66 protein-coding genes and 1 tRNA gene (1 of these 67 cut by a window edge) are annotated in these 55,474 nt (G+C 51.5%); 9 read left to right on the forward strand and 58 right to left on the reverse strand.

The window, feature by feature from the left end:
* On the reverse strand, window positions 1-2,846 hold a 2,846-nt coding region (locus I2E69_RS12960), incomplete at its 3' end, for a DUF6443 domain-containing protein (protein WP_229095521.1).
* A 633-nt stretch (window positions 2,847-3,479) separates the two neighbouring features.
* Between I2E69_RS12960 and I2E69_RS12965 the strand changes: the two genes are divergently transcribed.
* Complete coding sequence (locus tag I2E69_RS12965; RefSeq protein ID WP_195461655.1) at window positions 3,480-3,725, forward strand: hypothetical protein; 246 nt, start codon at window positions 3,480-3,482, stop codon at window positions 3,723-3,725.
* A gap of 235 nt (window positions 3,726-3,960) precedes the next feature.
* On the opposite strand, the gene I2E69_RS12970 is transcribed toward I2E69_RS12965, so the two are convergent.
* The 47 genes from I2E69_RS12970 to I2E69_RS13200 form a co-directional block, all read right to left on the reverse strand.
* On the reverse strand, window positions 3,961-4,581 hold the full coding sequence (locus I2E69_RS12970; RefSeq protein WP_195461656.1) for a DUF6549 family protein: 621 nt from the start codon (window positions 4,579-4,581) through the stop codon (window positions 3,961-3,963).
* Entirely contained in the window at window positions 4,578-5,033 is a 456-nt protein-coding gene (locus tag I2E69_RS12975; RefSeq protein ID WP_195461657.1) for a hypothetical protein, read from the reverse strand. Before I2E69_RS12975 ends, I2E69_RS12970 begins: the two co-directional genes overlap by 4 nt.
* Before the next feature lie 4 nt (window positions 5,034-5,037).
* On the reverse strand, window positions 5,038-5,448 hold the full coding sequence (locus tag I2E69_RS12980) for a structural protein P5 (RefSeq protein WP_195461658.1): 411 nt from the start codon (window positions 5,446-5,448) through the stop codon (window positions 5,038-5,040).
* Window positions 5,445-5,915 carry a phage holin family protein gene (locus I2E69_RS12985; RefSeq protein ID WP_229095522.1) on the reverse strand — a complete coding sequence of 157 codons (471 nt, stop codon included), beginning with the start codon at window positions 5,913-5,915 and terminating at the stop codon, window positions 5,445-5,447. The genes I2E69_RS12980 and I2E69_RS12985 overlap by 4 nt, the downstream gene beginning before the upstream one ends.
* Complete coding sequence (locus I2E69_RS12990) at window positions 5,897-6,337, reverse strand: hypothetical protein (protein WP_195461659.1); 441 nt, start codon at window positions 6,335-6,337, stop codon at window positions 5,897-5,899. The genes I2E69_RS12985 and I2E69_RS12990 overlap by 19 nt, the downstream gene beginning before the upstream one ends.
* Entirely contained in the window at window positions 6,337-7,386 is a 1,050-nt protein-coding gene (locus tag I2E69_RS12995; protein WP_195461660.1) for a hypothetical protein, read from the reverse strand. Before I2E69_RS12995 ends, I2E69_RS12990 begins: the two co-directional genes overlap by 1 nt.
* A 251-nt stretch (window positions 7,387-7,637) precedes the next feature.
* A complete protein-coding gene (locus I2E69_RS13000; RefSeq protein ID WP_195461661.1) occupies window positions 7,638-8,234 on the reverse strand; it encodes a BACON domain-containing protein in 597 nt (198 codons plus the stop codon).
* A gap of 24 nt (window positions 8,235-8,258) precedes the next feature.
* A complete protein-coding gene (locus I2E69_RS13005; RefSeq protein WP_195461662.1) occupies window positions 8,259-9,320 on the reverse strand; it encodes a phage tail protein in 1,062 nt (353 codons plus the stop codon).
* Complete coding sequence (locus I2E69_RS13010; RefSeq protein WP_195461663.1) at window positions 9,313-10,416, reverse strand: baseplate J/gp47 family protein; 1,104 nt, start codon at window positions 10,414-10,416, stop codon at window positions 9,313-9,315. The genes I2E69_RS13005 and I2E69_RS13010 overlap by 8 nt, the downstream gene beginning before the upstream one ends.
* Before the next feature lie 2 nt (window positions 10,417-10,418).
* A complete protein-coding gene (locus tag I2E69_RS13015) occupies window positions 10,419-10,772 on the reverse strand; it encodes a GPW/gp25 family protein (RefSeq protein ID WP_195461664.1) in 354 nt (117 codons plus the stop codon).
* A gap of 3 nt (window positions 10,773-10,775) precedes the next feature.
* Complete coding sequence (locus tag I2E69_RS13020; protein ID WP_195461665.1) at window positions 10,776-11,333, reverse strand: phage baseplate assembly protein V; 558 nt, start codon at window positions 11,331-11,333, stop codon at window positions 10,776-10,778.
* Window position 11,334: 1 nt separating this feature from the next.
* Window positions 11,335-12,345 carry a phage late control D family protein gene (locus I2E69_RS13025; protein WP_195461666.1) on the reverse strand — a complete coding sequence of 337 codons (1,011 nt, stop codon included), beginning with the start codon at window positions 12,343-12,345 and terminating at the stop codon, window positions 11,335-11,337.
* The gene (locus I2E69_RS13030) at window positions 12,333-12,548 is read right to left on the reverse strand and encodes a tail protein X (RefSeq protein WP_195461667.1); all 216 of its coding nucleotides are present in this window, start codon (window positions 12,546-12,548) and stop codon (window positions 12,333-12,335) included. The genes I2E69_RS13025 and I2E69_RS13030 overlap by 13 nt, the downstream gene beginning before the upstream one ends.
* A complete protein-coding gene (locus tag I2E69_RS13035) occupies window positions 12,549-13,391 on the reverse strand; it encodes a phage tail protein (protein ID WP_195461668.1) in 843 nt (280 codons plus the stop codon).
* 6 nt (window positions 13,392-13,397) lie between these two features.
* Entirely contained in the window at window positions 13,398-15,542 is a 2,145-nt protein-coding gene (locus I2E69_RS13040; RefSeq protein WP_195461669.1) for a phage tail tape measure protein, read from the reverse strand.
* A 177-nt stretch (window positions 15,543-15,719) separates the two neighbouring features.
* Window positions 15,720-16,022, reverse strand: a complete 303-nt coding sequence (locus tag I2E69_RS13045; protein ID WP_195461670.1) for a hypothetical protein — start codon at window positions 16,020-16,022, stop codon at window positions 15,720-15,722.
* A 2-nt stretch (window positions 16,023-16,024) separates the two neighbouring features.
* Entirely contained in the window at window positions 16,025-16,537 is a 513-nt protein-coding gene (locus tag I2E69_RS13050) for a phage major tail tube protein (RefSeq protein WP_195461671.1), read from the reverse strand.
* 2 nt (window positions 16,538-16,539) lie between these two features.
* Window positions 16,540-17,697 (reverse strand): phage tail sheath subtilisin-like domain-containing protein, encoded by a 1,158-nt coding sequence (locus tag I2E69_RS13055; protein WP_195461672.1) that lies wholly within the window; start codon window positions 17,695-17,697, stop codon window positions 16,540-16,542.
* 90 nt (window positions 17,698-17,787) lie between these two features.
* Complete coding sequence (locus I2E69_RS13060; protein WP_195461673.1) at window positions 17,788-17,973, reverse strand: hypothetical protein; 186 nt, start codon at window positions 17,971-17,973, stop codon at window positions 17,788-17,790.
* Window positions 17,970-18,476: a Gp37 family protein gene (locus I2E69_RS13065; protein WP_195461674.1), complete on the reverse strand. Its 507-nt coding sequence runs from the start codon at window positions 18,474-18,476 to the stop codon at window positions 17,970-17,972. Before I2E69_RS13065 ends, I2E69_RS13060 begins: the two co-directional genes overlap by 4 nt.
* A 9-nt stretch (window positions 18,477-18,485) precedes the next feature.
* Window positions 18,486-18,809: a hypothetical protein gene (locus I2E69_RS13070; protein WP_195461675.1), complete on the reverse strand. Its 324-nt coding sequence runs from the start codon at window positions 18,807-18,809 to the stop codon at window positions 18,486-18,488.
* A 33-nt stretch (window positions 18,810-18,842) separates the two neighbouring features.
* Window positions 18,843-19,166, reverse strand: coding sequence for a DUF2190 family protein (locus I2E69_RS13075; RefSeq protein ID WP_195461676.1), 324 nt, complete (start codon window positions 19,164-19,166; stop codon window positions 18,843-18,845).
* A gap of 79 nt (window positions 19,167-19,245) precedes the next feature.
* Window positions 19,246-21,324 carry a prohead protease/major capsid protein fusion protein gene (locus tag I2E69_RS13080; RefSeq protein WP_410489117.1) on the reverse strand — a complete coding sequence of 693 codons (2,079 nt, stop codon included), beginning with the start codon at window positions 21,322-21,324 and terminating at the stop codon, window positions 19,246-19,248.
* Complete coding sequence (locus I2E69_RS13085; protein ID WP_229095523.1) at window positions 21,317-22,708, reverse strand: phage portal protein; 1,392 nt, start codon at window positions 22,706-22,708, stop codon at window positions 21,317-21,319. Before I2E69_RS13085 ends, I2E69_RS13080 begins: the two co-directional genes overlap by 8 nt.
* Window positions 22,709-22,710: 2 nt before the next feature.
* Window positions 22,711-22,923: a phage head-tail joining protein gene (locus tag I2E69_RS13090; RefSeq protein WP_195461679.1), complete on the reverse strand. Its 213-nt coding sequence runs from the start codon at window positions 22,921-22,923 to the stop codon at window positions 22,711-22,713.
* A gap of 119 nt (window positions 22,924-23,042) precedes the next feature.
* Entirely contained in the window at window positions 23,043-24,899 is a 1,857-nt protein-coding gene (locus I2E69_RS13095; RefSeq protein WP_195461680.1) for a phage terminase large subunit family protein, read from the reverse strand.
* The gene (locus I2E69_RS13100; protein WP_195461681.1) at window positions 24,899-25,498 is read right to left on the reverse strand and encodes a hypothetical protein; all 600 of its coding nucleotides are present in this window, start codon (window positions 25,496-25,498) and stop codon (window positions 24,899-24,901) included. The genes I2E69_RS13095 and I2E69_RS13100 overlap by 1 nt, the downstream gene beginning before the upstream one ends.
* A 358-nt stretch (window positions 25,499-25,856) precedes the next feature.
* The gene (locus tag I2E69_RS13105; RefSeq protein WP_195461682.1) at window positions 25,857-26,474 is read right to left on the reverse strand and encodes a phage tail protein; all 618 of its coding nucleotides are present in this window, start codon (window positions 26,472-26,474) and stop codon (window positions 25,857-25,859) included.
* A 7-nt stretch (window positions 26,475-26,481) separates the two neighbouring features.
* A complete protein-coding gene (locus I2E69_RS13110) occupies window positions 26,482-26,697 on the reverse strand; it encodes a hypothetical protein (RefSeq protein WP_195461683.1) in 216 nt (71 codons plus the stop codon).
* 21 nt (window positions 26,698-26,718) lie between these two features.
* Complete coding sequence (locus tag I2E69_RS13115) at window positions 26,719-27,030, reverse strand: hypothetical protein (protein ID WP_195461684.1); 312 nt, start codon at window positions 27,028-27,030, stop codon at window positions 26,719-26,721.
* A gap of 23 nt (window positions 27,031-27,053) precedes the next feature.
* Window positions 27,054-27,275: a putative quorum-sensing-regulated virulence factor gene (locus I2E69_RS15465; protein WP_195461685.1), complete on the reverse strand. Its 222-nt coding sequence runs from the start codon at window positions 27,273-27,275 to the stop codon at window positions 27,054-27,056.
* Window positions 27,266-27,586, reverse strand: coding sequence for a hypothetical protein (locus I2E69_RS13125; RefSeq protein WP_195461686.1), 321 nt, complete (start codon window positions 27,584-27,586; stop codon window positions 27,266-27,268). Before I2E69_RS13125 ends, I2E69_RS15465 begins: the two co-directional genes overlap by 10 nt.
* A 6-nt stretch (window positions 27,587-27,592) precedes the next feature.
* Window positions 27,593-28,423 carry a hypothetical protein gene (locus tag I2E69_RS13130; protein WP_195461687.1) on the reverse strand — a complete coding sequence of 277 codons (831 nt, stop codon included), beginning with the start codon at window positions 28,421-28,423 and terminating at the stop codon, window positions 27,593-27,595.
* Window position 28,424: 1 nt separating this feature from the next.
* Window positions 28,425-30,371 (reverse strand): DNA cytosine methyltransferase, encoded by a 1,947-nt coding sequence (locus tag I2E69_RS13135; protein ID WP_195461688.1) that lies wholly within the window; start codon window positions 30,369-30,371, stop codon window positions 28,425-28,427.
* 4 nt (window positions 30,372-30,375) lie between these two features.
* Window positions 30,376-31,371, reverse strand: coding sequence for a DNA-methyltransferase (locus tag I2E69_RS13140; protein WP_195461689.1), 996 nt, complete (start codon window positions 31,369-31,371; stop codon window positions 30,376-30,378).
* A gap of 2 nt (window positions 31,372-31,373) precedes the next feature.
* Complete coding sequence (locus tag I2E69_RS13145; protein WP_195461690.1) at window positions 31,374-31,847, reverse strand: DUF1064 domain-containing protein; 474 nt, start codon at window positions 31,845-31,847, stop codon at window positions 31,374-31,376.
* On the reverse strand, window positions 31,844-32,863 hold the full coding sequence (locus I2E69_RS13150) for a DUF6291 domain-containing protein (RefSeq protein WP_195461691.1): 1,020 nt from the start codon (window positions 32,861-32,863) through the stop codon (window positions 31,844-31,846). The genes I2E69_RS13145 and I2E69_RS13150 overlap by 4 nt, the downstream gene beginning before the upstream one ends.
* A gap of 51 nt (window positions 32,864-32,914) precedes the next feature.
* The gene (locus tag I2E69_RS13155) at window positions 32,915-33,202 is read right to left on the reverse strand and encodes a hypothetical protein (protein ID WP_195461692.1); all 288 of its coding nucleotides are present in this window, start codon (window positions 33,200-33,202) and stop codon (window positions 32,915-32,917) included.
* A 27-nt stretch (window positions 33,203-33,229) separates the two neighbouring features.
* Window positions 33,230-33,634, reverse strand: coding sequence for a helix-turn-helix domain-containing protein (locus I2E69_RS13160; RefSeq protein WP_195461693.1), 405 nt, complete (start codon window positions 33,632-33,634; stop codon window positions 33,230-33,232).
* A 21-nt stretch (window positions 33,635-33,655) separates the two neighbouring features.
* A complete protein-coding gene (locus tag I2E69_RS13165) occupies window positions 33,656-33,940 on the reverse strand; it encodes a hypothetical protein (protein ID WP_195461694.1) in 285 nt (94 codons plus the stop codon).
* A complete protein-coding gene (locus tag I2E69_RS13170) occupies window positions 33,937-34,185 on the reverse strand; it encodes a hypothetical protein (RefSeq protein ID WP_195461695.1) in 249 nt (82 codons plus the stop codon). Before I2E69_RS13170 ends, I2E69_RS13165 begins: the two co-directional genes overlap by 4 nt.
* Window positions 34,186-34,737: 552 nt before the next feature.
* Window positions 34,738-35,187: a hypothetical protein gene (locus I2E69_RS13175; protein WP_195461756.1), complete on the reverse strand. Its 450-nt coding sequence runs from the start codon at window positions 35,185-35,187 to the stop codon at window positions 34,738-34,740.
* Window positions 35,188-35,485: 298 nt separating this feature from the next.
* The gene (locus I2E69_RS13180) at window positions 35,486-35,749 is read right to left on the reverse strand and encodes a hypothetical protein (protein WP_195461696.1); all 264 of its coding nucleotides are present in this window, start codon (window positions 35,747-35,749) and stop codon (window positions 35,486-35,488) included.
* A complete protein-coding gene (locus I2E69_RS13185; RefSeq protein WP_195461697.1) occupies window positions 35,750-36,109 on the reverse strand; it encodes a hypothetical protein in 360 nt (119 codons plus the stop codon).
* 4 nt (window positions 36,110-36,113) lie between these two features.
* The gene (locus I2E69_RS13190) at window positions 36,114-36,476 is read right to left on the reverse strand and encodes a hypothetical protein (protein ID WP_195461698.1); all 363 of its coding nucleotides are present in this window, start codon (window positions 36,474-36,476) and stop codon (window positions 36,114-36,116) included.
* 39 nt (window positions 36,477-36,515) lie between these two features.
* Window positions 36,516-36,803, reverse strand: coding sequence for a hypothetical protein (locus I2E69_RS13195; protein WP_195461699.1), 288 nt, complete (start codon window positions 36,801-36,803; stop codon window positions 36,516-36,518).
* Window positions 36,804-36,814: 11 nt separating this feature from the next.
* Window positions 36,815-37,018 (reverse strand): hypothetical protein, encoded by a 204-nt coding sequence (locus I2E69_RS13200; RefSeq protein WP_195461700.1) that lies wholly within the window; start codon window positions 37,016-37,018, stop codon window positions 36,815-36,817.
* A gap of 488 nt (window positions 37,019-37,506) precedes the next feature.
* Here I2E69_RS13200 and I2E69_RS13205 point away from each other — a divergent pair, with 488 nt between their 5' ends.
* The 3 genes from I2E69_RS13205 to I2E69_RS13215 all read left to right on the forward strand — a co-directional run bounded on the left by I2E69_RS13205 (window position 37,507) and on the right by I2E69_RS13215 (window position 39,760).
* Window positions 37,507-37,953, forward strand: a complete 447-nt coding sequence (locus I2E69_RS13205; RefSeq protein ID WP_195461701.1) for a hypothetical protein — start codon at window positions 37,507-37,509, stop codon at window positions 37,951-37,953.
* Between the two features lie 124 nt (window positions 37,954-38,077).
* Window positions 38,078-38,620, forward strand: a complete 543-nt coding sequence (locus I2E69_RS13210) for a DUF4236 domain-containing protein (protein WP_195461702.1) — start codon at window positions 38,078-38,080, stop codon at window positions 38,618-38,620.
* A gap of 582 nt (window positions 38,621-39,202) precedes the next feature.
* Complete coding sequence (locus I2E69_RS13215; RefSeq protein ID WP_195461703.1) at window positions 39,203-39,760, forward strand: hypothetical protein; 558 nt, start codon at window positions 39,203-39,205, stop codon at window positions 39,758-39,760.
* 63 nt (window positions 39,761-39,823) lie between these two features.
* Here I2E69_RS13215 and I2E69_RS13220 read toward each other — a convergent pair whose 3' ends face one another.
* From I2E69_RS13220 to I2E69_RS13235, 4 genes are all read right to left on the reverse strand, one after another.
* Window positions 39,824-40,234, reverse strand: a complete 411-nt coding sequence (locus I2E69_RS13220) for a helix-turn-helix domain-containing protein (protein ID WP_195461704.1) — start codon at window positions 40,232-40,234, stop codon at window positions 39,824-39,826.
* A 32-nt stretch (window positions 40,235-40,266) separates the two neighbouring features.
* Window positions 40,267-40,446 carry a type II toxin-antitoxin system HicA family toxin gene (locus tag I2E69_RS13225; protein ID WP_195461705.1) on the reverse strand — a complete coding sequence of 60 codons (180 nt, stop codon included), beginning with the start codon at window positions 40,444-40,446 and terminating at the stop codon, window positions 40,267-40,269.
* A 102-nt stretch (window positions 40,447-40,548) separates the two neighbouring features.
* Window positions 40,549-41,880 carry a tyrosine-type recombinase/integrase gene (locus I2E69_RS13230; protein ID WP_195461706.1) on the reverse strand — a complete coding sequence of 444 codons (1,332 nt, stop codon included), beginning with the start codon at window positions 41,878-41,880 and terminating at the stop codon, window positions 40,549-40,551.
* A gap of 146 nt (window positions 41,881-42,026) precedes the next feature.
* A tRNA-Ala gene (locus I2E69_RS13235) sits at window positions 42,027-42,103 on the reverse strand.
* A 394-nt stretch (window positions 42,104-42,497) separates the two neighbouring features.
* Here I2E69_RS13235 and trxA point away from each other — a divergent pair.
* Entirely contained in the window at window positions 42,498-42,863 is a 366-nt protein-coding gene (trxA, locus tag I2E69_RS13240) for a thioredoxin (RefSeq protein WP_195461707.1), read from the forward strand.
* A 133-nt stretch (window positions 42,864-42,996) separates the two neighbouring features.
* Here the strand turns inward: trxA and I2E69_RS13245 are convergent, their stop codons facing one another.
* Together I2E69_RS13245 and I2E69_RS13250 are read right to left on the reverse strand one after the other, a co-directional pair.
* Window positions 42,997-44,028, reverse strand: coding sequence for a 2-oxoacid:ferredoxin oxidoreductase subunit beta (locus I2E69_RS13245; RefSeq protein WP_195461708.1), 1,032 nt, complete (start codon window positions 44,026-44,028; stop codon window positions 42,997-42,999).
* A gap of 2 nt (window positions 44,029-44,030) precedes the next feature.
* Complete coding sequence (locus I2E69_RS13250) at window positions 44,031-45,875, reverse strand: 2-oxoacid:acceptor oxidoreductase subunit alpha (protein WP_195461709.1); 1,845 nt, start codon at window positions 45,873-45,875, stop codon at window positions 44,031-44,033.
* Window positions 45,876-46,333: 458 nt separating this feature from the next.
* On the opposite strand from I2E69_RS13250, the gene I2E69_RS13255 reads away from it, so the two are divergent.
* Window positions 46,334-47,947, forward strand: coding sequence for an ABC-F family ATP-binding cassette domain-containing protein (locus I2E69_RS13255; protein WP_195461710.1), 1,614 nt, complete (start codon window positions 46,334-46,336; stop codon window positions 47,945-47,947).
* A 112-nt stretch (window positions 47,948-48,059) separates the two neighbouring features.
* Here I2E69_RS13255 and I2E69_RS13260 read toward each other — a convergent pair whose 3' ends face one another.
* The 3 genes from I2E69_RS13260 to I2E69_RS13270 form a co-directional block, all read right to left on the reverse strand.
* On the reverse strand, window positions 48,060-48,854 hold the full coding sequence (locus I2E69_RS13260; protein ID WP_195461711.1) for a gluconate 5-dehydrogenase: 795 nt from the start codon (window positions 48,852-48,854) through the stop codon (window positions 48,060-48,062).
* Between the two features lie 220 nt (window positions 48,855-49,074).
* Window positions 49,075-49,917 carry a 5-dehydro-4-deoxy-D-glucuronate isomerase gene (gene kduI / locus I2E69_RS13265; protein ID WP_195461712.1) on the reverse strand — a complete coding sequence of 281 codons (843 nt, stop codon included), beginning with the start codon at window positions 49,915-49,917 and terminating at the stop codon, window positions 49,075-49,077.
* A 445-nt stretch (window positions 49,918-50,362) separates the two neighbouring features.
* Window positions 50,363-51,034, reverse strand: coding sequence for an XRE family transcriptional regulator (locus I2E69_RS13270; protein WP_195461713.1), 672 nt, complete (start codon window positions 51,032-51,034; stop codon window positions 50,363-50,365).
* A gap of 141 nt (window positions 51,035-51,175) precedes the next feature.
* Here I2E69_RS13270 and I2E69_RS13275 point away from each other — a divergent pair, with 141 nt between their 5' ends.
* The 3 genes from I2E69_RS13275 (at window position 51,176) to I2E69_RS13285 (ending at window position 54,590) form a co-directional block, all read left to right on the forward strand.
* Complete coding sequence (locus I2E69_RS13275) at window positions 51,176-51,463, forward strand: hypothetical protein (RefSeq protein ID WP_195461714.1); 288 nt, start codon at window positions 51,176-51,178, stop codon at window positions 51,461-51,463.
* 117 nt (window positions 51,464-51,580) lie between these two features.
* Entirely contained in the window at window positions 51,581-53,335 is a 1,755-nt protein-coding gene (terL, locus tag I2E69_RS13280) for a phage terminase large subunit (protein WP_229095524.1), read from the forward strand.
* Between the two features lie 139 nt (window positions 53,336-53,474).
* Window positions 53,475-54,590 (forward strand): NAD(P)H-dependent flavin oxidoreductase, encoded by a 1,116-nt coding sequence (locus I2E69_RS13285; protein ID WP_195461715.1) that lies wholly within the window; start codon window positions 53,475-53,477, stop codon window positions 54,588-54,590.
* An 80-nt stretch (window positions 54,591-54,670) separates the two neighbouring features.
* On the opposite strand, the gene I2E69_RS13290 is transcribed toward I2E69_RS13285, so the two are convergent.
* Window positions 54,671-55,474: the 3' portion of a BACON domain-containing protein gene (locus I2E69_RS13290; RefSeq protein WP_195461716.1), read on the reverse strand. The gene runs 69 nt beyond the window's last position; the window shows 804 of its 873 coding nt (coding positions 70-873); its start codon lies off the right edge, out of view; its stop codon occupies window positions 54,671-54,673.

Consider the following 55,474-nt stretch of genomic DNA (forward strand, 5'->3'; position numbering starts at 1 on the left):
TGGTGCGGAGCGTTATAAGCCAGCGTCATCGAGAACTTCTCATTCGACTTGGAGGTCAACCAGCCCCGGAGGTTGTAACTGAATCTGTCGCTGATGACATCCTGCGTCAGGCCATAAGATGTTTTTTGCAGACGATTCAATTCGTCATATGCATACGTCACCGTTTCGACATGCTGATCGTTCAGGTAGTATTGCGCGGTGTCGGGCAATAACGCGTGATTGTAATGTGTATGGGTTTCTAGATTGTCGGTTGGTTCGGTATCAGGTGAGATACTGTGCTCTTCCCGGGTTTTGAGCAAATTGCCGGCGAAACCGTAATTATTAAATACGCGACTGACGCCTCCCAAATGATTCACCGAACAAATCTGAATAGGACGTGCTTTCTGGTCATAGTACGTGCTTGTATATACAGGAGCATCTTTGCCATAGGCAAAACTGAGCGTTCCTGTTTGCAATCCTTGCGGTTTCTTTGAGTCGGCTTTATCAAAAAACTCTTTTTCGGTATATTCCAAAGCGTCGGAGGCGATCATGCTGTTGTGACTGTAATCGTCGTAATAATATACCTGCATGATGCGGATGTCGTCGGCCGGAATGGCTGATGGTATCGAGTAACCGTAGATACCTTCCGCATTGCGTGTGGTATATGGCAATAGATCCCCGAATTGTTCCGCCGTAAACTGGCCTTTGCAATAGCCGCTTACCGTGGGACGTTTGAAACAATCATACAGCATAAATGCCCACTGTGAGTTTTTTCGTTGTTCTCCGTCTTGAGAGAATAACAGGTTGTCGCCCTTGTCATAAATGTAATATGTCCAGTCGGTTCCGGGGAGTTTTTTGCCTGTGCACCGGTTTTGTCGGTCGTAGCGATATTGGTAGGCGTATTGCCCTAAGCCGTTTGCAAAATCGGATGAGCCGAGACTCGACGAAAGCATCGGAGGCAGAACAAAACATAAATTACCGAGGTCGTCGTAAACATAATAGGTGTCGAGGAGTTTATCGCCGTCGACTGAACGGACCAGAAGTTGTTGCCCGAGCATGTTGGTAAAGGTATATGTTACGGCGTTATCTTCCGATGTAAACTTGATTACGTGCAGTGAACCGCTGGGGTAGGTCTCGTTGGATGTATTGAGAGTCGGGGCGGTTCTGGTTCCTTCTGTTTTAAGAATTCGGCACGACAATTCAACGTCATCCGAATTCGTTAGATAAGTTGTTTGCGTTGGCCGATTGGCAGAACGCCATGCTTCCCCGGGGCCGAATTGAGCAACGACACGATTCAAGGGCGAGGATTCATATATCGGTTCGGTGTAGGCATATGAATCGTCGTAATATAGTGATGAGGTTCGGATAAAAGTCGTATCGGGCACAAATAAGCCAGAATTAGATTCGAACGGAACGCGCAGCCATTGTTGGGCCTCCCGGCCGATTTGATCGTAATTCTGATAAGACACTAAATCGTTATGGCTGGGAGATATTCCTATTTCATTGGTTTGTATTGCGCGCCCCAAGCCATCGTAATAGGTGATTTTATCTTGACAGTACTGACCGTCCGGAGCGGTATAGGTTCTTGTCTGAATCCAGTTCCCTTCAAAAATGGGTTTGGGTTTAGGATAGAATTTCACGCTGCCGTTCATGTCGACGGTATTGTTTTCGTATTGTCCCTTCATTGTGTATACTCCCGATTCCGTCCTGTCTGCAAAAATCAAAGGTTGTCCTGTACCTTGTTGTTCTGCCGCAAAAGTATCGTTAATGTATAGTGAATAAAGAACGCGCTCGTCAGAACCCGAAAGGTGAATGTCTATCCTGTCGTCTCCGACACGAGTACCTGATATCGTATATGGTATAATTCTACCTTCCTTAAATATATTGAGGCAAACCTCCGAACTTTCGTACTTTATTGGAATCGGGGCGGTTATATTTATAGGAAGAGGCGTATCTTCGGCAGTTAATTTAAACGTTATTTTAGACTCCCTTTCATCGTAGTTCATGTCTATTGAAACGATATTGTTCCACCAAGGAATCTGTCCAAGATTTAGCCGATGTGTCAGTTCTGCAAGTTGAGCGGTATCCAATGGATTTAGTACATTCAGGACTAGATTGATTTGTAGCCTGTTAGGTAGAAACGTAATATTAATACTTCGGCCATTGGAATCTACGCCGGGTTGTTGCCAAATTTCCTGCCATGTCGTTCCCAGATAAGCGCCGTCGAATAATTGATAATATTGTACGTTAACAGAGCCGTTTTGTTTTAGTCCATTCGCATCTTTTACGGTATATAGTCCGATATTACGGCATTGGAACGAAATTGGCCTGCCTGTTCCCATGACTCTGGAAACGAGTGTATTGTCGCGAAAGAGATGATATTCCTGATTTGTATCAGAACCATTGAGCATAATTGTAACCTCTTCGTCGGGATATACGTATTGATTATATCGATTGAGGAGAGTATAAATGGCGGGACAAGGATCTTGGTAAACTCTGAAAGGACAGCCGTTGATGTTGAATACCCCTGCCCGAAATTCGGAATCTGGATTTGGCTCTACATAAAAAATAATTTTTCCTTCGCTTTCTGCTATTGGATTTTCGGGATGGATTACATCCCTCGGCGATAGCCACCAACCTCGAAATGCTCGTTCCAAAGTTGATGAAATCTCCTCTTGGGAAATGTATTCCATGAGGGTGTAATCCAATTCAAATTCGCCTCCTGAGCCAGATATTTCATACAAAGAAGCACTTGAGGCGACATCTATTGCATATAATTCGATAGCTATATCTTTTGAGTTTGTTTGTGAATAGCAGTAATGTAATCCTGTCAGAATACTGATTAAAAGGCTAATGTACTTTTTCATAATCATTCATTTTAATGGATATTCCTGTTCTGCATCAATTGCTTATATTCGTAGATATATTGTTGATTTATAGCTGTATACCCATGCTGTAATTTGCCGGATTAAATGCAGCTCGGCTTTATTCTAGTATGTTTAAAGATAATTCATAATTCATTGATTTTTATCATATATATGATCTAACATGTGTGCGTCAAATCGCTTATAATCAGATGTGTGAATAATTAAATTGTTGACAAAACCTTTCAAGTTTGAAATAATTTCGTCGACTCGGAAAATGTCGGATATTTTTACGGAAAACTATTGGAGTTAATTTTTTGAAAACTAGAATGATCCGAGTAACGATAAAATCGTTTTTTTATGCAGGTGGATTGTAAGGTGTTTATTTGTACGTAATTACGCGTCGAATAGAGTCTTTGATAGCCTGATTCAGGAAATAAGCCAACTATTGTCCGGTCTTTTGAATATGACAAAGATGGACTGGGTATCGGCGTTTGTGTCGGTTAGCCGGATGTATATAAGAGTGTATGGTTATCTGATACCTTTACTACGGAAGGAATTCAGATTAAGGATGGCTAGATTGATCAATCTGTTGCGGGAGGAATGTATATTTATAAAATATATGCATCGACGGATATGGCTACATCGTATGATGAATCGACATCTTCATTAGCCGATAATTCGATTGAGTACGATTTCGTTACAGAATTATTTTCGGATGGTTCTGCCGTGGAGCATGATTTTTATTCGCGGAAAAATAACATGGGCCTGGCATGGATTCCCGCCGGTTATCCGGTAATGGAAGGCTCATCTTGCGATAATCGGGGAAATCCGGTGAGGGTTATAATTACCATACCGGGTGTTGATTTCTGCATGGCGTAAAAACAAAAAGACCATCGAAAGATGGTCTTTTTTAACGCGTGGAGAATACCAGGGTCGAACTGGTGACCTCTTGCATGCCATGCAAACGCTATATTTCTATTTTTTATATTGTAATTAATTATAAATTAAATGTATATGTTATTATTTTATTGCTGTTTCTTTGTTTTGGACAAACAATCGACAAACATTGCCGTTTGATTGATTAAATTGTCTATCTCTATTGCAAAGGTACTTTTTATTTCCGAATTGTGATAAATTCGGCGTCGATAATTTCGGCGTGGGGGTTGTGGTTGACGATGGACTGATCCCGGGATTTAATGCGCTTTGTCCGCCAAAGAAACCCAAAGAACCGGGCATATTTTACATGCTCAACGTATGTAATGCGGTCGCGGCTTTTTATATCTGCCTTGTAGCTGTTATCCTCATAAATAGTACATGAAAAATCCAGCCATTCGTCGCTATATTTGGCGCACTTTGCGGGAACCTCGGCGGGTCCGTTCGGCCCGACCTCGATATAAACGGTGTCGCGGGCCTGCCCCTGTAACTCGTAAATCGTTTCCTGCTGTATCTTGGTGATCTGCTCCAGCTCTCGGTTTTTGATACCCATGTCCCGGATCAGGGTGGCATCCTCGGCGCGGTACTTTTCCAGTTCTCCGATACGCAACTGCAGTTCTCCTATGCGCACTGCCTGTTGGCCGGATTTGGTTTCGTATCGTTCGACCTCACCGAGCAACACCTCGGTATTGTTGCGGTATGTGTTCCGGTCCTGCCTCAACTTTTTATTTTGCCTCAACAAGACGCCGAATGCCGTAACGATGGCCAGTGCCGCGAGCGCGGCAATGATGTATTTTTTCATACTTTCCCGATATAATGGAGCCAGTGAAAGGACTTGCGGGCCGGAATGTACCCGGTGTTATCCTCGTTTGCATACGCTTCCATTTCAAACATGGAGTTGTAATAGGCTTGATTCATGGGGGCCGTACTGGCCTTTTGGCGGTGGATGTAATGCCATACCCATGATATGCCAGCCTCAACGAAATAGATAACGTAAAAGAGTGTTAGGGCCAAAATGAACGGCCACGCCGACCATCCGATCCATGGGGATAGCAGGATAGCGAGGATAACCGCGGCGGCGGTGATCTCCATATACTGTTCGACGTGGATGGCTTCGTGGTTTATGTCCTCCACGGTCAACGGGTCCGTTTTTTTGCGTTTGGTGCAGATGAACCCGAAAAAAGTGGCTGTACTTTTCCCCTTGACCCATAAAAATAGGTGCGCCATGATGCTGTTGTAATAGACTTTTCGCATGACTTTATTTGTATTTTATGAATAACTCCCAGCCGGCGTTTACGTCGGCCATTACCGCGGGGGTTCCGTTTTCAACGCGGGCCATGGCCGCGATGATCGGGACCATAACATCGCGGTTGGTGGTGGTGATGGTTCCGTCGGATGTAACCCTGGCGTCATTACATACGGCGGTGATGTATGCCTCGGTGTGGTTGTTGTCCTGGGGCGGCGCCCAGCGGCTTATGATTTTCCGCGCGGTGTCGCACCCGTGTAACCGGCTGTAATTGTTGATCAAATGGAACATGGCCCGATAACCCCATGGCATGGTCTCGAACTGCTTAAATTGTTTGTCCTGCGACGGGACTACCTCGCCCCGCCATTTTACCCCGTCATGCCGGATATTCCCGGGGTTGTTGTTGCGTAATCCACGTATCATTTATTTTTGTTGTTGGGGTCCGTATCTTCGATGCACTGCTCTATATCGGACCGGTTAAATAGCTTGAAAATGTTTACTTTTTTGTTGATGCCTTTGTACTCGAAATAGTTGTTAAAACAGCTCGTTATTTCGATACCATACACCAATAGGAGGATAAGCCCCGAAAGGATCGGAATGCCCAGCACGTCGCCGAATGCTTGGCCGAACATCCCGGCCAGCGTCACCCAGCAAATGTAATCCACGAGTTTATTGGTTGCCCGCCGCCATTTTCGGGATGGCCGGATTTTTTCGCCGCGTTTGCGGGCGGCGGCCACCCCGAAACGGCTATCTACTACGATTAGTACGATGGCTAAAATAATGAAAGGGATCAGCCGGTTGTAAAAATCGAGTAAGGGGGCAACCATGGCCGTCGTGGTGCTGTTTATGATATTTCGTTCCTGCACGGTTGCTAAAATTTGATGTCCCATTGTCCCACGATTGTCATGGCTTCGGTTTTCTCTATTGCTTCACGGACTTTGCGGGAAAAAAGGCGCCCGTCTGCAGTGATCAGCCCGAACTCCCGTATAGCCATCCCGTTGGCATCGTTGTACCCGATTGTGAAATTAAACCGGACGGTGGCGGGAGTTGGAAACTCCACACTTTGCACCTCAACGATGGCGGCATCAGTGATCCCGGTGTCGCTTGATGCCGGGCTGGTTCCATTTGTTCCGACCGCTACGGATGCGATGCTGGCACCTTGTACGCCTGCCAAAGCCTCGGCAACGGCTTTGTAGCCACCCGTTACGATCAGGTTATGATCGGACATGCGCCACAATTCCGTACCTTGGTTGTCAATCGCTTGCAAATGCAGGATGCCTGTTATTGGTTGTAATGTATCGGCGGTTATCATTATATTACAATCACTTGGTTAAAACCTCCTGCGGGCGTATCATCTACTGGTATGCCTTTTGTACTTTCACAAGATGAAAATACTGACAAATTATTCCATTCTATGGTACATAAAAACATTCTTTTGCAACTTACCAAAGGAGTGTTTCCTATATCCGCGCCGATTTTGGTAATATACATCCCAACAATATAATTACAATCGCTCATCATAGCCCCATTCACGTTTGATGTTGCGGCGTTTACAAAATACAGCGAACAATTTATTAATCTGTTACATAGGGCATACACCGTAATTTGCATAGTCGAGTTGTCAACACCGTTGATTGCTCCATGACATTGATACAAATCTTCACATTCGCTAAATCCATTAATAAATAATGTAGATGTTATGTCAGTGCAAATAAATTGACATGATGTTACATGTTTACATTGGGAAAACCCTTGTATTAATAAAGACATATCAGGGGCATTTACTGTCCGTTTAGCAATACATCTATATAAATTTGCGATATTTGAGAATGCTGTATGTAAGGTCGGAATGTCCGGTCCAATCGTCCTATTTAATGAAATGGTTACCCCGTCCATGAAATAATCCGGGGTGGTGGGGAGCGTGTCGTAATATAATCCTTTGGTAGAGGTGAAACCTAATTCGCTACCGGGCATACCTATAACGACTTTTGTTTTGGTTGATGTAAGGTTAACCGCAGTGTCCGATTCCCATTTGCCCGCTTGGATTATTACAACACTGTAATCGTTCCCCGCTACATTGTTGGCCCATGCGGTCAATGCCTGATTGCTGTCGATTACAAATGTGCCCTGCGCAACGTATTGGTTGACGCCCATGGTTCCGTCAGTTTCAACCCTTATTTTGCCGCCCGCCGTGCTACCTTTCACTTTGCCAACCTTTTCATTGGTTGCGATCTCAACCGGATCAGGTATAGATTCGATCAGTTTTTCATTGAATGCGCGGTGGGATTCCGCGGTAATCCCTCCCACGTTATTGTCGAAAAAAGTTTTGTTCGACAGCTCTTTTAATTGGTCCTTTGTCATTTTCTTGATTATTAGTTATTTGTACGCTTTACAGTACGCTACGGAAAACGACCTGCTACCCGCTTTTTGGTCAACTAAAAGCGTCCCGACAGTTCCTCCGTTAATTTTCAACTTTATGGTTGCATGTCGTGATGATAATGTGGGATTTGGATCGGACATAACGATCATATCACCGCTGCCCACCGAACCGGAATAGGTAACAGTAATTTTATCGGATGTCCCATCCCCCCACATTATCGTTTTTGTTGCCATTATTCAACCGTCCAGTTAGTGTTTGAGGTAACGGTAACGGCTACTGCAGTACCCTCGGCATCCAGCGAAATAGATTCCGGGGTAACTGACAACGTGGGATCGCCAGCCGCTTGCGAAATGGTAGATGTGGCGGTTTGTCCACCGGTCGCCGTAACCGTGATTTTTCGGCTTTTTGCGGTCACTGTGGTGTTTTTGGGGATGGCCAGTGTTATGGAGAACTCGAACTCCGCACCGGCGCCTGGGTCTCCGGCTATCGCTACGTTGTTTTTCGTGCTTGCACCGCCTGCCGAATAGTTTTCCGGAAGGGTTACGGTGATGTCTCCGGCACCTAACTCAAAGTTGAGTTTGCTGGAATTGGATTTGCCGGTGATCGTCACGTTTCCGCCACTTTTGGGTGCTGAAACATTGTTTACAGTTACGAACTCCGCGCGTCCCGCCTGATTCACCGGTCGTTCCACATCGGCGGCGCCGCTGGCTTTAAATGTGATGTTCCCGCTTCTTTGGGTGCGTCCCGTGTGTTTGCCTCCACTGACGTTTACCGTTCCATTGTTTGACCCACTCGAGGGCTGGGTAGTTACCCATTGAGGTTTTGCCATGATAATTTAATTTTTTAGGTTTTGTTATTCTATTATCCAGTCTGTATTTGATTCGATTTGTAATTGTATGGATTGGTCCGGATCAGCAGGTAACCATATTTCAGCTGGTGTTACGTTGATATATGGATGATGGTCGTAAAGGTTGTAAGCATTGGAATAGGCACGACCATACGCATTATTCTCACCGGGACGTTGGATTATTGTTAAAGCGCCCAGTAGTATGCCGTTGGTTGCATGGATTTTAATTTTCATCATGCGGTTCTCGCTCCCTTGCGGGAATACATAGGCATCGGAATAATCGGGACTGTATGCCTGGGCCGGTGGCGTTTGGGAACGTGCGTAAAAATCGGATGTTATTTTAATTTCGGTCTGTCCTGCTTTGCCTGTAAAATCCAACGTTAATTTTCCGCCGGTACCGTCGGCCCATTCAAATACATGCCGATCTATTACCCAATCAACATTTGAGTGCACGAATACGGTTTGAGTAGTCCCTAATCCCGTCAACCAAACCGGGTTTGGGGTTATGGCCAAATACATTATTTCCAAATCTTCGCGTGGATTTGGTAATTGATCGGCAAAGGATTGATAAAAGCCTAATTCAACCAGGTGCGACCGCTCATTTTTGTAGAACTCTACAAAAAGCCGCATTTTTTGTGCTTCGGAGGCTGTAATATGTCGATTTATGTCTGCCTCAACCAATACCCGGAACCGTGCCCAATCTTCGGGGCTTTCGGGGCCGCCGGGCATTGCCGGTACGCCCTCTTCCAAAATAATCACGGGAAACCCCACCGTGCGGCATGCTTCACGGATCGCCCACGGGGTGCCGATATATTTGTGTAGGGCAATGGATTTTTTGATGATGTCCCGTTGCTGTTCCTCATCTATGGCCATGGCAAACCCCCGCAAGCCCTCAACGTCGAACTGGTCGGCGAGGTAGGGCAATGCCGCGGCGGCGCATGTGTCCACGAGATAGGGCAAAAAGACCGATAAATCCCAGTTATCCCACCTCTCGGCCACCAGCTCCGAAAAGGCCCGCGCCAATTCGTAATCGCTTAATGCGCTCGCTATGATTTTTTTCTCATCCACGATTAAAGCCGGTTATGGTTACGTTTATGGCGGTACAGTTCGGAAATTGCTCGTCTGTAATAATCAGATTTTCGGCAGGCGAAATGACGGTTACATCATACACATTTGCCAGTCGGCATTTTTGGGCGATGTGTGACCGTATAATATCCAGCCCCAATTTTCCGCGTTTTTCTTGGGCGTATTCTTCCAATACGCCGGTGATCGCCGCCCGTTCGGTCGTGGCGTCGGCACCCTCGTACAATACCACATCCACCTTGATTTCGTAATCTTTCCGGGTCGGGGCGGCGGCTATCACGGTATCGGTTAGCGGGCGGACGTTCTCGGCACTGCAGACGTTGTATATATCATCGAGAACCTGCGCGGGGGTTACCTCGGATTCAGTAAGCGGGACGATCAGGACGGTGCCCGGGATAGGGGACGAAACCGATACGTCCGTTATCAGGGCGTTGGCAGATTTTGCGTAAAACAAGTAGCTGGCCCGGGACCCTGCAGATGAATATTGCGACGGGGCCAGCTTTATGCGACCGCGTAATTGCTCGTCAGTTTCCACGTCGGAACCGCCGCCGGTCGTGTCGATATTCTCGACCAGCGACACGAACGCCAGCGGGTCCAATATCTTGCTGATTGTGCCCGGTGCATATCCATTGCTACCTTTCCCTGCGATGTCGGCTAAAACGGCAACATCCACGGTTTGTATGGCAGGGTTTACTACTATATCGGCAATGGTGCGAAATATCGCGGCGCCGTCGATACTGGATACGCGGGTACCCTCGGGGATCAGGACCGTACCATGCCCATCTACAAGCGTAAACCGGACGGTACAACCAGCCCGGGCCGCGGGCAAGCGTTCGATGGCTACCAGTGCGGCGATGTAATCGAGGATCGGGGCCGTACTGAACTGGTATAGCATTTGCCGCATACCCGCGTTAAAGCGGTTCAGCAACAACAATTCGCGGTACACAACAAAATTGAGGATCAACTGCTCGACTTGCGCCGGTTGGATTTCCCTGCCCAGTAGTTCCTCTAATTTGGCCTTACATTCGGCCTGTATAACCTCGGGGTCCCGCTCTATGAATGTAGGTATATTATTATCCATCTTTATATTGTTGTCTTAATGGTTGCTTGTTTTGCCGATGCTACGATAGTGCCCTCGATAGTTATTTGCGTTCTGCTTGCGGTGCGGGTTATAGTGCAGGCGGTAACCTCGATGCGCTTTTCCCACCGGCTGATTGCTTCGGTGGCCGCATAGATAATCTGCGCCCGCACTGATTCCAGCGGTTTGTCCAAATACTTATATACATCACTGCCGAACGTGGGCCGTAACGGATCGCTACCGGGTATGGTCGTGAGAATGATGTAAACGCATTGCGTTATATCGTCGATCCCCTCGACAATCGCCAACGGATCGTCAATGCTTACCTGCCAGTTGCGCGTATCGGTTGTAATAGTCATACTTTACGGTATTGGAGTTGACGGCGCACCAGTTCCCGCCGTCGGGTGTTTGTGACCGGTCAGCGTGATACCTAACTGTCCGGCGGTTACCTCGTTTGCTGTTATATCCCCATTCACGGATAAATCGCCCTCGGCACTGATCTCGCCTTTTAGGGTCGTGTCACCCTTGATACTGATGTCCCCCTCGACGGTCAGGTTTTTACACTTGATGGACAAATCGGCATCCGGGGCGTTTACTGTCAATTTGTGCGTTTTCGCGTCGTAAAAAATTTCGGTCCCATCTGCGAACTTTACGCCCATGGTGTCCGGCCCTGCCCAATCGGGCGGCGTGTCCTCATCACTCCAAAGAACCAACACGATGGCGCCCTGTTCGCAATTCTCGTCCATCAGGCACGCAACCTGTGCATTGACCTCAACCGGTACCCAGTGTTTGGTCGTTCGGGTGGCCATGGACGGCATGGCCAGCCAGCCGGAAACGATGCCGTTTTCGTCGAATGACACACGGGCGTAACCCATGTTTTCGCCCTCGCCAATTTCCGATATGATGCCCAACCGTAACATGCTATTTCAATATTTTGCGTATGGATGCGTCGGTAACGTACCCGCCCGAATTGTCGATGTTGTGGGATGATGATACCACATGCCATTTGCCCGAAAACTGGCCGATGTCTGCCAACTCAATATTTACCCCTGCCACCAGCTTTACATTTCCCTCGACGGTAATAGTGCCTGTAATTTTGTCCTTATTCTTGTTTTTTAATCCGCCTTTGGCTTTGGCCTGTGCCTGCGTGTCATTTTCGGCAGTTACGTTGCCTTGCCATGTATCGTTCGTTAATGTTCCCTTACCGCCATCCTCGCCGGACGGGGTAATCTTCCATCGGCGGACTTTGTTGGATTTCATATTGCGCGAGGAAACGACGGCGGCACCATATACCTGGCTGGTTTTGTCCGTAAACCGCGCCTTGCTGATCTCGTTTTTGTGAAAGGTTAGGATGGCGGGCTTTTTTTCCAATTCGTCGATGTCCATAAAAACCAGTTGGTCGCCGCGAACGGAAAATAAAATGCCGTATTCCTTGGCCAGTCCGGCCAAAAATGATAGGTCGGTTTGCCGGTCCTGCGTTTTGCGTTCGATCTGTATTTTTTGCAGTTCGCCGACGTTCCCCGTCAATTTCAAACCGTGTTTTGTCGCAAAATACTGGGCAATCTGCTTTAATGACTGTTTTTCAAATGCTTTGCTGTTCCTCGTTCGCAAAGCCTTTGAAATTGCGGCACCGATGCCCTTAATGGTTACGGTATCGGGGGCAATTTCCAACTCTATTTCGTCGATTTCAAAAATGCCGCAATCCAGCGGGGCGCCAGGGGTGCCGATAGTAACGGCGAGGGTGTCTCCCTGCTGGGGGTACCAATCATTCTGCCAATGCCCTGCGGTGTCTTCAAACGTCAGTGTAACATCGTCGCTTTCCGCTTCTTCCTTATCAGTGTAACCCAGCCGCGAAAGGTAGGGGGTTACGTCCTCGGTAACATTTTTACCGTTGATGGTGATTTGGGCAATATTTTTTTTCAACGCTTCCATGGCGGCAAATCGCTGTTTGTTGTCAGATCGTTGTCCTCAACTACGGGGATAACCAGCACGGTCCCCAATGGGAAAACCGCTGAAAGGGGCACCCCGGGGTTGGCATCCGCAATGATGGCAATACCGCGGTTGCCGCCGTAAAATTTAGCGGCCAATGTGTCGATGCGGTCCCCCTCAACCGTGGTATAATTGAAACTTTCCATTTAATTCCCTGCCTCTTTTGTTCCTGCAAATCCCGCCGCCGGCGCCGCATGCGTGGTAACTTTATCGGCGCTTTCGGATAGCTGGGTTGCGTTCATTTCCAAAACTGAAATATCTGCCACGTTATCCAAATTAGCGAGGTTTTCGGCGTATTTTAGCGCTTCGCCCAACGATGTCGGTAACTTGCTGGCCCGTTGTGCGATTTTCTTCGTTGCCTCAACCTTGGTTTTGGCCGAGGCGTACAACCCTTGGGCGTCTGTTGCCAGTTGCCGAACCTCACGTACCCCGCTTTTTAAGTCGGTGGTTTTGTTCTTGATCTTCGCCACGGTCTTTTTTATGCCGCTTACTTTTGTTTTGGCTTCGGCGATGTCGTTGGTGATGTCCGCCGCGGGACTGGGTACCGGTTTTGCGGGCGGCTCGGTTGCCGGTTGCTGACTTGTGAGGGCTTGGCCCGCGGGTGCGGGGTCCTCGCCCCCGGGGCTTTCAAGTAAATTTATATTCACGGTGGCCAGCTCTACCCGTCCGGTGGCACTGCATCGTTGGGTCGTGGTATCGACCGATGTAATTACATATTTACCGATGATTTGCCCCTCGCCATTTATATAGGTCAGCACCTCAAAATCCCGCATGGATTTTTTAAGTGCTTCTATTTCGGTGGTAGGTTCGCAAAAGTCCGCAGAATACACAATAGACAGCTGTATTTCCTTTAATTCGGCCCCCGTCGGCTGTATGGCCGGTTTGTCGTTTACACGCGGAATTTGGCCGTATTTCACGGCCTCGTTGTCGCTGTACGACGAGGGGGTTTTTAACCCTTGGAAAATATGATCGCCCAGTTGTGCAAACATGGTCTATCAGTTAAAAGACAGTCGCGCCGTATTCTCGGCATCACGTCGGATTATGGAAACTATTTCGTTAGCATGTTGGCGTAACATTTTGCTAAATTCGTCGCGGACCTCGGGCGTGGCGGCGCCGGTGATCGTGATTTGCGGGGAATAATTGAGAGTGGTCCCGGAATTTCCAGTGTTGAACGTCTTGGATGTGTCCACGCTCGAGGACTGCATCGACTGACTGATTCCGCTGGTCGCATTGGCGGCCAATCCCTCGGTGGCACTTTCGACCGCACCTCCACCGTGGTCGATACCTACTACCAACCCCTGCGTGATATTCAATCCGTATTCGGCAAAGAGTTTCGACGGAGAATTTATGCCAAATATGGCCTTAAACCCTTTGGCGATTTTGTGGCCGATGTTCTTTACACCCTCAACTACTTTGTTGACCATGGATGTTATGCCGTTCCAAAGACCCTGCAGGATGTTTTTGCCCCATTCATAAAACCGGGTACCGAGGTTGCCGAAAAATCCGCCGACGCGATCCCATGCGCCACTGATCCATTCGATGGGGTTAAGATTGGAAAACCAGCCTTTGATCCCGTCCCATGCGCTGGCTATATTGGTCTTGATATTTCCCCAAAGGTTGGAAAACCACCCCGTGATTTTATCCCAGTGCTTAATAATCAACCCCTGCGGCGTATAATTCAAAAAACCGCTTTTAATGCCGTTCCATGCCTTGCTGGTTACATTTTTTACACCATCCCAAAGGTTGGAAAACCACCCTTTGATGGCGCCCCATGCTTTTTTTACTCCCTCGCGGGATTTGCTGATAGTATTTTTTATTCCGGTCCATGCCTTACTGGCTCCGTTCTTTATACCGCCCCAAAGATTCGAGAACCATCCGGTAACGGCGCCCCATACCTTTTTGATTCCGTCCCATGCTTTTGAGAATATGCCGACGATGCCCGCCCATAGTTTTTTGAAAAATGCGGCGATGTTGTCCCAGTATTTGACCATCAGGACCACCGCGGCAATAACGGCCATAATTCCGGCGATGATCCACACGATGGGGCATGCGAAAAGAGCTGTATTGAATAGCCATTGTCCGACGGCGGCCAGTTTGGACCACACGCTGAACGCCGCATATTGGATGCGAAACAATAACATACCGTTTTTGCATGCGGCGATGATTGCCTGTCCGGCTTTGATGGCCGCGGATGCGGTGCGGAACACTTTGGCAAACTTGCCGACGATAAAAGTAAGCCCGCCGAAAAGAATGGACGCGGTACCGACAGTTACAAGTAGGCCCGCCAACACCATTCCCACCTTGCTGATGGTTTCGGCCAGTTGCGGATTCTGTTGCATCCAGTCCGTCACTTTTTGAATGATGCCGGAAACGCGGTTGACCAACTTGTGAACCGCGGGTGCAAGCGATGCCCCGAGTTGTAAGCCTAATCCCTTTACCTGCAATCCCACGGCATCCATCTTTTTGCCGAACTCGTCGCTGGCGGTGATGGCCTCGGCGCTCAATACATTACCGGTGCGTTGTGCCGCTTTGTACAGGCCCGTCAGCCCCGTTTTGCCCTCGTTCAGCATCGGCATAAGTTCCGCACCCGATTTACCGAACAACTCGCATGCGAGGGCCGTTTTAGCGGCGCCGCCCTCGACTTTTGAAAATACCTCGGCTACGTCCGTTAAAATTTCATCGGGCGCACGCATTTTGCCGCTGGCATCTTTAATTTTGATGCCTAAATCCTTGAAAGTTTGGGCGGCGGTTTTGGAACCACTTGCGGCATCGGCAATAGTTTTATCAAATTTTACTAATGACGTGGCCAGCTTTTCCTGCTCAATGCCCGACATTTTCGCGGCATAGGTCATTTTTTGCCACGCTTCGATCCCCACGCCGGTAGCTTCTGACATATCATTTACTGATCCCGCATAATCTGCGGTTGATTTTGCCATGGCGAAGATAGCACCGCCTACCGCGGCGCCGGCGCCGACCATCACGGTCCCGGCTTTCAGCATCGACCGGGCTACCTTGCCGGTTGATCGTTCAAATGCCGAAAGCCTATCTGTGGATTTCTTGACCGCTTCGTCCACAATGCGGCTCATCTTATCGGTTGCGGATAAAATGAAAGCCAATTTTAAAGTGGTTGCGGTTCCCATTGGTTTACTTTTTTTCGATACCGGATAAAATTACCCGGCGGGGTGTGGTAATCTCTGTTTTGTAAAATTCGAGGGCGTGATCGAGGTATGCGTAAAAATCTTCAACGATCATGTCCAGTATGGGGTCGATCCCACCGCCGACAAAGTGGGCGAGGAACACAATGTCGGCGGGGGATGCTACCCGTTTTTTTCGCTTTTGCCGTCCGCTTTGTCCGGGAAAAGGAAATCGGTAATCTTTACCAGTTCCTCATCTGTGAACCCGTCCAGCAAATCGTCGTAAACGATGGGCTGGCCGTTGACGAGGATTTTGGCGGCGATGCCGTGCAGTCCTACCTCCTGCTCCGTAAGGCTCTTGTTGTTGGCGATCTGTTGCTGTTGACGGACGGTTATACCAATTTCCTCGATCTTGGTATTTTCGTCCAGCATAAACGATTTGCGCGGGGACAAATCGGGTTTTCGGTTCAATGCTTTGCGTTCCATGGTTATAATCCTAAATTCTGCCTACGCTCGGCCAGCAAGTCCTCGCCGCCAACCTTGTAGATGTTGTTCATTACGTCGATCTCTACGATTTCCTCGCCGTCAATTTCTAACTTGTAGTAGTTGACGGTGAAAGTGTTTTCCAGCTCGGTGTCCTCTTTGGCCTTGAACGAGCCGCCGGGGTGGGCCTTGGGATAACCCCGCACGTACATTACGATAGGTTTCTCGCCGGAAATACCGCCGTTGTCGTACTCGGCTTTGCTGGATCGGATCATCAGGTCCACCGGTTTGAGGAAATTGGCGCATGCCCTTTGTACCTCGTTGTTGGGATAGGTCCATTTAATCGTCGTTTCGATTTTGTCGAAACCGTTGAAGAACTCTGCAGAACCGACCATGCCCATGGCCTTGTAATCGGTCATTACGGCACTGATGGTCGGGGCCGTGATTTCAGACGCTTGGCCGTGTGTGCTTGCGTTGTTCACGTAAACATTGGCGTCATATACTTTCGTGATGGTCATAACTATTCGATGGTTGAAAGTTTGTTAAGGTCGATTTTGTGGTCGAACGTCATGCGCTGGAGCGGTACGGCGGGCGTCCATACGTTCGTAAACGTAACATGCCCCTGTGCCAACTCGGTAACGGGGTTTTTCGTTTTGTCGTAGAAACATTGCCCGTACACGATTTTTCCCTCGGCCATTAGGCGGTTGTAATACTGGTTGACCGTGTTGCGCACCAGGTCGATGTCTGCCTGTTTGACCTGCTTCACATCGAGGAACACGGCGCACGCCATGGTGATCGACCGTTTCATCACCATACGCGACCGGCGGACGCACTCGAATACCTCGGGGGTCGTTACGCCTGGGTAGCCCGTGGTGTAGTTGCCCCACTCGACGATCCCATTGCCGAACATATTTACCACCGTCGTAATGCCGGCGGCGTTCAGTAGGTTGGCCTCACACGTTTTGTCGTTCAGCGCAAAAGTGATCGGCACGTCGGTACCCTCGATGCCGACGTATGCGTGGTTGCTGGACGAAACGTGCCAGCCCTCGGTTAAATCAATTTTTGCCCGCAGACCGGCGGCGTATGCCGAAACGGGGACGTTCAGGTACTTTTCGCCCGGTTCTTCGGCATCCGGGTTGTACTCGGGGTTGGGGATCAGGACATGCGGGAAAAGCAACTTTTGCCCCTGTTTCAGCGTGGCGAACTCGCCGGCGTTCCCGCGGGATTCGATGGCTTGGTTAAAGCCCCAGCCGTCCGGGGTGTCAATGTATGCCATGGCCTCGGTTTTCTCGGTGATCGCTACCAATTCCTGTTTTACGGCGGCCAGTGCCGAATAGCGCGGGGCAATGTAAATCATCGGTTCAAAACCGTACTTGTTTTGGGCTGTTTCAAAAAGTTTCAGCCCGGTACGCTCGCCTGTTTCTTTGACCTCGCCCACGATGTCGGCGCCGGTGATCTGTTCGTCGGCGCCCTTGACCTTTACGACGAACACCAGGGCGCCGCCGCTGGCCGTGTCGTGCAGTCGGATTGCTTTAAGGGCTTCGGGGATCGTGCCCTTGGTCCCGAATGTGGCATCATCCTGTGCGCTTTTGCACAACGTGAGGACGTTGGCCGCCCCTTTGTCAGATGTGCCGACCAGCCCGATAACAGCGGTAACAATATCATTCACTGGTACCACGTCGGCGGGCGTGTTTACGTGTTCAATTCCATGCAGAAAATCCATGCTTGTAAGTGTTATGCCGTTACCGGCTGATTGATGGTTATTCGGCTATTTTTTACCGCCAGCCGCGGCGGGGACCTCTTTGATTTGATTGCGGGCCAGCATAGCGCGGACGGCGATGTCATTTTCCGGCAGTTCGACCGTATCACCTTGTTTCAGCGCATACTCTTTGCGCTTTTCGCCGTTTTTTACGCTGAAAACGATGTAAGGGTTTGTTACCTCGTAATTTTTCATAAGACTGTGATTTCGTGTGTAATTTCTCGTATTAGGGGTGTTTCGTCGGGCTGGTCGGCTTGGACTGAATAAGCCGCAAATGAAAATGTGAGGGCGTACTGCCAATAGTTGTGTAACCCGGAAACATACCCGAATGAATTAAAGTAAATCGGGGTTTTCGCCCCCTGTGGGCAATAGCCCAAAAGGCGCCTTTTTGCTTCCTCGTAAACCGCAAATAGTCCCATTTTCCCGCGGCGGTTTTTTGCCCGGATGAATAACTCGCATTGCACGGTTTCCAACTGTGCCACTACCGTCATTTCTTCGCGTTCGGCGAACTCGCCGCCGTTTACCAACACGAAAATTTGCGGTTTCTGCGTTTGGCGGGGCAATTCGAGGGCTTCGATTTTCGGTAATGGGGTAACATCTACGCCCTGCATTTGCAATAACTCGACGATCTCATCCTCGTATCGTTCATACGCGGTCGGGGCGGGAGTTTGCTCGGTGATGTTCTTGGTTGCTGCCATGGTCCTGATCTATTCGTGCGGTTCTAATTGGGCTACGTGGATTTTGCCGTCGAATTTGGTAGTAACAGCGGTTACCAAATACTGTTTCCCTCGTATTTCGAGGTATTCGGTTCCCTCGCTGTCAACTGCCTGTTTCAGTCCGGTAAAAACATCCTCGTAATATTCTGCCGTGGCATTGCTGGGCCTGTACTCGTACCCCTCGGCATCCCCGATTTGCACCGGTTCGCTTGGGTCCTTAAAGAGAATTTTGCCTTGTGTTTTCCCATTTGACGATAGCCAAAAGGCAGTTTCGCCCATAAGGTTGGTAATGGACGAAACCGTCATTTTGGCCATCTTGTCAAATTTGGGACACATCGGGCGGCGGGTTTATGCGTTCACTTTGACCGTTACGGTTGCGGCACTGGCATCCGCCGCGTCCCACGCACATCCGGCGTACTTGTTGCCGGTGTCGGTTGCAACGATCCCCGACCCGTCGGCGGCTACATACACCTTTTGGCCCTGCTTGATCGCCCCGGCGCCCTTGGTCAGTTCGTACACGCCGGTTACGTGCATCGCAATCGTTTCGCCCACGGCGCCGTCCGTAACGGCTACGGCGGCCACGTCCTCGATCATGCGCACATCGCCGCTTTTCACGGCTTTGCCTGTTACTTTGTAGTCGATGGTATTACCATCCTGCACAAAATTTTTCATGTTGTTATCCTGTTTTGTTGTTTGCTGTTAAAGTGAGGGCGGGCGAGCCGCCCTCACCTCGGGAATGTTGCCGTTACGCTTATTTCCCGGTTGATTTCACGAGGCCGCGGTAGTCGATGGCGGCGGCGCCGAAATCGCCGCGGACGGCATAATCCATGCTGTCCGTCTTGAACTCCTCGGAGCTGTCCACGCGCAACGCCTCGTTACCCTCGAGGTACGCATAATACAGATGATCCACCGTGTACGGGTCGGCCATCAGATACCATGCGGCGGGATCGGTCAGGCGCGGCTCGACGATAACATCGAACTCGCCGGCGAACACGTTTACATCTTCGGTTTTGGCCGGTGTGGTCGCGGTAATCAGCTTCTTTGCCGGCATTTCCAGTTCGGGCGGAACGACGAGGTAGCGGGGCAATACGCGGATCAGTTCGCCAGCTACATCCCGCTGTTTGAAAAGGGCGGTTTTGCCCGCGGCCAAACTGGTTTCGTTCAGGGTGCCGGTAATCAGGTTACCGCGGTCGGCGTGGAAAAGCGCCTTGTTGTCGCTCATCTTCACGTTGTCCGTGATAAGCCCCCACACGAGGTTCCCGCGCGTGGTGTTCCAGTGGCGCACGAATGCGGACGGAATGATGGCGAACACGCCCAAATCGTCGTTGATGAACGCCTGTCGGGTAAACCGGATGCCCTCGGCGAACGATTCCACGCGGATCGTCTCTTTGCTCTCCTTGAGGGTTGTGTACTTGATTTCGCCGCCCTCGGGGGTTTTCTTCATGCCGTTGACGATCCCTGCGGAATACAACCCTTTGGCGCGGAAATCGTCCACGCTGGTCTGACGAGCGATTTTGTCCCAAAACTCGGGGGCAAATTCATACTGGGCGCGTAACATCTTGTGGATAACGCCCTCGAACAACAGCGGGAAATCGCTGGTACTGGCCGACCGTTTGAAAAAGGCGTTGGCCACCTCGGTTCGGTCCATGCCGCGGGTACTGATGCCGCGTTCGGCCAACAGCTCGCGCCCGATCTCCACCATAGACATACCGCGGAACTCGCGGGCGCCGTTGTCCAGCGTGAATTTCTTGGGATAAATACGATGCAGGAGTGCGTTCTCGGCGGCCATTCGCTTCTTGGTCCCTGCATCGAGGCCGACCTGTACCCCGTGGGTGCCGTTCACGTTCTGTTTGCGCTTGGTCAACTGGCGCATGATGGCGCTACTACACTGGTCCAGCGTCATGTTGGTACCGACCAGCGTAAGGGCGTAACTGTCCGGCAATCCCGCCGCGCGGGTCATTTGCTGGATCGACGTTACCCGCTGGCGCATTTCCTCGGCGGGCGCGGCGGCTGTTGCTGGCGTTGCCGGGGCGGCACTTGTGCCGGCGGCCCGTTCGTCCGCGGCGGCGGGTGCATCGTCGGCAGGAGCGGCGTCTGCATCTGCATCGGGTTCGATCAGGGTAAGCGTGATTGTATCGCCCACCTCGCCGTCGGAAAGGGCAACGCCTTTCACATCGTCAACGGTTACGATGTCCCCCAGTTTGACGGGTTCACCCTCGACGGTGTACTCCATGGTCTGTCCTGTTTCGGTTGTTCTCGTGTTTTTCATATTTTTGGTATTTGAGGTTCTTTTTTCCACGATCTCGACGGTGTGCTGGGCCTGCCCGCGGATTTCGCTTTTGATGTCTGCCTGTACGGGTGCAAGCGATATTTCTGTGGGCATCCAATCAATGGCCCGATATATCGGGCGCTGGCCGTTCGGTCGTTCCTCACGTTCGTACTTATAGATTTCATAACCACCGGAAATATCTTTGACGATGCCGTCCACGATGTCCTGCCATAACCCGGTAATTTCTTGGCGCTGGGAAAATTTGACACGGGCGCAAAGTTGCCGTTGCTCGTCAATCCATACCTTGATCGACCGTCCGACCTGATTATGTACGGATTCGGTCCGGTGGCAGTCCAACACCGGTAATCCTCGGTTTGCCCGTTCCATCCGGATAGCTGATTGTTCACACACCAGCAATTCGTCGTAATCTTCGGTCCACCCGAAACGCGGCACCATGGTTTCGGTAATAAAAATTACGTCCACCTCGCGTTTGTCCGCGTCGAGTGTAGCGGGCTGGATCAGTGCCCGGCCATACATTATACCCATTGTCCTGTTAGCCATTTGTGTCGTTTTTTGTGGAGGGCAACGTTACGCTCTCAATCGTGATTCCCAGTTTCTGCAATCGGTCCATATCCTGTTTGTACTCTGTGAAAAATTCCTCGGGTTCGCGGCCCATTTCGCGCAATGTTTCGCTGATAGTAGCCAGCCCCGATTGGATGCGCTTAACCTGGGCATCTGTTTCCCTTACGGGATCGAGTTGTTGGATGCGCGGGGCGGTCCAATCCGCGGGTATATATCCGGTTAATTCGCCCTTGATAATGCACGCCTTTACGAACCAATCCCATACGGGGGCGCATATCTGCGGGACGATCATGTTATATTGCCAGCTTTTGAAATTCGCGGTAACGTCGATTTTCGCCATGCGCCCCGATGTGAAATTGACCTTGGAATAATCCATGGTCAGCATTTCATACGTGATTCCATAAGCCGCGGCTACACCCTGCAGGATGCGGGCGGCGTATGCGTCATAATCGCTGACGCTGGGAGGGTTGGCAAATTCGACGGTTTCAGCACTCCCCAGGTGTTCGATAATTCCGGGTTGCAACCGTTCGATCCCTTTCTGTCCGTCCTCGTTGTCGTTGTCCAACCCCATATCTTCAGACCCCAGCACAAAGGCCGCAAAACATGCGGCCACCTTTTGTTTGACGAGCTGGGCATCCTCATAATCGGAAAAGTCGGACTGTTTCATAAATGCCGAAACACCGAACGGTAAGCCGCGGACCTGTCCGGGCCGCAATACCTCGAAAGCATGTAGCACGTCCTCTTTGGGGAAATACTTGCTTTGGATGGCCGTGGCAAAAATGTAACTGTCCCCGGGATGGTATTCATAAATCCAGTAACCGATCAGGCGCCCGTCGTTGTCGAACTGAACACCGAGGCGGCAATAGCCGTATTCGTTATATCCGTTTCGGGTGTGGTCGAGTTGGTCCCCCTCGATGATCTGTAATTTTATCGGTAGGGGGTTGTCTTGATCGGGCATTACCCAGTGGCGCACAATCAATACATCGCCGCCCTCGGCGATGGAACGCATCGCCAACTCCTGCAGACCGTAAAAGGTGGTTTTGCCGTACCAGTCACATGCGGTTTTCCCAGCCCATGCCGTCCAAATTTTTTTTACCTGTTTTATGGTTTCGAGGTCGGCATCCGGGGCGGGCTGGATGCCCTCGCCAATGGTGTGCTTCGTGATCGCCTCGATGGCCCGCCGCGCCCATCCGTTGTTACGGGCCATGTGGCGGGACCGGTCCCGCAATGTTACGAGCGCCCCAGCTACCTCGTTGTTTACGCCCGTGGACTTGGCATTGCGGAATGCTTTACCGCGGCGGCTTTTGTCTGCCGCCTCGTATGCCCGCCGTTTCCGGTTGCCAAATGATATTTCAAAAGACAATTTCATCGTTTCGAGAAATATCCGCGGTCGATCTCGGCCAGCCGGCGCCGGCGCGGTTGCCGCTCGGGGAATAATTCGGCCTCAATCATTCTAACCAATTCTTTCATTTCGGCCAGCGACCGATAAGACACGGTTTTGTCCCCGTATGTTATCGTGGTTGCACCGCTGGCAATGGCCTCTTTGAGTGCGTCGTATTGTTCTTGAGAAAAGGGCATAAGCGTAACGATTTTACGCTAAAGTAAAGACGATGCAACGATTTGACAATCATGCAATAAAAGGTTTGGCGAGTTCTCGCCAAACCTTGCGAAAATGTAGCGAACATTCGCTAAATGATTTAACCCCAAAAATCGTTATAATCCTGGGATCGTCCATTGCTTTCGGAATTTCGTGGCTCCCGCTTTTTTGCAACGGCGCCGCCCATGGCGGCCAGTCGCTTGGGGGTTAAACGATCCAATCCAATAATGACCGCGGCGGCTCGGGCGTATATACGACAGTCCAATGGTTCGTTACGTTCGTACCGTTTTACCCACTGGAATTTCGCGTAACCCCGAACTATCCGTTTTACCTGTTCCTCGGCGGTTAGCCCTCTAAAATAATGCTCGTCGTACTCGGGAAAATGGCAGTAGTTGGGCGGCGGGGTTCCGTCGCTATCCTTTTCCAGTCGCAACGCCGCATATAGTTCCCCCTTCATAAATGAAACTCCGATGTTCCAAAGCCGCAATTTGCCTACCTTTTTTCCCGCCTTTGTAATATCTACCGATTTAGGCGGCGATACTGCCATACCAAGGTGGTCCTGCCCTTTGATGGGGACCACGCGATCCGCCCCGTACCGTCGGCAGAAATTATATACATGCGTCGTATTATATCCGGTGTCCACGGCCATTAAACGGATCGGGAACTCCATGCCGTCCTTACGTGGCCAGCGTTCGGCCAGTACATCGGCCAACTTATTCCATACTTTGGTGGCCGCGGTATCTCCGTCGAGGACACGAAAATCAATCGAATAACTGCGCTTGTCGGCACACCATCCGACGATTTCCAACTCCAACCGGTCCCGTTGCACGTCCACCCCTGCAGTGAGAAAACACACGTCCGCCGGGACCTCGTTAATTTTGTACTGTTCGCGTCGGTTGTATAGGTTTTTATATGGCGGCGCCTCGCCGCGTTCGGCCCACGTTTCGCCCAGCGTGGTATTAACGAAAACTTTTAACTTGCTTTGGTTATCTTTGGCCGCGAGAAAATCCCGAACGATCTGTTTCCAGCTATGCCACCCATAGGGTGAGTATAGGCTATTCAGATGGAACCCGATAACGTCGGGATTGACCCGTTCCGGTTTGCTCGGAACCCACTGGCCATTTGCCAACATTTCTACTTTGTGCCGTTCGGCGATCAATTCACCGCAATGTGCGCATTTGTATTTTACTGTGTCCGGCTTCCCCTCGTCCCATTTGAGGTTTGCAAACACCAACGGTTGCATGCCGCCGCAATGTGGGCATGGCACATGGTAGAAATTTTGGTCGGTTTCCGCAAATTCGCGGGCGATGGCCGAGGCCCCCTCAATCGTGGGGGTACTCAACATAAATATTTTGTGGTTCGGAAATGTACGGGTTCGGGCCGTGGCCAAATCAATCGGCGATCCCTCGCCATCCAAATCCTGCGGGTATGCGTCCACCTCGTCCAGTACCAGGTTACGGATGGGGACCGACCGCAACCCCGCGGCACTGTTGGCCCCCGCAAGGATCAGGACGCCGCCGTTGAAACTCTTTTGCGTAATCGTGTTGTTACTGTCCCTGCTTTTCGATGGCGCAACCCTTTGCTGTAATTCCGGGCACATTTCGATCAGCGGGTCAATTCGGCCCTTGGATAATCGTTTTACCATTTCGTCCGTCGGCTGGACGAACATAGTGGGGGCGGGCGCAATGTGCATACAGTAGCCCAAAAAATTGGTGCCTGCTTCGGTGCCGCCGATTTGCGCGGCTTTGACAAAAACGATTTTCTTGTGTGGATCGTGGACGCTCAATGTGTCCATGATCGCCTGCAGATAAGGGGTGCGGTTTGTGCGATACCGGCCCGGCTCGGCGGAACTGACGGGGGACAAAAAGCGGTATTTGTCGGCCCACTGTGAAACGGTGATCCGCTCTATGGGCCGCAATCCTTGATAAAAACCGATTATGTCCGTCCGTTGCTCCATTATTTGTTCGGTTCGATTTGGATGTCGGCGAGTTTCTGCAGTTCACCGGCGATAGCGTCGTAAATGGTATTATACACCATGGTCCGGTTATCCTCGGCCATGATTAAATCGGTGATGCGGTCCGGTATCGTCAATAATGCGTCCCGCAATTCCTTGCCGGCGGCGAAAAGTTGGTCGTTGACACGTTCCCGCGAAACCAGCGATCCCTCTTTTTCCTGCAATTCCAATTCTGCAATCCGTGCCTTGGCAATCTTTTCCTGCAGTTGGGCATCCTCATACGATATTTTTGGGGTACTCCTTGATGCTTCTTTGGCGGCGGGTTCAATTACCGATTTGTCGAACGTCTTTATATATCCTGCGAGGCTTTCCCGGACCTTGCGCTGGCCGGGGTGTGCCGCATTTAACGACTTGTACCAGCATACGGCGGCCTGCTGTGGGTTCAGGTAGTACGGCGAGGTGGCCGATGTTCCTACAACGTCGGCGAAATTATCCGGTATATATCCACGCTTTATGGCCGCCGAAACGGTTTTGGTGCTAATGCCGGTTAATTCTTCAAAATCAGATATTTTTATCCACCCTTTTGGTGCCTTTTTCCTCATGTTCAGCCGCTTGATACTTGATATGATAATTTTTTCCTGCTGACTGGCGAAAAACTGCGGTGCCGACTACCCCCGATAGAACAAATCGGGAAGGACCCTAAATTTTTTCAGTTTGTTAGATTTATGTTGGTTATTGCCTTGATCATTCATATCTTTGTTGAAAATTTAAATTATGGAAACGGTAAAAGATAATTATTGTACTAATTGCAAGTCTGTTACGCCGCATGATGTGTTCGAGTTTATTGGTGGTTACACTACTGAAATATGTCGAAAATGCGGCAATGAAATCCCCTGCGAGAACGGGGATATGCCGTCAACAGCATGGTCTGATACTACAAAAGTAGGGAGATAGTAGGCTTTATTCATTTTTTGCCGCGATTCTTGCCACGCGGCTGGTTAATATTCCGTGTACCCGGGCCGTCACCTCGTTGCCCATGAACTCCGCCACGTCCGTCCGTACATCGGGGGATATGCCCATGGTAAACGGCGATGCGGTCATAAGTTCGGTAATGCGTATTTTGCCGCTGGCTGTCTTTTCCCGCCCTGGGACAAAGCCCGTCCGCTTTTGATAATGACCCCGGGCAAATACTCCTTTGTGACCGCTGGCCATGGTAGCCACGAACGCATTGCGGATCATCTTGGTTTTGCCTTTGTGGATCGCCACCGTTATCGACGATCCCGTTTGTTTGGGCCGAAACGCTATGATCGGTAGCCGGTCCTCGTTGATCTTGATTCCCCCGTACAAATTATTACTGTTGGCCTTTGGCGATACAATAGCCTGCCGGGATAGGTATTTTGGGGTAATGTTGTAGCGTTCCTTGATCCGCTTGTTTATGCGAGGAACCGAACGCGATAGGGCGCTATTGATACCCTGGGCCGTCCCCCGCAAAATCTCATTCGGGGACAACTTATTGCGGAACTCATTTTGTATGCGCTCGATCTCGCCCCGTTTTTCCTGTGTGATTCTGATTTTCATATGCTGTTTATTTGGCGGGGGTCCCGCTATCCGGTTGTTCGTACTCTTTCAGTTTGCGGTCGATTTTGAGGTATAAATCGACGGGCTGGGGTGTCCGCCGCTTCAAATCTTCATACCAACGGCGCGAAACGCCAGCTTCGCGGCATAACTGCGAAATTGATATGTTGGCCGCATTTGCCCGCCTGCGGATGTCATTTGCCAAATCCTCGTTATTCTGTCCCATAAATTTGAATATTATAAAACCTCAATTTGTCGGTTTTGAATGTTTGTATTCTTCACGCAGACGGTTTGCGTGGTTTTCGAGGTCGGACAACGTGATCGATAACTTTCCGATGATTGCAAACGGTTCCCAAATGCCGTCGATCAATGCCAATCGTTTAAGTGTCATAAATCCGAAATTGCCGCCTGATTCCTGCCTACCGATCCATTGGGCCATACTCTTTTGGCTATCAAATTCCCGTTCGAGAGGGTTTGCTACATCCAGTGAATCGGAGTATTGCACCTTAAAGGATGTGGCCCGCTCAATGTTCCGCCGCCTTTTGTATTCTGTTTTCATTGGAAATATGTTTACCTCAACAGTTATTTATACATGGACCTTAATCGCCTGCGATTTTCTCGCATGCGTTCGGATTCCGCAACCTGCTTTTTAAGTTTGGCCATGTTTTCGTCGATGTATGCCGCCACGAGTGGGGAACACCTGCTATTTTCGCGTAACCAAATTAGGTAATCGGCGGGTACGTTGACCATTGCCCGGCCTTGGTGCTTGCCATAAGGCATAATGCTGGTATCAGTTAATCGCATGGCTTTGGGGTATTATTGGTGTGTATTTTCTCGGTGATCTCTTGGGCGATCTCATACAGTATTGCGGCATGGGATTCGTCCGTTGCTTTGGCCGCGAATTGCTGGGCGGCCAGTTGTAAGAGGAACCCGCCCACGACAGACAATTCGCCGACGTTGTGCTGGGGTTTTTCCAAATCCATAGCCATACGTCGCAAAATGGTTGCATGGTTGGGGTTGTGGTTATTCAGTTGCTCGGCCATCCGTATCGTTGCGGATTGCAACAGCTCCGCGGCGGTATCGTCCAGCGGGTTCAGTGTGATTGTTTTGTCCATATATTTTTATTTTCCAAAGTATTTTACACAATTACAGTACGTTATTGTCGGATTTGCCCACTGCCCTTGAAAATGTTTCCATTCGGTCGAAAATTTCCCCTCATGGTCGCGGTATAGCATTGCGAACGGGAAAAAACCGGCTTTCCACGCTTTACCCATTCGGGCCTGTGCTTTGTCGAAAGTGTCCCCTTTGTATCCGCATAGAATATAGCACCTCAACCTATTGCTGGCCTTGGAAAATCCGGCAGAAATAAGCATTTTGCCAGCCTCAACCAATGGGGCTAAATCGTTGGGGGTATCGTAAGCGAAAAAGACTGCTTCGGGATGTAATTCGTATAGCCGAATTGCCATTTCTTGGGTCAGTAATGCCGCCTCGAGGCCGCCTGTAAATTGAGGTCTATGCGGCTGTCGGGCAAGCATGCTAAATACCTCGTCAATATGTTTCGGCGAGCATGCCAGTAGGTTATCATCTTGGATGATCCAGCCATCGGTTACGGGTAACTCACGCAGTACACCACCCTCACGTTTGGGCACCGTACAAAACCAACAACGATTAGGGCATCCGCGGCTGGTAATAACATATCCTTTCCGCATATACATTCCGGGGACAAAATCGCCGCCCGGTTCATTGTATGCGGGGCCGCCCAATTTGACCGGTGCAACCCGTTCCCATTGTCTTACTGCCCATTCTGCCCATGGTATATCCCACGTAAAAGTAACCGATATATGCACCTCGTCCGCTTCGTCGAATAAACTCGGAACCGTGTGAATGCGGGCCAGTTCGTCGGTCGGGGTGGCGTTTGTGCGCGTTGGGAATACTCTGATTATCTTTTTCATGTTATGCGGCATTACGTTCGTATTCGATTATGGCGATGCCCAGTGCCTCACATTGTACGCGGGCCGTGTTTACCTCAACGGCATTGCCGATATACTTTTTTTGCTCCGCCTGCGTACCGATCAGTTTGTAGTTGGCCGGAAAACCCATGATGCGCTTTAATTCGGGTATCTTTAACATGCGCATTTTAACGTCAACAAGTCCGTAAAGGGCCATAAACTCCTTTATTTGGACCAATATGGGGCTATCGGTAGCGTATATTTCATACACGAGGATTTGGCCATTTTGCCGGATAAACTGCGGCAACTCGCGCCCCTCATGTTCCGTTGTGATAAGATAGGGTGCCGCCTTATCCATGCGGGCGATCAGAGTAAAACACGGCGTGTCGATGCTCCCGCCTTTGGATGTGTATTGCGGGTTCATCAGATAATGCCATTTGCGGTTTGCTGTGATCGTGGGGAATGGGTGATCGAGGGAATTGCCCACATTCTGAAAATGTGGGTTCATTATCCACGGTCGGCACGTAACAAGGTGATGTTTGGGGTTTGTCGTTACCGTTCCTGCAGGCGATTCAACGGATGCGCCGCGACCGTTTCCATACTGCATATCTAAAAATTGAGGTCTAACCAGTTGGAAACGGTCTTTGGTAGTAATCGTTGGCGCCGGTCCGTCAATACTCGAATTGAAACCGTTACCGTAATATGCTGTCATAAATGGGGCGTTGATGATCGCATGATGATCTATTGCCGTAATGGTGTGGGCCGGACCATCAACGCTTAAATTCATGCTTTCCGGTGATCCGCTGAAATACTTTGTCAGAAAACAAGCACTTACAATATCTTGATTCCCACCTGTTGATGTAAGAGTACGGGCAGGACGATCTACTGATATAATTTTGCTTTCGGGCTTCCCGCTGTTGCGTTGTTGAATAAAACAAGCCCTTGCTAAACCGAGGCGATCCTGTGCGGCAACGACCGGGCACGGCTGGTCAATACTTGGGGGTATGTATTTCCCTGTTTTCCCGTTTACGGAATTATATTTGACCAAAAAGGCATCTTTACCACCGGCAACGAACTTAATCAACCCTGCGTATATGCGTTCATGCGTAGCGTCGGCCAGCGGCGTTTTACGCTCGAAAATACTGGTTCCCTCATCTTGCAGGTCTAAAACCTCACGGACCGGGCGCCACTTGGCCCGCTGGTCGAATAGGTCATTTTCGGGATTTTTGGCGTGCGTTTGCTCGGGGAATACGATGGGCAAATTTCCGCTGGCAAATATTCCAAAGAAACGCCGCCGGGATGTGTAGGCGCCGTAATCGGCGGCATCCAGTATGCGGTAATCGAAACGATACCCGTAACTTTTTACGTGGGCCACCCAATTATGGTAATGTTGGCCTTTGGTTGTTTCGCATGGGAGCATAACGGGGCCAATGGTCCACCGCTTTTTTTTGCCCGTGCCCTCGGATTTGATCGACAAAGGGCACATAATGGCGCCCGTCTTTTTGTCCTCAACGACTTTTACAGCCAACGGCCCCCATGTCATAAATTCCTTGACGTTCTCGATCTGTATGTAATCGGGTTTTAACGCTTCGATGTAGCGAAAAAGATGTTCGGCCAATGTCCGGCTGTCGGCATCCCTACTTTGGCCGCCCTTGGCAATGGAAAAATTTGTACACTCCAACGATGCCCACAATACCACGCGGGCACCGGCATAGCGTAACCGCATAACCTCAACATGGGCGGTCAACTGTGTAAGGTCCAGTGTGCGGATGTCCTCGGTAAAGTGCAAAGCGTCGGGATGATTGGCGGCATGCGACGCGATGGCGTTGGCGTCATGGTTTACGCATGCGATAACCTTGGCGATTTGCTCACCATGTAAGCGGGCGTTTTCAACTCCCGTACTTGTGCCACCGGCACCACAAAAGAGGTCTATGTATAAAAATTTAATCATGTCGCTAAATGTTAAATATCCCCAGCTCTTTGCGCCGGCGGCGTTCTTCGATTCTGATGTATTTCGGGTTCAATTCAAACCCAATCGCATTTCGGTTGAGTTTATTGGCAACTATGCGGGTGGTCCCTGTTCCGTTAAATGGGTCTAAAACAATTCCCCCCCCCTCGGGACATCCGGCTAAAATGCACGGTGTGATAAGGTCCTCGGGGAAAGTTGCAAAGTGCGCTTCTTTTTGCGGTTTCGTCGTTACCGTCCAAACACTGCGTTTGTTGCGTTTTGTTCTCAATTTGTAAATATTACCGCTTTTGGTCCGGTAAAACTCGGCGGGATTTTCCGTGTATTTCTTTCCACCAAACCGAGGTAATGCGGTCGGGTTATCGTTCCCTTGCTGTCCATCCAAATTTTGACTGTATCGGGTTATCGTTGCATCGGAAACAGGTTCTGCGATAGCCTCGGCGTTGAAATAGTATTTGGGGGATTTCGCAAACAGCAAAATATATTCGTGCGCTTTGGTGGGGCGGTCAGTTACGCTTTCCGGCATCGAATTGGGTTTGTGCCAAACAATGTCGGCCCGCCAGTACCAGCCATCGGCCCGTAATGCAAATGCGAGCATCCACGGTATGCCGATCAGGTCTTTGGGTTTTATCTCGTCATTCTTGAACACCTTATGCGAATTGCCCGCCCAGCTCCCCGCGTTACTTTGCTGTTTCGCTGAACTGCGTTTTGTGTCGCCCACGCCGCGCCCACTCCCAGCATAACTGTCCGCAATATTGATCCATACGGTGCCCTGGTCTTTCAACACCCGCCGTAACTCATGGAATAATGATACCAGTTTTTGGATGTAGGCATCGGGGGTGTCTTCGAGGCCGATCTGTCCCTCAACACCGTAATCCCGTAAACCGTAATAGGGCGGGGACGTAACGATACAATCAACAGACTGATCCGGCAGTAGTTTGGCCGCCGCAAGCGCATCCATGTTGTACGTGATGTTCTTTTCCATGGCTATCGTTGTTCTCTGTTCGTAATTATCCGGCCTACCAGTGCATCACATTCGGCCTTTGTCCTGGGCAATTCTATGGCGGTGGTTCGGCCCAAATCCGCAAATAAGCGTTTCAGCATCTTGATACGGAGTTTTCCCTGCTGGGTGGCCACGCCTTTGGTGTCGATAGCGAGGTCATAATCCGGAAGGTAAAAATCCAGCGTGTAGGTGATTGCCCGGATTGTTTCGCCGTTGTAAGTGAAAGGTTCCTGTAATGTGTATTTTTTTTGAAACAGAAATCCAATGCCGTGCGTTGTCAAAAGATTGTGCATATAGCACTCGAGGCGGCTATCGAAGATGATCCCGTTCTGTTCGGTTTTAGCCGCGTTGCGTACCTTGCGGTTGCCGGTTGAGGCAATCGTACCGCCCGGTACTTTTCCGCCGTGCAAAAGTGCTTGAAATTCGGTGGCGGTCATTCTGTCGGTTGTGTTGCTCATGCCTCGGATGTTGGTATTTCGCTGGCCAAAACCCAATACAGTTTTCCGGCCTCACGAATGGTGTGAAAATCCGAACCGCGATACTTGCCGCCGTTCTGTTGGTCGATTGCCGTGAGGTATTCAGGGTACGTGTAGCGTCGTGGTTTGGACGATGCGGTCCGCCCTGTGTTCTTGTGGTCGTTCAGTTGGGTATCGCGTCGGGCAAAGTTGCCGAATGTGGTGTAGGCGTTCACGTTCTCGTATGCCCGCTTGTTATGCATGGCTTGGATAATTCGCTGGATGTCCTCAACGCTGTATTTGCGGAGCATCCACACGATGTTCTGCTCTGTGAGTGGTTCAGCCATGGCCGCGACCGTCGGGACGCTGGCCGCAATCCATGCGAGCAGTTTGGCCGCCTCAACGTTGGCGGGATTTTCGACCGGGGCGGCGTTGTTTTCCCCCGCACCCCCTTTCTTTTCAGTAATTACTGTGTGTGTGCTATTATCAGTACCACAATCACAATCAGTATCACAATCACAATAAGAATAACGGTTATTTTTTGGCCGTTCGGTTATTTCGGTTTCGTCCGGTTGTTCCATAATCCCGTCGGTTATTTCGGTTTCATCCGGTTGTTCGTGAATCCGTCCGGTTTCGTCGCTTTCGGTCGGTTGTTCTAAAAACCGTTCGGTTTTTTCGCTTTCCGGTGGGTTTTCCTCAAATCGTCCGGTTCCGTCGTTATCCGATTGGTTTTCATCGTTACCACCCGATTTTTTCGGGCGCCCACCTTTCCGTCCGTTTTCTCGGTTTTTCTTACACTGGGCGTCGTACTTTACCGCATAAAAATCTATCGACGCCTTGATGAACTCGAAACACATTTTTGTTACGCCGTCCAATTCGGGGATTTTCTCGTCCGAGGTGTAGGCGAAAATTGCCGTTAAAAGGTCCCCGCGCTGTTCGCGCGTCAATAGTTGCACTTGTGGGTAAAAATCGGATCGCAGGATAAATGTTCCTTTGTCCGCCTTGGGATTATTTGCCATATTTTCCAACCTTATATTATTCATGTGTGGCCGCGACCTGATAGCCCGGGATTATTTCGGTAATCTGTTCTCGCAGTATTCGGAGCAATGCCGCGATTCTTGGTGAAATTCGCACCAGCCATCGCCCTCGGCGTCCTCATCGCTAAACAGCGAGCATGTGCCGCACACCTTGGTCCCGTTGTCCGTTTCCTTATCGTATTCCTCTTGGAGTGCGGCGGAGCATTCCGGGCACAACAACACATCGTCGCGGGTGGTGTGCCAGTCCTCGTTACACACGGGGCATCCCCATTCTTCGCAGTTCTCGCACTGCATCAACTCTTCCCCACATGTGGGGCACATCTTGGGTGTCTGTTCTCTGTTCATGGTCTATTGTTGTTCTATGGTCATGTAATACCGGGCGCATTGGTTACCCTCGGGTGTCCGGCCCAGCTCTCGCCGGATGTCATGCCCGTCGATATGTACCAGTTCCCAAATGCGGGCGCTTAACCGACGGCATCCGCATAACTGCAGGGCATCGTCGGGCGTGATCCTCTCACCCTCTTTCAACATCTGTAATATCGCCGCCTTTTGTGATCCCGTGCATGTGCGGGCATCGACCTTATCAACCGCGGCGGCCAACTTTTTCACGAGCCGCCCGGCGCGGCGCTGGGCATCGACGAACCGCGTGGATGCGGTGGTCGCTTGTGCCAGTGCATCCGATTCCCTCAACTGCGAAAAGGTCTGCAAAATGTCTTTTATCTCTTTGCACGTTTGGTTCGATATGGTTTTCATGGCGGCATGTGGTTATGGGGGTTACGTCCGGTCAGGGTCGATAAATTCGAGGTCGCAATATTGGCATACGTGCGTGAAATCATCGTCCAGGTCCGGCCATACCTCACCATATCCAATTCCTCGGGCGTCGAAAGAGTAGCGCACATCGTGCCCGCCGCCGGTTTTACGCCCGCGGCAAATGTCGCGTGTTACGTGTCCATCGCGTGTTCGGTAGTCCACGATGCAGACGATAACATGCCCGGCGTCCAACAACGCCAGCAACCGGTCATAATCACGGCTCGTTCGGTAGGGAAAATTTTCAATCATAGTTTTATAGCATATTTGGCGAGGAAATGCCCGGCACTGCGGCCATTACTACGGACCTTTATTGTTACGTCATTGCCGGCCCGACCATATCCCCAAACCTCACCCGAGGACCAACCCGTTTGCCCTTTGGCATACGAACCTATCGGAAAATCCTTTTTCGCCTGTTCCAGTCGTTTGTAATACTCCTGATCCTCGTATTGTATGATGATCTTTTTTGCCTCTAAATATTGGTCTATCGTAATCATATTTTTGCTCTTTTATTTAGTATCGGAAACTCGTAAAATGGATAATTGCCATCGGCTGGGTTTTGTCATACCCCTTGAACCAATCCCGCCAATCTGCGAGTGAAAGACCGTCGTTGTGCGCCAACTCTTTTTCTAATACTATGGGATTTATCTGCTCGTCTATTACGGGCGAAAAAGGGGCGTAATCTTCATATTTTTGGATGCTGATTCCGTCCGCATGGGTGAGCCTGCCAATTTCAACCTGCGGGCTTCGGTACGGTTTCCCGGTCCATTGGCGGACGGATAGGCAAGCCTCACCGCGTGCGATCTCTGCAAACCGTTTTTCCCAAAGGGGATAATTCGCGCGGATCGTGTGGATTTTGTGGTAGGTCCAAAGATTTCGACTGCAGGTTCGACCCAGGTGGGCCTCTGCATCCCTATCATAATTACATCCGCCAAAACAATCGCGGCAAAAATCCCTACCTTGCAGGAACGCGCACCGAAACCGTGTCGGTTCCCCAGCTCTACGATGCCCTTTTGGAAATTGCTGGGATAATGTTATTACATACGTTTTCATTGTGTCGGTGTCTTTAGTTTGTCCATAATTCGCCGGATCGTGTCGGCATTTTGTTCGTTAATCCATTCTTTTGCGACGTTCCACGCAATCGAATTGCGGAACCGGAATTTTTCGAGCTGGGTGGAGTGATGGGATAGTCGGCCCTCGGTGGGTTTCAGCCCTTGGTCGTGCAACTCGCATAACCCATCGTGAAAAAAAATGCACCCTGTATCGGTTTGGATGGCTTGCACCATGGGGATCGGGTACGGGATCGCCCCGACCAGTTGACCCACGCACCAGTCCGTAATGGCCAGCTTATCGGAATACCCCGCGTCGATCAGGCGTTCGATGTCCGCCGGCGTTCCCAAACACGGACACGTCCGGCATTGTTGCTGACACTGTTTGCACTTGCAACTGATCGGCTTTTTGCCCGTCCGCCGGATGATATGTTGTAATGTCGTTTCCATGGAATGTATGTTAAAATGGTTCATCGCCCGTTGTGAATGCCCGGCATTGGTTGGATAATTGGGCCTGCTGATAAAGCGGATCATAGTTACATCCGATTTCTTTGGCTACCCAAAGTGGGATTCGACCATCGCCCGCCCAGCCCGATAATATTGCACTTTCCAAATTGCATTTGTTTTTCCGGATGCAACAGTCGCAATTACACGCGCACCAACTTTCTGCCTCTGTTCCATTGGAAAAGATACTGACCCGAGTATCACGGGCGAAAGGGTTATTATTCCACTCCATAATTTTCTGTTTTTATGCTAAATACAACCTCGCACGGCCATCGACGTATAACTGTAACCGCAATCCCATGGCATTCAACTCGTCGGAACATTCGGAGTTGATGTAATTTGCACACGGTGATTTGCCGATATAATCGCGGTACTTGATTGCGAGGTGTCGCAAATCGTCCATGCTCTCACATTCCCGGATTTCCCGGGCGGATTCTCTACAATGCGGGTAATAAAGGCGTTTCACAAGTTTGGCGACGGCTTTTATTTCTTCAAAAGTGTATTTCATTTATTTTTTGATTTTTACCGTTTCATCGGGTGTAATAAGCCCCCGACGGCGCAACCTTTTGATGAAATTCCGCATATTCAGCGCTTGCTCGTAATAGCAATTTTTTTCCACCTTAACCGACGATTGCGAGCGGTCCAAAATGGCCCCGGTTTCCGGAATGAATTGCCCTCCTTTGGATATTTCCATTTTGGCCGTGGATGCCTCGCGTGTGTCCCTGTTGAACTTGTAAAGCGTGTGCCCGGGAACTTTGATAATTCGTCCGATTAGCCGGTAATCGTTTTGCTTTTTTTCGACGGCCTCAATCTGCGCTTTGCAAATCTTCTCGTTCGTAATGCCGTCATGTGGGGTTAGAATATCCATAGCTTTATTCGTGAATCTCCCGCCAGCCGATAATATTTCGACTGTTGATCGTGGCACCTGTCCCGCTGATCGCATAGATGTATCCTCCTGCATCACCGGCAGAACGCCATGCGGTCGCAACATGTTCGCACCCATCTAATGCCATATATTTGACCATGACATTATCATAAATCGGAGGTAACTCCTTTTTCGGATCGTGCCAGCGGGTCAATTCCTCGCGCATTCGTTCCATCCCGTGGATAAAAGATTCCCGTACCATGCGCAGGCAAATAACCGCTCTTTTTCGGGTCATATCTACTCCGTCGGCTTCCATTGACGATTTGACCATCTTAGCGTAATCGTCGGCCAGTTTTTCAGTTTGTTCCATTGTTAGCAGATTTTTCAAAGTCTTTCAAAGCATTGCGTATTATTCGTGATTCTCGTACCAACTGGTGCGGTTACTCATGGACGCGACCAACTCGATGCGCTCGCGCAATACACGGCATTTGCTGGTACCGGTACCGTCCTTTATTATTTCGATCAGTTTCTCGTCCGCCCATCTGTTCACGGTTTTGCGGCCCCATCGTTTATAGCACTGGTTTAGGGATAGGTACGGTTTCAAAAGTCCCAGCGCCTCGGCACACTTATTAAACCCCGCTTCATAAGTGGCTTGCAACTGCAATAAATGCAGTCGGTCTATTGGTAGCTGTTCCATTGTGGTAGGTTTTAGGATTTCCTCGTAACTGTCGTTTTTCCTGTGCCCCTCAACACCGATACTTTTAACTCGATTTTTTTCTCTTTGGCGTAACGGCACGCGGCGGCCCGAACATTGGATTCGGTGGCATCGTTGATTCCGATTTCAACGGTATCGCCTTTCTGCATTTGTGCGAAAGTTGCGGTTAGGTTTACGGTGCGGACTAATTCGGCCATAATTGGTTTGGTTAAAAATTGCTCTTTGGTATTACCCCCAGTGGTATTGTGTCGGTAGGTGTGGCGCAACATGCTATCTTCTCACGGCCCGCGTCCCCGGCTGATGCCGGATGCAGCGTAATGGCTTGTGCCGACTTACGGAACGGTTGCAACCCGTGCAAATCCCGCTACGGTGGCAAAGCGATCCCGCGCCCCTCACATTGACCTGATCCGTGCAACTTGCCTACACGTTCTATGCGTGGCGGATATAGCCCATAGCCAACCGCAACAACTAGGCTTTTTGTGCCTCCCAATCAGGTTTCCCGCTACCAGTGTTCCATCCTTTTCGGTACGTTTTTCCCCAAAGAGCAATTAGTTTGATTTTTTTAACTAAATTTGTTATTACGTTTACAATAACAGTACAAATATAAGCAAAAGAACTTATAAAACAAGTGGTATTGTTTATTTATTGTAAGCGAAAATGTTTATCACTCCATAAAACTCTGATTATGACCGGAAAAAGGGTAAAAGAAATTTTGCGTAAAAATGGATATGTCCTTTCAGATGTAGCCAAATCAATGGGCATTATCCCGCAAAATCTGCAAAGTATGCTTAATGTAGAGGATATAAAAACCGGCGTTTTGGAGCGTGTGGCGGCGGCGATAAACCAAAATGTTTATTTCTTCTATCAAAACGATGTGAAATTACCATCGTCTGATGCTATTAAAAAAATGTCAGATAATCATATTGGCAACATGATGGATATTGCCGCAAAACTCGGTATTGGCCAACGTGAGCCGGAACCGTCGTTGCCTCCGAACGATGATACCGCCCAACTTTGGGAAATGATAGGTTTTCTTAAAAAGCAAATCGAGACACAAAACCGGATCATTGAAGAATTGACGAAAAAGGTGGGAAACGATGCACCCCGCCGTGTTGCGAGGGCGGGGGAATAGGAATAAAACGCCGCAATTTAACTCTACCATTATTGGGGCACTTACTGGCGGCCTGTCAATTATCGGATTTTGAAATAATGCTTTTCCACTCAATATTTGAAATTTAAGCGAAAACCACAAGACTATGGGACTTTTCAATTTTAGGAAAAGGGTGAAAATTGCCCCCGGCATTAAATTGAATTTAAGCAAAAGCGGGATAAGTACCTCGGTAGGTGTGAAAGGTGCATCTGTTACGGTCGGCCCAAAAGGGACTTATGTAAACAACAGTATTCCCGGGACAGGAATATACAAGCGGACCAAAATATCTGGTTCAGGGTCCGCAACCGATCCCGACAAAATACAGCCGATGCCCGAACCGGTTGCCGTTACCGATGATGGTATGGCTGACGCCCGGTTACTCTTGGACAAAATACGTGCGGATCTTGAGGCGTTGGATTTGCAGGATAAAAACGTCGTTATTATTGTCAACACATTTTCCGTCTATTTGTTGGGAATTGTGAAAAATCTGCTTAAAACTATGGGTGTTAAATCCAATCTGATTATTAAAAAAACTACAAATGTGGTTTTGATCGGGGATAAAAAAGACTTACCGAAAGGGTACCAATCTACGATAGACCGGTACAATGAAAAAGGCGGTAACATTGTTATCCATCATATAGCTGTATAGAGGGACCCTCGGCGCAATAGTTGCACGGCACCTAATCGGTGCCGTGTTTGTTATTATATGCTATATAGTTGCTTAAATAGCAAATAAACGTCCGACAGATGAAATTATAATTATTATCAAAGTCGGCATTTTATTTTTTATTACATTTGTAACGCGATCCGCCGAAAGGCGGGCGCATTTGCCCAGCGTAAACGTGGAAAATTTACAAGTCAGTGGCAAATACAAGAAACCTTTTGCGGGTCGTGGCTCACGTCCCGACAGTGTGGTATTCTTTTTTATGGACTACGACCCGACGGGCGTGGGCCTCTTGTGTTATTTACTGACGGGTTTTCCACGACCTACGCTGTGATAGCACAATGCCCCGTCCGTCTTTTTCTTTCTGCGGATGGCATTAAATGAATTGCTTATGCCGCGGTTATTTCTCATACGTTTTTGATTCCTCAACCCTGCGGCGTGTGCCTCTGGGCATTATCGTATTGGACGGTCGGTGTGGCCCCTAAAATCTGGTATTTACAACTGCTATAAATCCTGCACTGGCCGTCCTTTTTCTACGATCAACATTACCAATTCTAACCCCACATTATGCCGAAAACAGAATTACAATACCCGATTTACGAGGATCAGGAACAACGAGAAAACGACCTGATGCCGCACGAAATACAAACGATTTCACTTACCGCATTTTTTCAACGATTAGAGTGTGACCGGCATTATATTTATGCTCTTTTTGACAGTTTGCCTAAATCGCTATTTTCCATAGTACGTTATTCGGGCTATATCGACGAATTGAGTAATCGTACAACGTACAACCTGCAGGAATTTCGATCCCTGGCCTCAACATTCCACCCGGGGGATTATTTCCTCATTCTGTTTGTGGGGGTGAAATTGTGCCATGTTGAAGAAATTGACGATAAAACGATTTCGCACCTGTACGCCTCGCGTATCGCTTTGCTTTGTGAACGCCGGATGCGGGGGAATAATCCCGTCGTGTTGTCCCCGTCATTGGCGGCACGTTATGGTTTGACTGGTGAAGATATAACCCAAATAGAGCCTTTAATCAGCAAATGCAATGCGCGGGCCGCCGCTAAATTGCAATCTGAATATGATGCAATGAAAACGTTGGATTGCATCAGAAAATGAAAAGCCCCGAAGCATTGCTCCGGGGCCGCTACTACCTTATCGGTATGCTGTCAAACAATAACACTACAAAGTAATAGCATATAAGGGGGCCGCGAATTTACGCAATGCCTCGACGATCCGGCGCCGTTGTGCCGGACGCGGTTTGGTTTTCTCATTGGCGTACCGCGCCAACTGTTGTACTTGTATTCCGGTCAGTTCGGCCAGCTTCGTGTCTTTGATGTATTCACGGGCATATTTCAACATACTGACGGCATCGTATTCCAGTTCTATGTCAAAATCCCCGTCTAAATAATCCTTGTAGGGAAATCCCTTTTCTTTGGCGGTTTCAATAAAGAGTGTAATGCCCGCTTTCATGTCCTTGATCGCCTCGTCAACGGTCGAACCCATGCCGGCAAACAGCTCGTTTTCCATCATGGCCGATATTGTTCCGTCGGATGCCCATTCTACCAATACTTTAATTTTTGCCTTTTCCATGGTTGTATCGTTATTTGTTTTCCGGGCTGGAGCTATTTAAGCCCCATAACCCGGATAAATTTGTTTGCAATGCCAGTGCCCATTTCTTTGGAACCGTGAAAAGGAACCGAAACCGTTTTGCCATCCTTTTCATAAATTACGTGGCTCCCTGCCTGTCTGATGGCTTGCCAGCCATTTTTTTGGATTAGTCGGTGCAATTCGCTTGATTTCATATTACCGTTGTTATTGTTTGACACTGCAAATATAATGCAATATGAACTATTTTCCAAATAAAATAGTATATATTTTCTGAACTATTTATATTATTTAATAGTTCATATATTTACCAATCCTTTGGTGTGTAAATAATCCAGTACTTTCCGGTGGTTAGTGTCGTTCTTGGTAAAACGGCGATGAATATATCCGCGTGTGGTTTTTAGGCTCTTGCCTTTTTCCATGTCGTTATCCTCGCTGACGTGGTTTAATGCGAGTGCGATTTCGGCCTCACTGATCCCGCAATCCTCGGATGCGACGGTGGCCCATGTATGGCGCATGTAGTAGGTGGATAAATTCACTTTTATATCCAAATGGGCCGCCAGTTGTTTACAGCCCTTGTTAACGTTGATATTGAACTCTCTAAACCCTGCGTACATCGTATAAAAACGGAAAAGCCGTTTTTTGTCCGGATCGTGGTATTTCCTCAACAGCGGCATGGTTTCCGGTTCGATCTTCACGGAAAATAGGGCTTCGTCTTTTCGTCGCGTCGCCGTTTTCTGCCGATGGTATGTGATTCGGCGGCCTGTGAGGGCGGCATCATCCCCGTAAAGGTCCGCAGTGTTCATGGCCAGCAAATAAAACGATAATGCCAGTACGTCCCGTGCCAACTGCATCCGCTTTCCGGGGACCTTCTCGGTGTTCAAAATCTTTATCAAATCCTCGGTGGATAAATCCCTCTTTTCCGGTTCTTCCTTTACCTCGATCTGTAATTTTTTGCTGGCAAATGGCCGGTGGGTGATTAGGACACTTTCGGCATCATCATCGTTATATTTATCACATGCCGCATTAAATAGGGTCTGTATGTCCGCCAAATAGTCCTTTACGGTTTGCGCCTTGCATCCCGAAACTTGCGTGGTAACCTCCTTGCCCTTTTGGTTTATCCGCGTGATTGTGCGGGGTTTCTGCATATATTCGATGAACCCCTGCAGATTTGTTACGTTAATTTCTTTAACGTACACAACAGAACGTCCGAAATAGTCGGATAAATTGCGTATGACGGCCTCAAATCGGGATGCCGACCCCTTGCGTCCGGCGGCCCTCAACGCTTGAATATGGGCGTTACAAAACGCGATAAAATCAATGCCGGCACCTCCTGCGGTTTCTTTTTGCTTTTGGATGTAGTTAACGAGGTCTTGAGTGGCAAACCGGCTCAAATCGGTACCCAGTCCCTTGGCCAGCATTTCCTCGTAATTTGCGATGTCGTTTAATAGTCCTTTTAGGATCGTTACGTCTTTCAGTCCGGAAAAATCGGGCTTGATTTGTTTGCGGGTTACATATACATCCGTCGGTATTTTCCGTGATACCCGTTTATGGGTTATTCGGATCGCAACCGGAAATTTACCGTCCCGGCGTTCATTTTTTTCTCGGACCTCAATCGCAAATGTTGGCATAGTCTTTCATTTTTGGACAAACTATCGACAAACAAACATACAAAAAAGGGCTGGAAATCCATGTTTTTTTGCAAAAAAAGAAACCACCCGAATGGGTGGTTTTCTTTGAATATCGCCCCTATGTGCGTATGGGGCCGTTTTTTCGGTGGTGGAGAATACCAGGGTCGAACTGGTGACCTCTTGCATGCCATGCAAGCGCTCTAGCCAACTGAGCTAATCCCCCTTGTTGTGGGTGCAAAGATAATCGGATTTTTTTATTTCCACAATTTTCGGCCCGGAAAATCCGTTTTATTGACGATTTTTTTTTCGAAAAAACGCTCCGAACCACTTTCCGCAATACTCCGGAAGGGTTGTCGGAATGCCGTGAAATGGCCGCAAAGGAAATTTTGCCAATCTTTCCGGCGGTTTGGCTATTTCCCGCAGGGCATTCGGTCACGATCTTTGCATTATCAAAAAACGATAGAATTATGAAAACGCAAAAAGAGCTGAATCCCGGAGCCGCGACCTTACGGCGGCGGATAACCGCAACCCTGAAAACAACCTTTCTTGCGGCGGCTGTGCTGCTTGGCCTGCCTGTTGCCGCACAACGATCCGACGACACTCAAAAAACGAAAAATATGAAAGCAATCGAACTGACGACCGCGGAGTTCAAGACGCAAATCTTCGATTTCTCCGCAAATGAAGCCTGGAAGTACAACGGCGACCTGCCTGCCGTCATTGATTTTTACGCCACCTGGTGCGGTCCCTGCAAGATGATGTCCCCGGTTATGGAGACCTTGGCCGGGGAGTACGAGGGCCGCGTGCGGGTTTATAAGGTGGATGTCGACAAGGAAAAACGTCTCGCCGCACTGTTTAAGATCCGCAGCATCCCGACCTTTATTTTTATCCCGATGAACGGCGAGCCGCAGCATGCCAACGGGGCCATGGGCATCGAGGAGATGCGCAAGATTATCGACGGTACGCTGCTCGGCAAAAAGCAGTAACGCGGTTGCCAGGTGAAGGGTCCTGTGCAACCGCCGGCAACCGGCAATCCGGACAATCCGGACAACCCGAAATCCGAAAAAGCGCCGGAACTCCGAGAAGTTCCGACGCTTTTTTCATTAATATATCGGGTGTTTATTCCACCTCCCATGTCGCTCCCGAGCGGAGCAGGTCGTCCACGCAGTGAATCTTGCTGGCCGCTTTGACCTCCTCGACCTGCTTTTCTACGGCGCGGTCGTAAACCGTGTCGTCCTCGACTGCACGGATTACACCCAGGGCAACCGGGTATTCGGGGTATTTCATGCCTGCGAGCATCGAATGCAGCGTCGTGTCGCGTTCGTGGGCGTCGTGCGTCAGCACATTGTCCAGCGTGTAGCCGTCCTGGCCTACGGTTACGACTTTGAGTTTCATGTTCTCGAAGACGATTCCCTTTTCGTTGTTGGCCCCGAACAGCATCTTCTCGCCGTGGCGCAGCGTCACGGTGTGCTCGGCGCGCGTAGCCTTGTCGGCCGCAAACGCATAGTGTGTCTTGTCGTTGAAGATCACGCAGTTTTGCAAGACCTCGATCACCGACATGCCTTTGTGCTTGGCGGCGGCGATCATACATTCCTTCGAAAGCCCGACTTCCATGTCGATCGAACGGGCGAAGAACGTGCCTTTCGAGCCGATCACCAGTTCGCCGGGGTTGAACGGCTTCTCGACCGTTCCGTAAGGCGAGGTCTTCGTGATCTTGCCCAGTTTCGACGTGGGCGAGTACTGGCCTTTGGTAAGACCGTAAATCTCGTTGTTGAACAGGATGACGTTGAGGTCCACGTTGCGGCGGATGGCGTGGATAAAGTGGTTGCCGCCGATGGCCAGCGAGTCGCCGTCGCCCGTCGTCACCCAGACGCTCAGGCGCGGGTTCGCCGTCTTCACGCCCGTCGCTATGGCATTGGCGCGTCCGTGCACGGAGTGGAACCCGAAGGTCTTCATGTAGTAGATGAAACGCGACGAGCATCCGATGCCCGAGACGAACGTAAACAGGTTGTGGGGCGTGTCGAGCGCGTCGGCTATTTCCGGCAGTGCGCGCTGCACGGCACTCAGGATGGCGTGGTCGCCGCATCCGGGACACCAGCGTACCTCCTGGTCGCTTTTGAAATCCGCAGGGGTGTATTTGTAGTCTGCCATGGTTACTTCAGTAAGGATTCGAATTTCTTTTTAAGTTCTACAACCGTGAAGGGGAGTCCCTCGCACTTGTTGTACTGTTCGTAGCTGAACTCCTGGAAGTTCTGGCGCAGGTAGTTGGCGAACTGGCCTTCGTTGAGTTCGCAGACCACGATCTTCCCGAACCGGGCGAAAATCTCGCGCACGCCTTTCGGCAGCGGGTTGATGTAGTTGAAGTGGCACAGCGAAACTTTCCTGCCTTCCTTGCGCATCTCGTCCACGGCGTTCTGCAGGTGGCCGCGCGTACCTCCCCAGCCTACGACCAGCAGGTCGCCCTCTGCGTCGCCCCAGACTCCCTGTGCGGGGATGTCCTCGGCGACTTTCGCTACCTTCGCCGAACGGGTGTCGGTCATCTTCTGGTGGTTGGACGGATCGTGCGAGATACAGCCCTTCACACAGTCTTTCTCCAGGCCGCCCACGCGGTGTTCCAGTCCCTTCTTGCCGGGGAATGCCCAGCCGCGGGCCAGTTTTTCGTTGCGCACATAGGGCATGAATCCGCCTTCGGGGGCTTCGTCGACGACCGGCGGGCAGATAGCGGGGTAGTCCTTCATCTCGGGGATGCGCCACGGCTCCGAACCGTTGGCGATGAATCCGTCGGTCAAAAGGATAACGGGCGTCATGTGCTCCATGGCGAGGCGTCCGGCTTCGAATGCGTAGTGGAAACAGTCGCTGGGCGACGATGCCGCCACGACGATTACCGGACATTCGCCGTTACGGCCGTACAGGGCCTGCGAAAGGTCGCTCTGCTCGGTTTTCGTCGGAAGACCCGTCGAGGGGCCTCCGCGCTGTACGTCCACGACGACCAGCGGCAGTTCGGTCATCACCGCCAGGCCCAGCGCCTCGCTCTTGAGCGACAGGCCGGGGCCCGAAGTGGTCGTCACGGCGAAATTGCCTGCGAACGCCGCACCGATGGCGGTGCAGATGCCGGCGATCTCGTCCTCGGCCTGCACGGTCTTGACCCCGAGGTCCTTGCGCTTGGCCAGCTCTTCGAGGATCACCGTGGCCGGGGTGATGGGATACGAACCGCAGAAGAGCGGCAGTCCCGCCTTTTCGGCAGCGGCGCACAGACCCCATGCCGTGGCTACGTTGCCGTTGATCGAGCGATAGGTTCCCTTTTCCCGGGGAGCCGGGGCTACGGTGTAGTTGTTGGCGAACTGGTGGGTGTTGGCCGCATAGTTGTAACCTGCCGCGATGGCCAGCTTGTTGGCCTGGGCCACGGCGGGGTTTTTCTTGGCGAATTTGCCGTCGAGGTATTTGAGGGCGTACTCCTCCGGACGGTCGAACAGCCAGAAGCAGATGCCCAGTGCGAACATGTTTTTGCACTTGCCGATCGCCTTGTTGTCGAGCCCGGTCTCTTTGAGCGCCTCGCGCGTCATGGAAGTGATGTCGGGAATCACGACGTTATATTCGTCTAACTTGAGCTCCGCCAGCGGGTCGAGGGTTGCGAATCCCGCTTTTTTGAGATGTTCTTCGGTGATCGAATCGCCGTCGAGGATGACCGTCGCACCCGGTTTGAGCCATTTGCGGTTGGCCTTGAGCGCCGCGGGGTTCATCGCCACCAGTACGTCGCAGTAATCGCCGGGATTCAGCTCGCGGTGGTCGCCGAAATGTACCTGAAAGCCCGAAACGCCTGCAACGGTTCCCTGCGGGGCGCGAATCTCGGCGGGGTAGTCGGGGAAGGTCGAGATCCCGTTTCCCAGCAGTGCCGAAGTGTCGGAAAAGAGCGTGCCCGTAAGCTGCATGCCGTCGCCCGAATCGCCCGAAAAGCGTATAACGACATCCTGCAACTCCCGCACTTTTGATTGTTCCATGATTTTTGGTTTCAGATTAGATGTTTATAACAACGATTTCACACATATAGCGAAAGGTAAGGGCAAAGCGGCGAACTCGTTCGCACTCTATGCCGAACCGCATCCTATATTATGCAAATATATTAAATAAATTGTTAAATTAGTCTTTTTCAGTCGATTTTTTAGGTTTTTGCCGGCTGTTTGCAAATTCTTTTTGTTCCGGAATGCTAACAGTTTGTAATTCAAATAAAACCTTTTCCGGCCGGCCGTTAATTAAAAACCGTTCCCGGCGTCACAACTGAAACTGGAAACTTTATTAAAATTTTTTGCAAACGCCGGCCCCGATTCCGCCGGAGATTCGGGGTCTTCGGGTGTATTCCGGCATACAGCGGGGATTTAATTTTGCCGATTTTTCCGCTTCGGCTCGGTTTACTCATTCTTTTGGGTTACTTTTGTAGCTTCAAATTTAGAATTTCAGGATGATTACAGTTTCAAATTTAGAGGTACAGTACGGAAAACGGGTTCTTTTCAAAGATATCAATCTCAAATTCACGCCGGGCAACTGCTACGGTGTGATCGGCGCCAACGGTGCGGGGAAGTCGACGTTTCTGAAAGTGCTCAGCGGCGAGGTGACCCCGTCGCGGGGCAGCGTGGCTTTCGGCGCCGGCGAACGGTTGTCGGTGCTCAAACAGGATCACTTCGAGTATGACGAATATACGGTTCTCGACACGGTGCTGATGGGGCATCAGCCGTTGTGGAATACGATGAAGGAAAAAGAGGAGTTGTATGCCAAACCCGATTTTTCGGAGGAGGACGGGCTCCGGGCCGGCGAACTGGAGGAAAAGTTTGCGGAGATGCAGGGCTGGAACGCCGAGAGCGACGCCGCCAATCTGTTGAGCAGCCTGGGCATCAAAGAGGTGCTGCATTATCAGTTGATGGCCGATCTGAGCGCCAAGGAGAAGGTACGCGTGTTGCTGGCGCAGGCCCTGTTCGGCAAACCCGACAACCTGCTGCTCGACGAGCCGACCAATGACCTCGACCGGACGACGATTGCGTGGCTGGAAAACTACCTGTCGAATTACGAAAACACGGTGCTCGTCGTCTCGCACGACCGTCACTTCCTCGACTCGGTGTGTACGCATACGGTCGATATCGATTACAGCGACATAAACCTTTTCTCGGGTAATTACAGTTTCTGGTACGAGTCGAGCCAGCTCGCTCTGCGCCAGCAGCAGCAGCAGAACAAGAAAGCCGAGGAGAAGAAAAAGGAGCTGTTAGAATTTATCCAGCGGTTCAGTGCCAACGTGGCCAAATCCAAGCAGACGACATCGCGCAAGAAGATGATCGAGCGGCTCAATATCGAGGAGATCAAGCCCTCGATGCGTAAATATCCAGGCATTATTTTCCAGCCCGAACGCGAAGCCGGCACGAAAATTCTCGGGGTCGACTCTCTCAGCAAGACGGTCAATGGCGAACGGCTTTTCAGCGATATCAGTTTTACGGTCGAGAAGGGCGATAAAATAGCGTTCCTTGCGCGCGACCAGCGTGCGGTTTCGGCCCTGTTCGATATACTTGTCGGCGACGATAAGGCCGACGAGGGTGTCGTCGAATGGGGAACGACGATCAATTACGCTTACCTGCCGCTCAACAATGCCCCCTATTTCGAGAGCCAGCTTTCGATCGTCGACTGGCTGGCCCAGTTCTCGTCCGACACCACGGAGTTGTACCTGCGGGGTTATCTGGGCAAGATGCTGTTCAGCGGCGAGGAGATCTATAAGAAGGTCAGCGTGCTCTCCGGCGGTGAAAAGGTCCGCTGTATGATCTCGAAGATGATGATCCAGCAGCCCAACACGCTCGTGCTGGACTCTCCGACCAACCACCTCGACCTCGAATCCATCCAGGCGTTCAACAACTCGCTGATCAACTTCAAGGGCAATGTGCTGATGAGTTCCCACGACCACGAATTTGTGAATACGGTTGCCAACCGCATCATCGAACTCACGCCCAACGGCATGGTCGACCGCTATATGGAGTACGACGACTACATCACCGACGAGATCGTCGCACAGCGTCTCGAAGCGTTGTGGGCCTGAAGTCGCGGCGTGTGATACGTAAAAACCCCTGCCTCGAAAAGGCAGGGGTTTCTTTACGGCATGTATTACTGTCCGGGGAGTGTGCCGTCTCCTTCTCTGGGGAAGGGCCGGTTTACTGCGGCTGCTTGCCGATGTAAGCCAGGATACCGCCGTCGACGTAGAGAATGTGGCCGTTGACGAAGTCCGAAGCGTCCGATGCGAGGAATACCGCGGGACCCATCAGGTCTTCGGGCGTGCCCCAGCGTGCTGCGGGGGTCTTGGCTACGATGAACGAATCGAACGGGTGGCGCGATCCGTCGGCCTGACGCTCGCGCAGCGGTGCGGTCTGGGGCGTTGCGATGTAGCCCGGGCCGATGCCGTTGCACTGGATGTTGTATTCGCCGTATTCCGATGCGATGTTGCGGGTCAGCATCTTCAGGCCGCCCTTGGCCGCTGCGTACGCCGACACGGTCTCGCGGCCCAGCTCCGACATCATCGAGCAGATGTTGATGATCTTGCCGTGGCCCTTCTTGATCATCGAGGGGATGACGGCTTTCGAAACGATGAACGGACCGTTGAGGTCGATGTCGATCACCTGGCGGAACTCCGCGGCGGTCATCTCGATCATCGGAATGCGCTTGATGATGCCGGCGTTGTTCACGAGGATGTCCACCACGCCGACCTCCTTTTCGATCTGCGCCACCATGGCGTTTACCTGCTCCTCGTTGGTCACGTCGCAGACGTATCCGTGGGCTTCGATTCCCTCGGCTTTGTAAGCGGCCAGGCCTTTGTCTACGAGTTCCTGTTTGATGTCGTTGAAAACGATCTTTGCGCCCTGCTTGGCGAAAGCCGTCGCCAGCGCGAATCCGATGCCGTAGGAAGCGCCCGTTACGAGCGCTACCTTACCTTTCAAAGAAAAGTCTACCATTGTTACAGAATTTTGTTAGGTTTTGTTATTCGGTTGTCAGTCTATATCTCTTTGCAATCCTGTTTCGGACCGCCGTTTTTGCCGCCTTTGGCGGCATTTGCAAATGCCGACCCCACCCCGACCCTCCCTCGGGGAGGGAGATGGCGTACGTTTTGTCCGGTCGGCCGGGACGTACTGCTATGTTAAGGCTGTGAACCGGGGTGGAATGGACTTTTGACCGTTATTTCAGGTCTGTGATTTTCGAGAAATCCTGGTCGCCGTAGTCGAGGTTTTCGCCGCCCATGCCCCAGATGAAGGTGTAGTTGTGCGTGGCGGCGGCGCTGTGGATCGACCATTCGGGCGACAGCACGGCCTGGTCGCCCTTCATCCAGATGTGGCGCGTCTGGTCGACTTCACCCATGAAGTGGCACACGGCCTGGTCTTCGGGAACCTCGAAATAGAAGTAAGCCTCCATGCGGCGCGAGTGCACGTGCGCGGGCATCGTGTTCCACACGCTTCCGGGCAGCAGTTCGGTCATGCCCATCTGCAACTGGCAGGTCGGCAGCACCTGGTTTACAAGCATCTTGTTGATGTTGCGGTCGTTCGATCCTTCGAGCGAACCCATGTGCGCCACCACGGCGTCGGCCTTCGTCACCTTCTTGTCTGGGTAGTTGCGGTGTGCCGTCAGCGAGTTGAAATAGAATTTCGCCGGGTTCTTGGCATCCTTGCTCGCGAAGGTCACCTCGCGGTCGCCCGAACCGAGGTAGAGGGCTTCCTTGTAGCCGAGCTCGAATTCGGCGTCACCGGCCTTTACCACGCCGGGACCTCCGACGTTGTAAATACCCATCTCGCGGCGGGTCAGGAAGAACGGGGCCTTCAGCGGATCGATGGCTTCGAGGCGGAGTGTCTCGGCAACCGGCATGGCGCCTCCGACGACCATACGGTCGTACATCGAGTAGACCATGTTCACTTCATCGGCAGCGAATACCTTTTCGATCAGGAAGTCGCGGCGCAGGCGCGCCGTGTCGTAGTTTTTCGCATCCTCGGGATGCGCCGCATAGCGGATTTCGTAATTGGTTTTCATAATTGGTCGTTATATTATAATTGTCATATGCTGAAATAGCGGATATTTACCGGCGTTTAAATTGGCAAACCAATTTCATCTTTGCAAAGATATTAAAAAAATCCGAAATTGGTTACCCAAAATCGGATTTTATTTGTGTTGTCCCGTTTGATTGCGTTTTGCGGGCCTTCGGGCGGGAAAATGCAGGGCTGGGCCCGATTTTTTGCCTCGCTTCGCTGCACATTCGTTTCGCACCGCTTCGCCTTTTCGGAGTGTTTCTCCGAATTGCCTTGCTTCGCTCGCGTTCCCGCTCGCCCCGCGTCGGCGATTCGGTCCTGGCGGCGGCAAAGAAAAATCGCGTCGCACGGCGAACCCGGAAACAGCGGGGAGCGACATTGCGTGCAAGCCCGCTGTCGCTCCCCGTATTTCCGGCAATCGAAGATTGCGCGATTTTTCGCTGCTCTTGCTAACGGATCGAATTCATCCTGATACTTGCCTTCACGAGCGCAATGGCGCGGATGCGCGAAATCTCCACGTCCTTGTCGGCGTGGTGCTGGTTCTGGCTCACGAGTTTCACATAACCCGCGCGGTCGGATTTCTGGATGTATTTCACCGTCACGTACTCTTCGCCGTCGATGTCGATCGACAGCAGGTACATGTCGCCCCAGAAAATGTCGTCGATGTCGCGCAGTTGCTTGTACAGTACGATGTCGCCGCTCTTGAGCAGCGGGTACATCGAGTCGCCGACGATGTAGATCGCCCCGTCGCATTTCGGGAGGTTGGGGATGTGGATGAAGTTGACCGGTTTGGTCTGCGCCTGGTCGGCGAACAGCGGAACCAGTCCCGCCGTGCCCTCGATCGAGTAGAGGGGTACGCTTTGCAGCGGCAGCGAATTGTCCGTGCGGTGCATGTAGGCCGTCAGGTCGGGTTCGGCGTTGAACATATTGCCCTTTCCGGCTTCGAGCCATTCGGGATTTACGTTCAATTCCTGAACCAGTATGTTGCGGTTGCGGGCCGAGAGTCCCGCCTTGCCGGTTTCGATCATCGACAGGGCCGCCTTGCCGATCCCAAGTCGTTGAGCCAATTGCTCCTGCGTCATGCCGAGCTGTTTGCGTATCAGTTTTACCCGTTCGTTCATCGCTTTGTTATCGGATTTTTCTATATAAAATATTTGAACTTTATTGTATAAAATTCAAATTTTGAACTTATCTTTGTTTTGCAAAGTTAAACAATTTATTCTCTTCTGCAAACTCTTTTGCAAAAAAACGATTAATTATCAATGATGTATTCGGTTTCATCGGAACTTTACCTTGAAGTGGCCGCGCGTCTTGCGGAGGCCGTCGGCGGCGAAAGTTACTTTTCAGGCTCGCTCGTGTTCCCTTTTGGCGACATGGAGTGCCGGCTTACGGCCTCGGTGATCGTCTACCGGCGGCGTGAGCGGCTCCCCGAAGGCGACCGGGACGCGATTGCGGACCTGGTCCCCGTCTGGTGGGAGTTCCACACCGCCGGCGACTGCGGCGAGGTGCTGAACGACTTTTCGTTCGCCGGCCTGCGGGCGTATCTCTGACGCCCGCCCGCGCTCCGGCCCTCCTTTCCCGGCACGGCGCTGCCGCCGGAGCGCACCCCGACAAAAAACCTGCCCGCCGCGGCGCCGCGCAAGGGTTTTTCTAAAAAAATCAGTAAAATGGTCAAACCAACCGAATCGGCCTCTGCGGAGCTATCCTCCGCAGAGGTTTTTGTAAACGGCGGGGCGGTGTTCCCTGACACCGCAGCCTGTCCCGGAAACACCGTTTCAGCCTCTTCGTGCGGCAATTCATCCCCGGCGTCCTGCCCCGAAAACACTTCTCTGGCTGCTGCCGAGAGCCTTTCGCGGGTGTCCTGCCCCGAAAGCCGCTCCCCGGCAGTATCTTCCGGCGATCTCTCTCCGGAGCCTTTGGAGTCCGATGCCGCATTCCCGGACTTCTCGTTTTTCTCCGGCGGTTCGCCGTTCCCCGAGGGGCTGGTACTTCCCGATGCCGCGGAATCCGCCGCACCTCCTCCTTTCGCCGACTTCGCCCTCGGGGTCTATCCCTTCCTCGAACTGCAATTCTTCCACCGGGCCTACTACCGTGTGCTGGAGGCCTTTGCCGCAGGGCGTATCCGGCGGCTGATGGTCACCATGCCGCCCCAGCACGGCAAGAGCGTCGGGGCGACGACCCTGCTTCCCGCCTATGTGCTGGGTCTCGATCCCGACCAGCGGGTAGCCATCGCTTCCTATTCGGGGACGCTGGCTTCGAAGTTCAACCGCCGCGTGCAGCGCATCCTCGAATCGCAGGAATATGCGGCCTTTTTTCCCGAAACGACAATCAAGAAGGGCGCGAAGCCGCCCAGCTACATCCGCACGGCCGACGAGGTCGAGATCATCGGCCGCCGGGGCAGTCTGCTCTCTGTCGGCCGCGAGGGTTCGCTGACGGGCAACCGCGTGGACTGCTTTATTTTGGACGATTTATATAAAGATGCGCTTGAAGCCAATTCGCCGCTTGTCCGCGCCAACTGCTGGGAGTGGTACACTTCGGTGGTCCGCACCCGCATGCACAACGCTTCGCGCGAACTCATCGTCTTCACCCGCTGGCATGAGGAGGACCTGATCGGTACGCTCACGGCGCGCGAGCCGGTCGAGGAGCTGCGCACGTGGTCGCAGGTCGACGCGCTGCCTTCCGGGGTGTGGCTGCATCTCAATTTCGAAGCCCTCAAAACTTCGCCGCCCACGGAGGTCGATCCCCGCCGGCCGGGCGAGGCGCTCTGGGAGGAGCAGCACGGCGCCGCGCTGCTGGCCGCCAAACGGCGGTTGGACCCGCTGCAATTCGAGGCGATGTACCAGGGCCGTCCTTCGGCCCGCGAGGGATTGCTCTACGGGCTGAATTTTGGCGAATACGACGACCTGCCGCACGAGATCGTCCGCCGGGCCAATTACACCGACACCGCCGATACGAGCGACGACTACCTCTGTTCGCTTTCGTATGCGGTCGATGCCGACGGGGTGGTTTACATCACCGATGCGGTCTACTCGCGCGAACCGATGGAGGCGACCGAGCCGCTCGTTGCGGAGATGCTCGTGCGTTCGGACACGCGGCAGGCGGCCGTCGAGAGCAACAACGGCGGCCGCGGTTTCGCCCGGGCCGTGCAGGCCCTTGCGCCGGGCGTGCGCGTCGAGTGGTTCCACCAGGGCGGCAACAAGGAGGCGCGCATTCTTTCCAATTCGGCCACGGCGCTCCACCTCGTGCGTTTCCCCCGCGGCTGGAACCTCCGCTGGCCCGAACTCTACGCCCACCTGACGACCTACCGCCGGAAGTTCCGCGTCAACCGCTGGCACGATGCGGCCGACGTGGTGACGGGCATCGTCGAGCGCGAGGCCCCGGGCCGCGACCGTAAACGGGTCCGCGGCGTGCGGTTTCTGTGAGCGGAGCGTCCGGCGGCCGCGTCTCCGGTCCGCGGCAATGTAATGTTTTCGTTAAATTGTGCTGTTTTGCGCAACTTTTCGTTGGATATTACCTATCTTTGGCGCGGAAGATCGTTACTTCCATCTTAATGCAAGCAAAATGAAATCACTGAAAATCGGAAATTTATGCGCTTCGATGCCCATTGTCCAGGGAGGCATGGGCGTAGGAGTGTCCCTCGCGGGCCTGGCTTCGGCCGTGGCCGAGCAGGGCGGCGTCGGCGTTATCTCGTCGGCCGGCCTCGGGGCAATTTATAACAACTACTCGAAGGACTACCGCGCCGCTTCGATCTGGGGACTGAAGGAGGAACTTCGCAAGGCCCGCGAAGCCACGCACGGCATCATCGGCGTCAACGTCATGGTCGCCATGTCGAACTTCGCCGATATGGTGAAGACCGCCATCGCCGAGAAGGCCGACATTATCTTCTCGGGCGCGGGGCTTCCGCTCAACCTGCCGTCGTTCCTGACCGAAGGCGCCAAGACCAAACTGGCCCCGATCGTTTCGTCGGCGCGCGCAGCGAAGGTGTTGTGTCAGAAATGGTTTTCGGAGTATAAATACATTCCCGACGCCATCGTGGTCGAGGGCCCCAAGGCAGGCGGCCATCTGGGTTACAAGGCCGACCAGCTCACCGACGAGCACTATTCGCTGGAGGCCATCGTTCCCGAGATCGTGGCCGAAGTCCGCGCCTTCGAGGCCGAGCACAACTGCCATATTCCGGTGATCGCCGGCGGCGGCATCTACACGGGCGAGGACATCTACCGCATCATGGAACTGGGCGCCGACGGCGTGCAGATGGGTACGCGTTTCGTCACCACCGACGAATGCGACGCCGATCCGGCTTTCAAGCAGAGCTACATCGAGGCGCGGCAGGAGGATATCGAGATTATCCAGAGCCCCGTCGGCATGCCGGGCCGGGCTATCCACAACTCGTTCCTCGACCGGGTGAAGGAGGGGCTGAAGGTCCCCAGGGCGTGCCCGTTCGACTGCATCAAGACGTGCGACGTGACACACAGCCCCTATTGTATCATGCTGGCCCTCTACAACGCTTTCAAGGGTAAACTTCGCAACGGCTATGCCTTCTGCGGCGCCAATGCCTGGCGTGCCGAGAAAATCCAGTCGGTGAAGGACCTGATGGCCTCGCTGCGTGCCGAGTACGACAACTTTTCGGCCCGGTGCGAGGGTTTCTCGCTCAAGGAAAAGCTCTTCGGCGCGAAATAACCGCCGTCTACTATAATGACAAACCCCTCCTGGCCATTTGGCCGGGAGGGGTTTGTGTTGCTGGCCGGGTCGGTCGCGCCCTATTCAGCGTTGTAGGTAAGCATCAACTTGGCGAATTGCGCGTTCTTCGAGTTGGTGATTTCGAGCCGCGCGGTCTGAACCGCGTCGATCAGTTCATAGGTGGAGGTGGTCGCGTCGAACGTATATTGAATATCCTCGCCGTCAGCGCCCAGCAGGTCGATCTGCGTGTCGCCGCTCTGGCTGCTCGTGGACAGGTAACTTACTTTGGTCAGTATTTTGCCTGCGATGACCGGGAATTTGACGTATGCACCGAGTTTGCTGATGTAAAGGCCCTTGTTCGGTTCGGGGAGCGAGGGCTGGAACACGGTGTTGTCGATCCAGTAGAAGACTCCGTTTTCCTCCGTGTCGGCAAAAAAGGTAAAGGTGTGGCCCTGGATCGTGTACTCCTTGAGGCCGGTTGCCGCTTCGGCTTTTTGGTTCGGCAGTGCCGGCGTGGCGACCGAAACTCCCAGCGTAAAATCGACTATCAGGGTTACCTCGGCCGGCAGCACCGGGGTGATTTCGTCCTGGCTGACGCTGACGGTTTTCACTCCGTCGACGCCCGTGGCCGCGATCACGATGCTGCCCAGCTGCTTCACATAGCCGTCCCAGTTGCCCGCCGCGGCGGTTACGCGGACGGTAGCGTCACCCGTGCCCTCGGTCTTGTCGAGCGTGAAGCCTTCGCCCGAGGGGACGGCCTTCCACGCGGCGGTCGTAGTGATGGTGAAGGTTTCGGACTCCCCGGCCTCGCCGCCCAGTACGAGGTTGTCCGTGCTGACGGTCAGCGTGGCCGTTTCCTTGTCGTCGTCGCTGCCGCAGGCGGT

Origin of the sequence: Alistipes sp. D31t1_170403_E11 (assembly GCF_015553985.1) — a bacterium.
Classification (GTDB): domain Bacteria; phylum Bacteroidota; class Bacteroidia; order Bacteroidales; family Rikenellaceae; genus Alistipes; species Alistipes montrealensis.

Bases quoted from the DNA above. Each gene is read 5' to 3' on its own strand.
- I2E69_RS12965 (WP_195461655.1), top strand. From the start codon at position 3,480: ATGGCTACATCGTATGATGAATCGACATCTTCATTAGCCGATAATTCG.
- I2E69_RS12970 (WP_195461656.1), bottom strand. From the start codon at position 4,581: ATGAAAAAATACATCATTGCCGCGCTCGCGGCACTGGCCATCGTTACG.
- I2E69_RS12975 (WP_195461657.1), bottom strand. From the start codon at position 5,033: ATGCGAAAAGTCTATTACAACAGCATCATGGCGCACCTATTTTTATGG.
- I2E69_RS12980 (WP_195461658.1), bottom strand. From the start codon at position 5,448: ATGATACGTGGATTACGCAACAACAACCCCGGGAATATCCGGCATGAC.
- I2E69_RS12985 (WP_229095522.1), bottom strand. From the start codon at position 5,915: ATGGGACATCAAATTTTAGCAACCGTGCAGGAACGAAATATCATAAAC.
- I2E69_RS12990 (WP_195461659.1), bottom strand. From the start codon at position 6,337: ATGATAACCGCCGATACATTACAACCAATAACAGGCATCCTGCATTTG.
- I2E69_RS12995 (WP_195461660.1), bottom strand. From the start codon at position 7,386: ATGACAAAGGACCAATTAAAAGAGCTGTCGAACAAAACTTTTTTCGAC.
- I2E69_RS13000 (WP_195461661.1), bottom strand. From the start codon at position 8,234: ATGGCAAAACCTCAATGGGTAACTACCCAGCCCTCGAGTGGGTCAAAC.
- I2E69_RS13010 (WP_195461663.1), bottom strand. From the start codon at position 10,416: ATGGATAATAATATACCTACATTCATAGAGCGGGACCCCGAGGTTATA.
- I2E69_RS13015 (WP_195461664.1), bottom strand. From the start codon at position 10,772: ATGACTATTACAACCGATACGCGCAACTGGCAGGTAAGCATTGACGAT.
- I2E69_RS13020 (WP_195461665.1), bottom strand. From the start codon at position 11,333: ATGTTACGGTTGGGCATCATATCGGAAATTGGCGAGGGCGAAAACATG.
- I2E69_RS13025 (WP_195461666.1), bottom strand. From the start codon at position 12,345: ATGGAAGCGTTGAAAAAAAATATTGCCCAAATCACCATCAACGGTAAA.
- I2E69_RS13030 (WP_195461667.1), bottom strand. From the start codon at position 12,548: ATGGAAAGTTTCAATTATACCACGGTTGAGGGGGACCGCATCGACACA.
- I2E69_RS13035 (WP_195461668.1), bottom strand. From the start codon at position 13,391: ATGTTTGCACAACTGGGCGATCATATTTTCCAAGGGTTAAAAACCCCC.
- I2E69_RS13040 (WP_195461669.1), bottom strand. From the start codon at position 15,542: ATGGGAACCGCAACCACTTTAAAATTGGCTTTCATTTTATCCGCAACC.
- I2E69_RS13045 (WP_195461670.1), bottom strand. From the start codon at position 16,022: ATGGAACGCAAAGCATTGAACCGAAAACCCGATTTGTCCCCGCGCAAA.
- I2E69_RS13050 (WP_195461671.1), bottom strand. From the start codon at position 16,537: ATGACCATCACGAAAGTATATGACGCCAATGTTTACGTGAACAACGCA.
- I2E69_RS13060 (WP_195461673.1), bottom strand. From the start codon at position 17,973: ATGAAAAATTACGAGGTAACAAACCCTTACATCGTTTTCAGCGTAAAA.
- I2E69_RS13065 (WP_195461674.1), bottom strand. From the start codon at position 18,476: ATGGCAGCAACCAAGAACATCACCGAGCAAACTCCCGCCCCGACCGCG.
- I2E69_RS13070 (WP_195461675.1), bottom strand. From the start codon at position 18,809: ATGGCCAAAATGACGGTTTCGTCCATTACCAACCTTATGGGCGAAACT.
- I2E69_RS13075 (WP_195461676.1), bottom strand. From the start codon at position 19,166: ATGAAAAATTTTGTGCAGGATGGTAATACCATCGACTACAAAGTAACA.
- I2E69_RS13080 (WP_410489117.1), bottom strand. From the start codon at position 21,324: ATGGCTAACAGGACAATGGGTATAATGTATGGCCGGGCACTGATCCAG.
- I2E69_RS13090 (WP_195461679.1), bottom strand. From the start codon at position 22,923: ATGCCCTTTTCTCAAGAACAATACGACGCACTCAAAGAGGCCATTGCC.
- I2E69_RS13095 (WP_195461680.1), bottom strand. From the start codon at position 24,899: ATGGAGCAACGGACGGACATAATCGGTTTTTATCAAGGATTGCGGCCC.
- I2E69_RS13100 (WP_195461681.1), bottom strand. From the start codon at position 25,498: ATGAGGAAAAAGGCACCAAAAGGGTGGATAAAAATATCTGATTTTGAA.
- I2E69_RS13105 (WP_195461682.1), bottom strand. From the start codon at position 26,474: ATGAAAATCAGAATCACACAGGAAAAACGGGGCGAGATCGAGCGCATA.
- I2E69_RS13110 (WP_195461683.1), bottom strand. From the start codon at position 26,697: ATGGGACAGAATAACGAGGATTTGGCAAATGACATCCGCAGGCGGGCA.
- I2E69_RS13115 (WP_195461684.1), bottom strand. From the start codon at position 27,030: ATGAAAACAGAATACAAAAGGCGGCGGAACATTGAGCGGGCCACATCC.
- I2E69_RS15465 (WP_195461685.1), bottom strand. From the start codon at position 27,275: ATGCGATTAACTGATACCAGCATTATGCCTTATGGCAAGCACCAAGGC.
- I2E69_RS13125 (WP_195461686.1), bottom strand. From the start codon at position 27,586: ATGGACAAAACAATCACACTGAACCCGCTGGACGATACCGCCGCGGAG.
- I2E69_RS13130 (WP_195461687.1), bottom strand. From the start codon at position 28,423: ATGAAAAAGATAATCAGAGTATTCCCAACGCGCACAAACGCCACCCCG.
- I2E69_RS13135 (WP_195461688.1), bottom strand. From the start codon at position 30,371: ATGATTAAATTTTTATACATAGACCTCTTTTGTGGTGCCGGTGGCACA.
- I2E69_RS13140 (WP_195461689.1), bottom strand. From the start codon at position 31,371: ATGGAAAAGAACATCACGTACAACATGGATGCGCTTGCGGCGGCCAAA.
- I2E69_RS13145 (WP_195461690.1), bottom strand. From the start codon at position 31,847: ATGAGCAACACAACCGACAGAATGACCGCCACCGAATTTCAAGCACTT.
- I2E69_RS13150 (WP_195461691.1), bottom strand. From the start codon at position 32,863: ATGGCAAATAATCCCAAGGCGGACAAAGGAACATTTATCCTGCGATCC.
- I2E69_RS13155 (WP_195461692.1), bottom strand. From the start codon at position 33,202: ATGTGCCCCACATGTGGGGAAGAGTTGATGCAGTGCGAGAACTGCGAA.
- I2E69_RS13160 (WP_195461693.1), bottom strand. From the start codon at position 33,634: ATGAAAACCATATCGAACCAAACGTGCAAAGAGATAAAAGACATTTTG.
- I2E69_RS13165 (WP_195461694.1), bottom strand. From the start codon at position 33,940: ATGATTGAAAATTTTCCCTACCGAACGAGCCGTGATTATGACCGGTTG.
- I2E69_RS13170 (WP_195461695.1), bottom strand. From the start codon at position 34,185: ATGATTACGATAGACCAATATTTAGAGGCAAAAAAGATCATCATACAA.
- I2E69_RS13175 (WP_195461756.1), bottom strand. From the start codon at position 35,187: ATGGAAACGACATTACAACATATCATCCGGCGGACGGGCAAAAAGCCG.
- I2E69_RS13180 (WP_195461696.1), bottom strand. From the start codon at position 35,749: ATGAAATACACTTTTGAAGAAATAAAAGCCGTCGCCAAACTTGTGAAA.
- I2E69_RS13185 (WP_195461697.1), bottom strand. From the start codon at position 36,109: ATGGATATTCTAACCCCACATGACGGCATTACGAACGAGAAGATTTGC.
- I2E69_RS13190 (WP_195461698.1), bottom strand. From the start codon at position 36,476: ATGGAACAAACTGAAAAACTGGCCGACGATTACGCTAAGATGGTCAAA.
- I2E69_RS13195 (WP_195461699.1), bottom strand. From the start codon at position 36,803: ATGGAACAGCTACCAATAGACCGACTGCATTTATTGCAGTTGCAAGCC.
- I2E69_RS13200 (WP_195461700.1), bottom strand. From the start codon at position 37,018: ATGGCCGAATTAGTCCGCACCGTAAACCTAACCGCAACTTTCGCACAA.
- I2E69_RS13205 (WP_195461701.1), top strand. From the start codon at position 37,507: ATGACCGGAAAAAGGGTAAAAGAAATTTTGCGTAAAAATGGATATGTC.
- I2E69_RS13210 (WP_195461702.1), top strand. From the start codon at position 38,078: ATGGGACTTTTCAATTTTAGGAAAAGGGTGAAAATTGCCCCCGGCATT.
- I2E69_RS13215 (WP_195461703.1), top strand. From the start codon at position 39,203: ATGCCGAAAACAGAATTACAATACCCGATTTACGAGGATCAGGAACAA.
- I2E69_RS13220 (WP_195461704.1), bottom strand. From the start codon at position 40,234: ATGGAAAAGGCAAAAATTAAAGTATTGGTAGAATGGGCATCCGACGGA.
- I2E69_RS13225 (WP_195461705.1), bottom strand. From the start codon at position 40,446: ATGAAATCAAGCGAATTGCACCGACTAATCCAAAAAAATGGCTGGCAA.
- I2E69_RS13230 (WP_195461706.1), bottom strand. From the start codon at position 41,880: ATGCCAACATTTGCGATTGAGGTCCGAGAAAAAAATGAACGCCGGGAC.
- trxA (WP_195461707.1), top strand. From the start codon at position 42,498: ATGAAAGCAATCGAACTGACGACCGCGGAGTTCAAGACGCAAATCTTC.
- I2E69_RS13245 (WP_195461708.1), bottom strand. From the start codon at position 44,028: ATGGCAGACTACAAATACACCCCTGCGGATTTCAAAAGCGACCAGGAG.
- I2E69_RS13250 (WP_195461709.1), bottom strand. From the start codon at position 45,875: ATGGAACAATCAAAAGTGCGGGAGTTGCAGGATGTCGTTATACGCTTT.
- I2E69_RS13255 (WP_195461710.1), top strand. From the start codon at position 46,334: ATGATTACAGTTTCAAATTTAGAGGTACAGTACGGAAAACGGGTTCTT.
- I2E69_RS13260 (WP_195461711.1), bottom strand. From the start codon at position 48,854: ATGGTAGACTTTTCTTTGAAAGGTAAGGTAGCGCTCGTAACGGGCGCT.
- kduI (WP_195461712.1), bottom strand. From the start codon at position 49,917: ATGAAAACCAATTACGAAATCCGCTATGCGGCGCATCCCGAGGATGCG.
- I2E69_RS13270 (WP_195461713.1), bottom strand. From the start codon at position 51,034: ATGAACGAACGGGTAAAACTGATACGCAAACAGCTCGGCATGACGCAG.
- I2E69_RS13275 (WP_195461714.1), top strand. From the start codon at position 51,176: ATGATGTATTCGGTTTCATCGGAACTTTACCTTGAAGTGGCCGCGCGT.
- terL (WP_229095524.1), top strand. From the start codon at position 51,581: ATGGTCAAACCAACCGAATCGGCCTCTGCGGAGCTATCCTCCGCAGAG.
- I2E69_RS13285 (WP_195461715.1), top strand. From the start codon at position 53,475: ATGAAATCACTGAAAATCGGAAATTTATGCGCTTCGATGCCCATTGTC.